This is a genomic window from Microbulbifer sp. SE14 (assembly GCF_059834885.1).
This window is the reverse complement of the sequence record NZ_JCBAJA010000002.1, coordinates 286,070-343,740: the sequence shown is the minus strand read 5'-3', so window position 1 is coordinate 343,740 and position 57,671 is coordinate 286,070. Positions and strand designations below refer to the sequence as shown.

The 57,671-nt window shown below is 61.7% G+C and carries 50 protein-coding genes and 1 CRISPR repeat array (2 of these 51 running past the window's edge); of the genes, 20 read left to right on the top strand and 30 right to left on the bottom strand.

The features are described 5' to 3' along the window. Positions 1-859, top strand: the 3' portion of a protein-coding gene (locus tag AC6R19_RS03020; protein ID WP_500578003.1) for a phosphoribulokinase. Its footprint begins 74 nt before the window's first position; 859 of the gene's 933 nt are visible here — the last part of the coding sequence; its start codon lies off the left edge, out of view; its stop codon occupies positions 857-859. A gap of 82 nt (positions 860-941) precedes the next feature. Here the strand turns inward: AC6R19_RS03020 and AC6R19_RS03015 are convergent, their stop codons facing one another. Further along, positions 942-1,805, bottom strand: a complete 864-nt coding sequence (locus AC6R19_RS03015) for a hypothetical protein (RefSeq protein WP_500578002.1) — start codon at positions 1,803-1,805, stop codon at positions 942-944. A gap of 161 nt (positions 1,806-1,966) precedes the next feature. On the opposite strand from AC6R19_RS03015, the gene AC6R19_RS03010 reads away from it, so the two are divergent. Further along, on the top strand, positions 1,967-2,794 hold the full coding sequence (locus AC6R19_RS03010) for a hypothetical protein (RefSeq protein ID WP_500578001.1): 828 nt from the start codon (positions 1,967-1,969) through the stop codon (positions 2,792-2,794). Positions 2,795-2,858: 64 nt separating this feature from the next. Here the strand turns inward: AC6R19_RS03010 and AC6R19_RS03005 are convergent, their stop codons facing one another. Further along, the gene (locus tag AC6R19_RS03005; protein ID WP_500578000.1) at positions 2,859-3,260 is read right to left on the bottom strand and encodes a hypothetical protein; all 402 of its coding nucleotides are present in this window, start codon (positions 3,258-3,260) and stop codon (positions 2,859-2,861) included. A 163-nt stretch (positions 3,261-3,423) separates the two neighbouring features. Between AC6R19_RS03005 and AC6R19_RS03000 the strand changes: the two genes are divergently transcribed. Further along, complete coding sequence (locus AC6R19_RS03000) at positions 3,424-3,876, top strand: methylglyoxal synthase (protein WP_500577999.1); 453 nt, start codon at positions 3,424-3,426, stop codon at positions 3,874-3,876. A gap of 185 nt (positions 3,877-4,061) precedes the next feature. Beyond that, positions 4,062-4,484 carry an ExbD/TolR family protein gene (locus AC6R19_RS02995; protein ID WP_500577998.1) on the top strand — a complete coding sequence of 141 codons (423 nt, stop codon included), beginning with the start codon at positions 4,062-4,064 and terminating at the stop codon, positions 4,482-4,484. Between the two features lie 186 nt (positions 4,485-4,670). Here the strand turns inward: AC6R19_RS02995 and AC6R19_RS02990 are convergent, their stop codons facing one another. Next, positions 4,671-5,453 (bottom strand): tryptophan 2,3-dioxygenase, encoded by a 783-nt coding sequence (locus AC6R19_RS02990; RefSeq protein ID WP_500577997.1) that lies wholly within the window; start codon positions 5,451-5,453, stop codon positions 4,671-4,673. Between the two features lie 129 nt (positions 5,454-5,582). Here AC6R19_RS02990 and AC6R19_RS02985 point away from each other — a divergent pair, with 129 nt between their 5' ends. The 3 genes from AC6R19_RS02985 (at position 5,583) to AC6R19_RS02975 (ending at position 8,882) form a co-directional block, all read left to right on the top strand. Further along, on the top strand, positions 5,583-6,830 hold the full coding sequence (locus tag AC6R19_RS02985) for a Zn-dependent hydrolase (protein WP_500577996.1): 1,248 nt from the start codon (positions 5,583-5,585) through the stop codon (positions 6,828-6,830). A gap of 226 nt (positions 6,831-7,056) precedes the next feature. Next, positions 7,057-7,971, top strand: coding sequence for a dimethylarginine dimethylaminohydrolase family protein (locus AC6R19_RS02980; protein WP_500577995.1), 915 nt, complete (start codon positions 7,057-7,059; stop codon positions 7,969-7,971). 131 nt (positions 7,972-8,102) lie between these two features. Beyond that, the gene (locus tag AC6R19_RS02975; protein ID WP_500577994.1) at positions 8,103-8,882 is read left to right on the top strand and encodes an enoyl-CoA hydratase; all 780 of its coding nucleotides are present in this window, start codon (positions 8,103-8,105) and stop codon (positions 8,880-8,882) included. Positions 8,883-8,961: 79 nt separating this feature from the next. Here AC6R19_RS02975 and AC6R19_RS02970 read toward each other — a convergent pair whose 3' ends face one another. The 17 genes from AC6R19_RS02970 to AC6R19_RS02890 form a co-directional block, all read right to left on the bottom strand. Then, a complete protein-coding gene (locus AC6R19_RS02970; RefSeq protein ID WP_500577993.1) occupies positions 8,962-9,207 on the bottom strand; it encodes a TFIIB-type zinc ribbon-containing protein in 246 nt (81 codons plus the stop codon). A 202-nt stretch (positions 9,208-9,409) separates the two neighbouring features. Beyond that, positions 9,410-10,513 (bottom strand): glycerophosphodiester phosphodiesterase, encoded by a 1,104-nt coding sequence (gene glpQ, locus AC6R19_RS02965; RefSeq protein WP_500577992.1) that lies wholly within the window; start codon positions 10,511-10,513, stop codon positions 9,410-9,412. Between the two features lie 227 nt (positions 10,514-10,740). Further along, positions 10,741-12,096, bottom strand: a complete 1,356-nt coding sequence (locus tag AC6R19_RS02960; RefSeq protein ID WP_500577991.1) for a GntP family permease — start codon at positions 12,094-12,096, stop codon at positions 10,741-10,743. A 43-nt stretch (positions 12,097-12,139) separates the two neighbouring features. Next, positions 12,140-13,801, bottom strand: a complete 1,662-nt coding sequence (locus AC6R19_RS02955) for a long-chain-fatty-acid--CoA ligase (protein ID WP_500577990.1) — start codon at positions 13,799-13,801, stop codon at positions 12,140-12,142. A 131-nt stretch (positions 13,802-13,932) separates the two neighbouring features. Continuing rightward, positions 13,933-15,519, bottom strand: coding sequence for a M48 family metalloprotease (locus tag AC6R19_RS02950; RefSeq protein WP_500577989.1), 1,587 nt, complete (start codon positions 15,517-15,519; stop codon positions 13,933-13,935). A 106-nt stretch (positions 15,520-15,625) separates the two neighbouring features. Continuing rightward, the gene (locus tag AC6R19_RS02945) at positions 15,626-16,288 is read right to left on the bottom strand and encodes a hypothetical protein (protein ID WP_500577988.1); all 663 of its coding nucleotides are present in this window, start codon (positions 16,286-16,288) and stop codon (positions 15,626-15,628) included. A gap of 12 nt (positions 16,289-16,300) precedes the next feature. After that, entirely contained in the window at positions 16,301-16,942 is a 642-nt protein-coding gene (locus AC6R19_RS02940) for a hypothetical protein (RefSeq protein ID WP_500577987.1), read from the bottom strand. An 80-nt stretch (positions 16,943-17,022) separates the two neighbouring features. After that, positions 17,023-18,027: a VWA domain-containing protein gene (locus tag AC6R19_RS02935; RefSeq protein ID WP_500577986.1), complete on the bottom strand. Its 1,005-nt coding sequence runs from the start codon at positions 18,025-18,027 to the stop codon at positions 17,023-17,025. Continuing rightward, entirely contained in the window at positions 18,024-19,106 is a 1,083-nt protein-coding gene (locus AC6R19_RS02930) for a vWA domain-containing protein (RefSeq protein ID WP_500577985.1), read from the bottom strand. The genes AC6R19_RS02935 and AC6R19_RS02930 overlap by 4 nt, the downstream gene beginning before the upstream one ends. After that, positions 19,096-20,400 (bottom strand): hypothetical protein, encoded by a 1,305-nt coding sequence (locus AC6R19_RS02925; RefSeq protein ID WP_500577984.1) that lies wholly within the window; start codon positions 20,398-20,400, stop codon positions 19,096-19,098. Before AC6R19_RS02925 ends, AC6R19_RS02930 begins: the two co-directional genes overlap by 11 nt. 105 nt (positions 20,401-20,505) lie before the next feature. Further along, positions 20,506-21,300, bottom strand: a complete 795-nt coding sequence (locus AC6R19_RS02920; protein ID WP_500577983.1) for a MotA/TolQ/ExbB proton channel family protein — start codon at positions 21,298-21,300, stop codon at positions 20,506-20,508. Between the two features lie 52 nt (positions 21,301-21,352). Continuing rightward, the gene (locus tag AC6R19_RS02915; protein ID WP_500577982.1) at positions 21,353-21,562 is read right to left on the bottom strand and encodes a hypothetical protein; all 210 of its coding nucleotides are present in this window, start codon (positions 21,560-21,562) and stop codon (positions 21,353-21,355) included. Between the two features lie 10 nt (positions 21,563-21,572). Continuing rightward, positions 21,573-23,663 carry a PEGA domain-containing protein gene (locus AC6R19_RS02910; RefSeq protein WP_500577981.1) on the bottom strand — a complete coding sequence of 697 codons (2,091 nt, stop codon included), beginning with the start codon at positions 23,661-23,663 and terminating at the stop codon, positions 21,573-21,575. Between the two features lie 357 nt (positions 23,664-24,020). Further along, entirely contained in the window at positions 24,021-25,589 is a 1,569-nt protein-coding gene (locus AC6R19_RS02905) for a tetratricopeptide repeat protein (protein WP_500577980.1), read from the bottom strand. 144 nt (positions 25,590-25,733) lie between these two features. Continuing rightward, the gene (locus AC6R19_RS02900; protein WP_500577979.1) at positions 25,734-26,945 is read right to left on the bottom strand and encodes a hypothetical protein; all 1,212 of its coding nucleotides are present in this window, start codon (positions 26,943-26,945) and stop codon (positions 25,734-25,736) included. A 17-nt stretch (positions 26,946-26,962) separates the two neighbouring features. Further along, on the bottom strand, positions 26,963-28,180 hold the full coding sequence (locus AC6R19_RS02895; protein WP_500577978.1) for a hypothetical protein: 1,218 nt from the start codon (positions 28,178-28,180) through the stop codon (positions 26,963-26,965). 202 nt (positions 28,181-28,382) lie between these two features. Further along, on the bottom strand, positions 28,383-29,681 hold the full coding sequence (locus AC6R19_RS02890; protein ID WP_500577977.1) for an energy transducer TonB: 1,299 nt from the start codon (positions 29,679-29,681) through the stop codon (positions 28,383-28,385). A gap of 702 nt (positions 29,682-30,383) precedes the next feature. Here AC6R19_RS02890 and AC6R19_RS02885 point away from each other — a divergent pair. Beyond that, on the top strand, positions 30,384-31,454 hold the full coding sequence (locus AC6R19_RS02885; protein ID WP_500577976.1) for a branched-chain amino acid aminotransferase: 1,071 nt from the start codon (positions 30,384-30,386) through the stop codon (positions 31,452-31,454). A gap of 374 nt (positions 31,455-31,828) precedes the next feature. Then, positions 31,829-32,425, top strand: a complete 597-nt coding sequence (locus AC6R19_RS02880; protein ID WP_500577975.1) for a Yip1 family protein — start codon at positions 31,829-31,831, stop codon at positions 32,423-32,425. Positions 32,426-32,637: 212 nt separating this feature from the next. On the opposite strand, the gene AC6R19_RS02875 is transcribed toward AC6R19_RS02880, so the two are convergent. Beyond that, a complete protein-coding gene (locus AC6R19_RS02875) occupies positions 32,638-33,123 on the bottom strand; it encodes a hypothetical protein (protein WP_500577974.1) in 486 nt (161 codons plus the stop codon). 237 nt (positions 33,124-33,360) lie between these two features. Between AC6R19_RS02875 and AC6R19_RS02870 the strand changes: the two genes are divergently transcribed. Together AC6R19_RS02870 and AC6R19_RS02865 are read left to right on the top strand one after the other, a co-directional pair. After that, a complete protein-coding gene (locus AC6R19_RS02870) occupies positions 33,361-34,686 on the top strand; it encodes a parallel beta-helix domain-containing protein (protein WP_500577973.1) in 1,326 nt (441 codons plus the stop codon). Beyond that, positions 34,679-35,866, top strand: a complete 1,188-nt coding sequence (locus AC6R19_RS02865) for an SO2930 family diheme c-type cytochrome (RefSeq protein ID WP_500577972.1) — start codon at positions 34,679-34,681, stop codon at positions 35,864-35,866. The genes AC6R19_RS02870 and AC6R19_RS02865 overlap by 8 nt, the downstream gene beginning before the upstream one ends. Positions 35,867-35,944: 78 nt before the next feature. On the opposite strand, the gene AC6R19_RS02860 is transcribed toward AC6R19_RS02865, so the two are convergent. The 7 genes from AC6R19_RS02860 to rsxA form a co-directional block, all read right to left on the bottom strand. Then, positions 35,945-36,652 carry a TetR/AcrR family transcriptional regulator gene (locus AC6R19_RS02860; RefSeq protein ID WP_500577971.1) on the bottom strand — a complete coding sequence of 236 codons (708 nt, stop codon included), beginning with the start codon at positions 36,650-36,652 and terminating at the stop codon, positions 35,945-35,947. A gap of 396 nt (positions 36,653-37,048) precedes the next feature. Next, a complete protein-coding gene (locus AC6R19_RS02855; RefSeq protein WP_500577970.1) occupies positions 37,049-37,759 on the bottom strand; it encodes an electron transport complex subunit E in 711 nt (236 codons plus the stop codon). Then, the gene (gene rsxG / locus AC6R19_RS02850) at positions 37,759-38,448 is read right to left on the bottom strand and encodes an electron transport complex subunit RsxG (protein WP_500577969.1); all 690 of its coding nucleotides are present in this window, start codon (positions 38,446-38,448) and stop codon (positions 37,759-37,761) included. Before rsxG ends, AC6R19_RS02855 begins: the two co-directional genes overlap by 1 nt. After that, positions 38,448-39,506 (bottom strand): electron transport complex subunit RsxD, encoded by a 1,059-nt coding sequence (rsxD, locus tag AC6R19_RS02845; protein ID WP_500577968.1) that lies wholly within the window; start codon positions 39,504-39,506, stop codon positions 38,448-38,450. The genes rsxG and rsxD overlap by 1 nt, the downstream gene beginning before the upstream one ends. Beyond that, the gene (rsxC, locus tag AC6R19_RS02840) at positions 39,506-41,593 is read right to left on the bottom strand and encodes an electron transport complex subunit RsxC (RefSeq protein WP_500578028.1); all 2,088 of its coding nucleotides are present in this window, start codon (positions 41,591-41,593) and stop codon (positions 39,506-39,508) included. The genes rsxD and rsxC overlap by 1 nt, the downstream gene beginning before the upstream one ends. A gap of 95 nt (positions 41,594-41,688) precedes the next feature. Next, complete coding sequence (rsxB, locus tag AC6R19_RS02835) at positions 41,689-42,303, bottom strand: electron transport complex subunit RsxB (protein WP_500577967.1); 615 nt, start codon at positions 42,301-42,303, stop codon at positions 41,689-41,691. A gap of 5 nt (positions 42,304-42,308) precedes the next feature. Next, entirely contained in the window at positions 42,309-42,884 is a 576-nt protein-coding gene (rsxA, locus tag AC6R19_RS02830) for an electron transport complex subunit RsxA (protein ID WP_500577966.1), read from the bottom strand. A 365-nt stretch (positions 42,885-43,249) separates the two neighbouring features. Here rsxA and AC6R19_RS02825 point away from each other — a divergent pair, with 365 nt between their 5' ends. The 8 genes from AC6R19_RS02825 (at position 43,250) to cas2 (ending at position 51,748) form a co-directional block, all read left to right on the top strand. Further along, positions 43,250-44,086 carry a helix-turn-helix transcriptional regulator gene (locus tag AC6R19_RS02825; RefSeq protein ID WP_500577965.1) on the top strand — a complete coding sequence of 279 codons (837 nt, stop codon included), beginning with the start codon at positions 43,250-43,252 and terminating at the stop codon, positions 44,084-44,086. Positions 44,087-44,210: 124 nt separating this feature from the next. Continuing rightward, the gene (gene cas3 / locus AC6R19_RS02820; RefSeq protein ID WP_500577964.1) at positions 44,211-46,448 is read left to right on the top strand and encodes a CRISPR-associated helicase Cas3'; all 2,238 of its coding nucleotides are present in this window, start codon (positions 44,211-44,213) and stop codon (positions 46,446-46,448) included. A gap of 46 nt (positions 46,449-46,494) precedes the next feature. Further along, positions 46,495-47,169: a type I-C CRISPR-associated protein Cas5c gene (gene cas5c, locus AC6R19_RS02815; RefSeq protein WP_500577963.1), complete on the top strand. Its 675-nt coding sequence runs from the start codon at positions 46,495-46,497 to the stop codon at positions 47,167-47,169. Then, positions 47,166-48,953: a type I-C CRISPR-associated protein Cas8c/Csd1 gene (gene cas8c, locus AC6R19_RS02810; protein WP_500577962.1), complete on the top strand. Its 1,788-nt coding sequence runs from the start codon at positions 47,166-47,168 to the stop codon at positions 48,951-48,953. The genes cas5c and cas8c overlap by 4 nt, the downstream gene beginning before the upstream one ends. Next, positions 48,953-49,822 (top strand): type I-C CRISPR-associated protein Cas7/Csd2, encoded by an 870-nt coding sequence (gene cas7c / locus AC6R19_RS02805; protein WP_500577961.1) that lies wholly within the window; start codon positions 48,953-48,955, stop codon positions 49,820-49,822. The genes cas8c and cas7c overlap by 1 nt, the downstream gene beginning before the upstream one ends. Positions 49,823-49,831: 9 nt before the next feature. Next, positions 49,832-50,440: a CRISPR-associated protein Cas4 gene (cas4, locus tag AC6R19_RS02800; protein ID WP_500577960.1), complete on the top strand. Its 609-nt coding sequence runs from the start codon at positions 49,832-49,834 to the stop codon at positions 50,438-50,440. Further along, entirely contained in the window at positions 50,437-51,453 is a 1,017-nt protein-coding gene (gene cas1c, locus AC6R19_RS02795) for a type I-C CRISPR-associated endonuclease Cas1c (protein WP_500577959.1), read from the top strand. Before cas4 ends, cas1c begins: the two co-directional genes overlap by 4 nt. Before the next feature lies 1 nt (position 51,454). Beyond that, the gene (gene cas2 / locus AC6R19_RS02790) at positions 51,455-51,748 is read left to right on the top strand and encodes a CRISPR-associated endonuclease Cas2 (RefSeq protein WP_500577958.1); all 294 of its coding nucleotides are present in this window, start codon (positions 51,455-51,457) and stop codon (positions 51,746-51,748) included. A 176-nt stretch (positions 51,749-51,924) separates the two neighbouring features. Then, positions 51,925-55,411: a CRISPR direct-repeat array (repeat unit 32 nt; unit sequence GTCGCACCCCTCGCGGGTGCGTGGATAGAAAC). Between the two features lie 356 nt (positions 55,412-55,767). Here the strand turns inward: cas2 and AC6R19_RS02785 are convergent. Then, positions 55,768-56,055 carry a helix-turn-helix domain-containing protein gene (locus tag AC6R19_RS02785; RefSeq protein WP_500577957.1) on the bottom strand — a complete coding sequence of 96 codons (288 nt, stop codon included), beginning with the start codon at positions 56,053-56,055 and terminating at the stop codon, positions 55,768-55,770. Between the two features lie 210 nt (positions 56,056-56,265). Here AC6R19_RS02785 and AC6R19_RS02780 point away from each other — a divergent pair, with 210 nt between their 5' ends. Then, positions 56,266-56,556, top strand: coding sequence for a hypothetical protein (locus tag AC6R19_RS02780; RefSeq protein ID WP_500577956.1), 291 nt, complete (start codon positions 56,266-56,268; stop codon positions 56,554-56,556). Between the two features lie 184 nt (positions 56,557-56,740). Here AC6R19_RS02780 and AC6R19_RS02775 read toward each other — a convergent pair whose 3' ends face one another. Next, positions 56,741-57,671, bottom strand: the 3' portion of a protein-coding gene (locus tag AC6R19_RS02775; protein ID WP_500577955.1) for a methyl-accepting chemotaxis protein. It continues 731 nt past the right edge of the window; the window shows 931 of its 1,662 coding nt (coding positions 732-1,662); its start codon lies off the right edge, out of view; its stop codon occupies positions 56,741-56,743.

Genomic DNA, 57,671 nt, shown 5'->3' with positions numbered 1-57,671 from the left:
TCAATTTATCCGCGACCACCAACTGCCGGAGTCATTCAACAACCTTATCGACGATTATTATCTACCTCTGGCCCTATGGCTGAAAGAGAAAGCGCTGGCGCAGAAGCGGGAGCAGGGCGATACCCTGGTGGTGGGTATCTGCGGCGGCCAGGGATCGGGGAAATCCACCCTGACGGACTTCCTGCGACTGGCCTGGCAACAGATGGGGCTGCGCAGCGCCAGCTTTTCTCTCGACGATATCTACCTGACCAGGGCCGAACGGCGGCAACTGGCGCGGGATGTGCACCCGTTGCTGGAAACCCGCGGTGTGCCCGGCACCCACGACGTGCAACTGGGGTTGGATACCATAGACGCGCTCTGTGCCGCGGACTCCCGTAGTGAAATACCTGTTCCGCAATTCGACAAGTCCACCGACGATCGCGCCCCCCGCACCGACTGGCCGCGCCAGCGCGGACCGGTGGACATACTGCTGTTCGAGGGCTGGTGCATCGGCGCCAGGCCCTGGCAGAACGCAGAGGCTCCTATCAATGCACTGGAGCGGCAGGAAGACCCGGATGGCGTCTGGCGCAATTACGTCAACGAACAGCTGGCCGGGCCCTACCGAGGGCTGTTTGCGCGGCTTGACCTGCTGCTGATGCTGAAGGTGCCGGATATGGCGTGCGTGCTGGAGTGGCGGCGCCTGCAGGAGCGGAAACTGCGCGAGCGCAGTGGTGGTGGCATGAGTGACAGGGAGCTGGAGCGCTTCGTGCAGCACTATGAGCGGGTTACGCGCTACCTGCTGGAGGAGATGCCGGCGCGCGCCGACTGTGTCTTCGAGCTGGATCGCGATCACCAGGTCTGCGGGGTGCACCTCCGGTGAGTGGCTGGTGATTAGTGGTCGGTGGCGAGAAGCCTCTATCGACCACCGACCACAAAAAACCCGGCCGGAGCCGGGTTCTCTGTTACTTGGCCTTGCGCGGGCGACCGGGGCCACGCTTGGGAGTAGTGGCCTTCTTCGGGCGGCCGGGCTTTTTCTTGGGCTCGGCCTTGGTTGCGACCTTCTTCGGGCGACCGGGCCTTTTCTTGGGCTCGGACGTGGTGGCAGCTTTTTTCGGGCGACCCGGCCCTTTCTTCGGGGGACGGCCGGGCTTTTTCTTCGCTGCGGCCTTGGCCTTGGCGGCGGCCTTCTTGGCTGCGGCGGCAGCCTTCTTCTTTGCTGCGGCAGCCTTCTTCTTCTCGGCAGCTTTCTTCTTCTTCGCAGCGGCAGCGGCTTTCTTCTTATCTGCAGCAGCTTTCTTCTTGGCTGCAGCAGCGGCTTTCTTCTTCTCGGCGGCGGCCTTCTTCTTCTCGGCGGCGGCCAGTTTCTTGGCCACGGCCGCTTCCTCTTTGGCTACAGCCTTGGCGACTTTGGCGATGAGCGCATTCTCGGCCTTGATGGTGGCCAGTTGGGTTTTGGCCTCCTGGGCGGCGGCCTTGGCGTTGTCCGCCGCTTTCTTGGCGGCCGCAGCTGCGGTCCGGGCCGCTTTCAGCTGTTTCTGCTGGGCGGCGGTTTTCTTCTTGTCGCGTACGGCTTTTACCTTGTCGGCGGCGGCCTTGGCCTTGGCGGCAGCCTTGGAGGCATCCTTGGCCAGTTTGTCGGCGGTGGACGCCGCGTCTTTTTCCTGCTTGGCGCGGGCCTGTTCCAGCTTGGACTTCAGCGAGCTCAGTTCCGCTTCCAGCTTGGCGACAGCGCTTACTGTCTTCTTTGCCGGAGCTTTAGTTTTACGTGCAGCCATAAAATATCCCTGTTTGAAGTATTGTTGTAGATGAAGGGGCTCCGCTATCAATTGCTTTCCACCGCAGGCACTCAGGGCCCTGATCGGAGCCGCCCCGAGCGGCGATTTTTGCCGGAAAGCAATTGATAGAGGAGCCCCCCGATTTCATCGCGCTAATTGCAGCTTATTTATATACTTGAATGCAAGTGTTTTAAGAGCATTTTTCCTCTGTAATGAATAAATTTAAGGTTTTTTTTACCGCTCTCGCGTTTGTCTGGCTCTGGAGCTGTGGTTTTTGGGCAATTTTTCGCTGGCTCGCCACCGGTGAAGTCGCCTGGCTGGGGCTGTTGGTAAATGCCTGGGCGCTGCCGCTGTGGATGCTGTTGCGTTACTTTCAGCCGGGCAAATACCGTGGCGAGCAGCGGGAGCCGCCCGCATTTGCGGCAGTACTGGCAGGGCTGGCAGTTGCGCTGCTTACCGACAGTGAAAAGGGGCAGCCTGTTTACCTGGCAATCTATAACCTGTTTGTCTTCCTGGTTTACCTGTTTCATCTCAGTGCACTGCACCACCCGGATGCACCGGAAACCGATTCCCCTTTTCCGGCGCTGGAGACTGCCGACGGAAAAAACTGGTGTGCTGCGGAATATTCGCGGCGGAACAACTTTCGGGGCCTGCTGCTGGTTTTCCTGCGCGGCAGCTTGTGCGCGGACAGCCTCTGCCTGTTGGTGCAACTGCCCGAATTGATGCCGGAATTACGCAGGCGCGGCCTGGGGTTGGTACTTTGCAGTGTGGAGGCGCCGTCGCAGTGGCCGCCCGATCTGCGGGATTCGCTGCCGGTGGAGATACTGCAGCTCGCCGCCGGGAAGGGTGCCAACCGGCCTTTCGTGGCCACCGGCGGAGCGCCCCTCTTGATGCGACCGCGACAGTCGGGCGCCGCCCGCCCCAGCCAGTGGCTGCTGGACAGCGAGGGATTTGTGCTCTGGCGGCACCTGCCCGCCAACTATCGCACTCCCGGAAATGTGGATATGTTGCGTGGCCAGCTGTTTCGCCTGGAGGAGTGAGTGGTTGGTGGTCGTGGTGTCGGTTGTTTGGCCAATGGGCTATCGTCACTCACCACCTAACCACTTAAAGAGGCCCGTAGGGCAGGTAGCGGTTGTCGGAATTCTGCCTGATCCACAGCAGCTGGTCCCGGCTCAGTGGCGCCTTGCGCTGGCGCAGTGCTTTCGCCAGCGGGATCACCGGCGACTCGGCGCCCGCGTCCCAGCCGGGCAGCTGCATTTCCGCCAGGGTGAAAAACCGGATCAGCTTCCATAGCTGCTCGCTGTCCCAGTTCTCGCTCTCCTCCAGCCAGCGCTGCGTCGGCAAACGCATCAGCTGCGAGGCCTGTTGGTCCTGTTGCTGAAGCGACTCCTGCAGGGGGGAGGGTGACTGTGCCGCGGCGATAAAGCGCAGCAGCAGATCGCGGTTGATTTCTTCACTGGCGCTGCCCTGTGGCTGCTTCTCCGGCTCCCAGGCTCCGACACTCATTGCATGACATCCTTTAACTGTGCGAACAGCTGCGCATTATAGCGATCTGCGTTGCGTGCCGGCTATCGGGGGAGGGGATTCCCGAGGGGGGGACCCCATCGGCTGCTGTAAGGGGTAGAATGCACGGACCAAGTAGAAGTAAAGAGACAGCACTGAGGACAGGATGGATTTTATCTCGCAGCCGCTGCCGGCGACCAAACGCGTGGCGCTGGTGGCCCACGACAATCGCAAGGGTGCCCTGATCGAGTGGTGCAGCCGCCACCGGGAACTGTTGTTGCGGCACCAGCTGATCGGCACCGGCACCACCGGCAGCAAGATAGAAGCGGCCACCGGCCTGAAGGTGGAGAAGCTGTTCAGCGGCCCCATGGGTGGCGACCAGCAACTGGGGGCCAAGATCTGCCAGGGCGAGATAGACCTTCTGGTCTTCTTCTGGGACCCCTTCGAGCCCATGCCCCACGACCCCGACGTCAAGGCCCTGCTGCGCATCGCCGCGGTGTGGAATATCCCCGTGGCCTGTAACGGGGCCAGCGCGGATATGATGGTACGGTCGGCGCTGATGGATGCCGCATTCGAGCGCGAAGTACCGGACTACCAGGGCTATCTGGCCGGCAGATAGTCGGCTTTATTGCTCAAATTATGATCTGAACGGATTGGGCTCGCTTCTAACTTATTGATTTTTAAGGGGTTTTTGTTGGGGGTGTAGCTTCCCCTTGCAATGCTGACAATTTCGCGGCAATCTTGCCCACCTGATGAGACCGGTCAATCCGGCGCCATTCGCATTAGATAACTGTACGGTGTTTTATGAGTAGACGACGCGGTAAGGCCGTAGAAGAGGAAAAAGCCGATATCGACCTGACGCCCATGCTGGACGTCGTGTTCATCATGCTGATCTTCTTCATCGTAACGGCGTCCTTTGTTAAAGAGAAAGCGCTGGACGTGAACGTGCCCGATCCGGAACAGACGCAGCAGACGCCGCCGGATCCGGACAAGCAGAACATCCTGCTGACGGTCAATGCCAACGACGAGATCTGGATGGGTACCAACCGCATCGATACCCGCGCCGTCCGCGCCCGTATCGCCCAGCTGTTCGCGGAAAACCCGCAGGCCATCGTGATCGTGCGCGCGCACAACAAGTCCAGCGCCGACACCTATGTCCAGATCGCCGACGCGGCCAAGGAAGTGAATCCGGGTATGCAGGTCTCCCTCGTACCTTTCGAGGATTGAGTGCCCTTCGGGGGCTAAGCGGTCCCTGAACCCCAAAAAAGCCGGCAATGCCGGCTTTTTTTCTGCCCGCGTTCCGGGCATTCCCTTCTTTGTAGGAGCGGCCGTTGGCCGCGATCGATGAGTGGGAGTTCCTCATGGTCCGATCGCGGCCATGGGCCACCTGCAGTGCGAAACTGCCAGTCCCTCTCAGAACTCCGACCGGATCGCCCACAGATCCGGAAACACCGGCTTGAACAGCGTGCCCTGCAGGTAGCCCACGCCGCTGGAGCCGCCGGTGCCCATCTTGCTGCCGATAGTCCTCTCCACCATCTTCACATGGCGGTAGCGCCACTGCTGCAGCGAGGTGTCGATATCCACCAGCGCCTCGCAGATCTCGCTGACCAGCGGATCGTTGCGATAGACGTCGATCAGTATCTTCTGCACCGCCGGGGACGGCGGAGCCACCTGACTGAAATCCCTGTTCAGTTCACTCTCCGGCACATCGTGCCCTTCCTTGACCAGGAAGTTCAGGAAGGCATCCCACAGGGTCGGCGCCTGCAGGCGTTTTTGCAGGCGCAGGTAGTGATTCGAGCCCGGCTCGTAGTTTTCCAGCTTCTTCGGATCCTTGGCGCCATAGAGGAACTCCAGTTCGCGGAACTGGAACGACTGGAAGCCGCTGGCGGTGGACAGGCGATCGCGGAAGGACATGAACTCCAGCGGTGTCAGCGTCTCCAGGATATCCACCTGCTGGATCAGGGTGCGATATATCGCGTCCACCCGCTTCAGTGTGTGCAGGGCGCGGTTGCGCTCGCCGCCGTTAAACAAGCGCACCAGGAAATCCAGCTCATGCAGCAACTGCTTGAACCACAGTTCGTAGCTCTGGTGGATCACGATAAACAGCAGCTCGTCGTGCTCCGGCCCCTCGGACAGCGGCCTCTGGCACTGCAGCAGCTCGTCTACTTTCAGATAGGAACTATAAGTAACGGTCATAGGGTATCGATACCTGGTTGCATTTTGATCAGTCGCGAAATAATGCTCTCTTTAAGCGGCGCTGATCAAAACTAAAATTGCGGAAAAGACATTAATATTGGCGCCATTATAAGGTTTGGAGCCCGGCAAATGGAAAAATCTATACAAGATCTGCGCATCGACGGCGCACGCCTCTGGGACAGCCTGATGGAAATGGCCCGGATAGGCGCCACCCCCGCCGGCGGCTGCAACCGCCAGGCCCTGACCGACGAGGACAGGGAGGGTCGCGATCTCTTCCTGAAATGGTGTCGCGACATCGGTTGTGACATCCGCGTGGACCGCATGGGCAATATCTTCGTCCGCCGCGCCGGCGCCGACAGCGACATGCCGCCGGTGATCACCGGTTCGCATCTGGACACCCAGCCCACCGGTGGCAAGTTCGATGGAGTCTACGGCGTGCTCGCCGGGCTGGAGGTATTGCGCACCCTGGAGGACCGGGGCGTGCAGACCAGGGCACCGCTGGAAGTGGTGGTCTGGACCAACGAGGAGGGCGCGCGTTTCTCGCCGGCGATGATCGGCTCCGGCGTCTGGGCCGGTGAATTCTCCCTCGACTACGGTCACAGCCGCGAGGACAAGGCAGGCAAGACCATCGGCGCGGAGCTGGAGCGCATCGGCTACTTGGGCCAGGCGCCGGCGGAGCCGAAGCCCGTTACCGCCGCCTTCGAGGCCCATATCGAGCAGGGCCCGATACTGGAGAAACAGGAGCAGCTGATCGGCGTGGTCACCGGTGTGCAGGGCATCCGCTGGTACGACGTCACCTTCCACGGCACTCCCTGCCACGCCGGCCCCACGCCCATGGCGGACAGGCGCGACCCGGTGCAGGCCCTGGCCTGGCTGTGCGAGCGCCTCTACAGCGAAGTGAAGGCTTACTCGGACGACGCCCGCATGACCTGCGGTGACCTGCGCGCCGAGCCTGGCAGCCGCAACACCGTGCCGGAGAAGGTGGTATTGGCCCTGGACCTGCGCCACCCGAAGCCGGAGGGCCTGGAGCACCTGCACCGCACCCTCTACCGGCTGGCGGGGCAAGTGGAGGAAGCCACCGGGGCGACCATAGACGTGCGCGAAGAGTGGCACTCACCGCCGGTGCAGTTCGATGAGCAGTGCATAGCCGCGGTCAACAGCGCGGTGGAAAAGCTCGGCTACAGCCACCGCAAGATGGTCTCCGGCGCCGGCCACGACTCCGTCTATGTCTCCCGCGTGGCGCCGGTGTCGATGATCTTCGTCCCCTGCGCCGGGGGCCTGTCCCACAACGAGGCCGAATCCGCCGAGCCGGACCACCTGGAGGCCGGCTGCAACGTGCTGCTGCACGCGATGCTGGAAAGGGCTGGTGTGGCCTGAAAAATTCGACGTAACGATCCACCCCAGGACCCGGAAAGAATAGCGGAGCCAGATGCGAAGGCGCTGGTGCCGGGGGGCATTTGGGAAAAGCGCCTGCGGCCGGTGAACAGACCGATGAGGTTTTTTCCCAAATGGCCACCGGCAGCAGGGCCGTCCAGGTCTTCCATGCTGGCGACAAGGGGTGCGTAGTTACAACCCAACAATATTGAGTCTGGAACCAAGATAGATGACTGAATTCACCCTGAAACACCGCAAAGACGAAGGCGGCACACAGCCCCTGGAAAACTGGGGTATGGACTCCGAGTACGGCCTGCTGCGCGACGTATTGATAGGTCCTGTGGACAACTTCAGCTGGCGCACCGGCAACGCCAGCGCGCGCCGGGCCGAGCGCCTGGGGATGAAGTTCGACCACGATGTGGCCGCCGCCCAGCACGCGGAAATGCTCGACGCCTACCGCCATGCCGGAGTGAACGTTCACTTGATCCCCGCGGACAGCAGCCTGCCCTACCAGATCTACGGCCGCGACTCCTCGGTAATGACGCCCTGGGGGCCCATTGTCACCCAGATGTACAGCCCCTGGCGCCGCGGCGAGTGGGTGTCCATCGTCAAGAAATACGCCGAGCTGGATATCCCCATCTACGACTGCATTACCGCCGGCTCCCTCGAGGGCGGCGACTTTATGGTGCTGGAGCCCGGCGTCATCCTCTGCGGCTACTCCGGCGAGCGCACCAGCAAACAGGGCTTCGAGCAGATGAAGGGCTGGATCGAGAAGGAGGGCTGGGAGGTCAAGGGTTACCCCTTCGATCCCTTCTTCCTGCATATCGACGTGATGGTGGCCATGCTGGCGGAAAAGCTCGCTGCCATCTGCGTGGATGCGGTGGAGCCGGAGCTGGTGCAGTGGTTCAAAAACCGCAATATCGAGATCATCGATATCCCCTTCCCGCAGATACTCGAGCTGGGCGTCAACGTGGTCGCCCTCGGCAACGACCGCGTGATGCTGCCCAAGGCCAACAAGGGCCTCGCGGAAAAATGCCGCGCCCACGGACTGGAGGTCATAGACCCGGATATTTCCATGATCACTCCCGGTGGCGGCGGCGTGCACTGCATGTGCCAGCCGCTGCGCAGGGATTCGGTGGCCTAGGCCGGGCGGCTGCTGGCGTCAACGAAAGTGGTCGATTAGGAACTCGCCCGCGGCGCTACAGCGGTTACCATGGGGCTATTTGGTACAGTCCCTCCCTTGCGGGAGAGAGTGCAAAACAACCGGAGAAGCCCATGCAAAGCCCCTGTGCAGAAATCCAGGCCCAGGTCACAGACCGCGTACTGGAGATCACGATCAACCGCCCGGAGCGCAAGAACGCTCTCACCATGGCCATGTACAGCGCCATGGCCGAACTGCTGAACGGCGCCGCGGACGATGCCGAAGTCCGCGCTGTGATCATCTCCGGTACAGAAGGCGTGTTCACCAGCGGCAACGACCTGATGGACTTCCTCGGCGGCTCCGCCTCCGGCGCGGATTCGCCGGTCTTCCAGTTCATGATGGCCCTCTACAACTTCCCGAAGCCGGTGGTGGCGGCGGTCAATGGCCCCGCGGTTGGCATAGGCACGACCCTGCTGCTGCACTGCGATATGGCCTTCGCCGGCAGTGACGCCATGTTCCAGATGCCCTTTGTCAATCTCGGCCTCTGCCCGGAGTACGCCTCCAGCTATTTCCTGCCGCGTCTGGCGGGCCACGCCAAGGCCTCTGAACTGCTGCTGCTGGGCAAGAAGTTCGGCGCGGGCGAAGCGGTGGAAATCGGCATCTGCAACGCCGCAGTGTCCGCCGACGAGACCCTGAACCGGGCGCGCGCCGCCGCCGCCGAATTGGCCAAACAGGCTCCGGAAGCGGTGAGGGTGACCAAGCAGCTGCTGCGCAAGGGTACACACCAAGTCGGCATGGAGGTGATCCGGGACGAGGCCGGACACTTCCAGCACCGCCTGGCGTCGGAGGAGTTCAAGGAGGCGGCCACCGCCTTTATGGAAAAGCGTCCGGCGGATTTCTCCCGCTTCGAGTAAAGCAGCAAAAAGCCCCTCGATGGGGCTTTCTGCTTATGGGCGTAAGATCTCTCGGTGGTTGCGCCGGAGGGGGCGACGGTCAGAAGTCGAACAGTTCGGTAATCAGGTTTCGCTTTTGCTTGTGTGGCGGACGGGTCTGCTTTTCGCCGGCTGCCTCTCCTGAACCCGCTTCTGCTGCCTTCTCCGCGGTAGAGTGCGCGATGATTTTTTCCAGTTCGCCGCGATCCAGCCAGATACCGCGACAGCCGGGGCAGTAGTCGATTTCTATTTCATTGCGGAGCCTGGTCTCCAGACTGGCATCTTTGCATACGGGGCATTTCTTCATGGCGATCTCCGGATAGGTGGCGCGAAAGTCCGTTGTCGCGCCGGAACCTCAGGGAAGAACAGGTGCTAACAGATAGCCTATACCAATTCCGCCCGCCCGGCCGGTCGCCCTATGAAAATCGACAGCCGCGTCCCCGGCGGTTATCGCGCCCGGGGGCACATGGCTTGCCGCAACTCTCGGGTTGGCAGCAATTGCGCTTCCGCTAAGGGCGGGGGGCTTTCCCCTCTGATCTATTGTTCCCGGGTTTGGCCGTTCGCGACAGATAGGCGACAACCTTGTCCGGGTGATCGGTAAACAGACCGTCCACTCCCAACTGGTCGACGAACAGTTGTAGCAGGTTTTCGAAGCTGTCGATCCCCTCCGGTATCTGTTCCGGGTCGGCGCGGAAGGTGTAGGGGTGCACCAGCAGCTTCTGCTTGTGGGCTCTCTGCAGCAATCCACTGGACACGGGTCGCCCGTTCTCCAGGTGGGCGAGCATCATCGCCCAGGGGCCTATGCCGTCGGCATAGGTGGCAATTTTCTCCAGGCCACCGGGTTCAAGCATCCAGTCGTAGCTGTAGTTGACCAGTTCTCCCCCGGATTCGACCATCTTCTCTCCCCACCCGGTGTCCGCGATCAACTGCACCAGGGGCAGATCGACGCCGAGGCGCGGCATCAGTTCCCCCTTGATGCGCTGCAATTCTTCGGCGTCGAAGCTCTGCAGGAAAATCTTCTGTCTGTGGTCTACGTAGCCATACTCTTTCAGCTTGGCCAGCGCCAGTGCGGCTATGTCCTTGCCTTCACGGTGGTGAAACCAGGGTTTCTTGATTTCCGGGTAGATGCCGATGTCGTAGCCCAGGGTGCGGTTCAGGCCCTGGATCAGCTCGATCTCTTCGGCCAGGGTGGAGAGCTGGAAGCTGGATTTCCACAGCGGGAAGCGATTCGGATATTTGGCGCGCCTGTCGCCGTCAGTTTTTACAAAGGTTTCGGTAACCCGCAGCTGCTTCAGTTCCTCGAGGGTGAAGTCGATGGTGTAGTAGTGGCCGTCGTCGCGGGCGCGATCCGGAAAGACCCGAGCCACGTCGGTGGTTTGGTCCAGGAAAATATCGTGCATCACGATCAACTGGTCGTCCTTGCTCAGCACCAGATCCTGCTCGATATAGTCGGGGCGCATGGCGTAGGCCAGGGCTTTGGCTTCCAGTGTGTGCTCGGGCAGGTAGCCGGAGGCGCCGCGGTGGGCGATGACCAGGGTGGCCTGGGCGGTACCGGCGACCAGGGCCAGGAGTAGTGACAGGCAGAGGGAGAGCTTCGGGATGCGTCGGGTCATTGTTCTTGTGGCGTTGAAATTCGGGAGCCCCTGTATACAGGACAATTGTTACAACTTAGATTGTAACTGCACACCCCCTTGCCAATAAGAGAGGTCTGGGCGGCCCTGCTACCGGTGGCCATTTGGGAAAAAGCCTCATCGGCAAACATTTCCCAAATGGCCACCGGTATCAGCGCCTTCGCATCAGACTCTGGCATCCGAGTCCCGGATTCGGTAAGTAGTTACCTTTAAATCAGGAACAGCCCCAGCAGTGCCACCACGGCCATGGCGCTTATTCCCTGCAGCAGGGTGGCGGCGGTCAGGGTGCGGTAGCCCAGGGCCACGTCCATCTTGCTGAACTGGGTAACTACCCAGAAGTAGCTGTCGTTGACGTGAGAGACGGTCATGGCGCCGGCGCCGATGGCGAGAACCACAAGCACTCTCCCCATCTCACTGTCCAGCCCCATTTCATACAGAAGCGGGGCAACAACGGTCGAGGCGGCAACCATGGCGACGGTGGAGGAGCCTTGGGCGCTTTTCAGTGCGGCGGAGACCAGAAACGGCATGAACAGCCCGACGTTGGGGTGTGACAGGGCCTGGCTGAGCAGGGTGCCGACACCGGAGACTTTCAGCACTTCGCCGAGGGCGCCCCCGGCGCCGGTAATCATCAGCACCGGCGCAGCGGTCTTGATGCCGGCGGCTACGTGTTTGGAAAGTTGTGCGATCTTTTTGGGTCCGCGCAGCAGCAGGCAGGCCAGCCCGAGACCTACCAGCAGGGCGTTCATCGGTTCCCCCAGAAAACTGCACAGCTGGCGCAGCGGAGGGATGTTGCCGAGGGGACTGTCGGGGAGGTTGACGATGGAGCCCAGGCCCATCAACGCAATGGGTACCAGGATGGGCGCGAAGGCCCGGGCGGGCCCCGGCAGCGAGCCGTAGAGTTTCACCAGTTCCCGACCGTGCTCGACTGTCCCGTCTTCGGCGTCGATTTCAAGTTGTACTTGGGTAAACTTTCGCGACCAGTACCAGCCCACCAGTGCGGCCACCGCGGCTACCGGCAGCCCCAGCATAATCACGGTGCCGAGGTGGTGCTCCAGCTTCAAGGTAGTGGCGGCGGCAACAGGACCGGGTGTGGGGGGCACCAGGGTATGGGTTGCAAAGAGCCCGGTGGCCAGGGCTACGCTCATGGCGCAGTTGGAGACCTTGAGCTTGTCCGCGAGGGAGTTTTTCAGCGAGTTCAGGATGACGTAGCCGGAATCGCAGAAAACCGGAATGGCAACCAGGTAGCCGATAATCGAGATGGCCAGGGTGGGCATTCGCTCCCCCAGCAGGCGGATGGTGGTCTCCGCCATGGTGATGGCGGCGCCGGACCTTTCCAGGATAATGCCGATAACGGTACCCAGCAGGATCACCAGGCCGATATAGCCGAGCACGTTGCCGAAACCGCTGCCGATAACGTTGGCGATATCGACCGCAGGTATGCGGCGGTAGGCGACGGCAGTGAGAAAGCTGGCCAACAGCAGGGCGAGAAAGAGGTGCAGCTTGAATCTCGTGGTTACCAGTATGATAAAACCGATAACGGCGAGCAGAATCAAAACCTGGGGCACGCTCTTCCTCCCTGTCCTGGGGGTTGGATGACCTCTGTTCCCGTCAGGCAGTCTCGGCCTGGGGCCAGCGGTAATCGACGAACTGCTGGCGCAGGTCCTTCTTGCTGATCTTGCCGGTGGCCGTGTGGGGCAGTTCCCCGGCTACTACGCAGTCGTCCGGTATCCACCATTTGGCCACATTGCCTTCAAAGGCCCGGAGAATTGCCTTCGGCTCCATCTCGACGCCGGGAACCGGCACCACCACGAGCAGCGGGCGCTCCGCCCACTTCTCGTGGGCCACACCGATCACCGCCGCTTCGGCCACACCGTCCAGTGTCATGGCGAAGTTTTCCAGCTCGATGGAGGATATCCACTCGCCGCCGGATTTGATCACGTCCTTGGTGCGGTCGGTGATGCCGAGATAGCCGCGCGGATCTATGGTGGCCACGTCGCCGGTATCGAACCAGCCGTCGGACGTCAGGGCGGATTCCCCGGCCCTGAAATAGCGCTCGCAGACCCAGGGGCCGCGCACCTGCAGGGCGCCGAAGGCCACTCCGTCTTGGGGCAGTGGCAGGCCCCGTTCGTCGACGATGCGCATTTCCACCCCGTAGGCGGCGCGGCCCTGCTTCAGGCGCAGGGCCCGGGCTTCGTCCGCCGGGAGTGAATCCGGAACCCGTGGGTTGTAGGTACCCAGTGGGCTCATCTCGGTCATTCCCCAGGCGTGGTGAGTATAGACGTTATGTTTGCGTTCGAATTCCTCCATGATGCTCCAGGGGCAGGCTGAGCCGCCCACCACTACGCGGTTGAGACTCGGAATCGTCTGTCCACTCTCGCGCAGATATTTGAGCAGGGCCAGCCAGACGGTGGGCACACCGGCGGCGATGGTGACGCCCTCCTGTTGCATCAGCTTGCTGAGCGTTTCGCCGCAGCCCATTTTCGGGCCGGGGAACACCAGCTTTGCACCCACCGCCGGCACCGCATAGGGGATGGACCAGGCGTTGACGTGGAACATGGGCACTACCGGCAGGACCGCCTCGTTGCCCTGCAACGCGAAGACATCCGGCAGCAGGACGCCATAGGTGTGGAGTACCATGGCGCGATGGGAGTAGAGCACTCCCTTCGGATTGCCGGTGGTGCCGGAGGTGTAGCAGAGGGCGGCGGCGGTGCTCTCGTCCAGCTGGGGCCAGTCGAACTCCACCGGCTCCAGAGTCAGCAGCTCCTCATAGCAGTGCACATTGGGCAGGCTGGTTTCGGGCATATGTGCGCTGTCGGTGAGCAGGACATAGCCCTTCACTGCGCTGAGCTTGTCCGCCAGGGCTTCCAGCAGCGGCACGAACATGGGGTCGATAAACAGCCAGCGGTCTTCTGCGTGCTCGACAATATAGGCGATCTGCTCCGGGAACAGGCGAGGATTGATAGTGTGGCACACCAGGCCGCTGCAGGAGGTGGCGTAGTAGAGTTCGAAGTGGCGGTAGTCGTTCCAGGCCAGGGTTCCGATGCGATCGCCGGGCTGGGCACCCAGCTTCTGCAGGGCGTTGGCCAGCTGCGCGGTGCGCTCGAAGGCCTCGCGATATGTGTAGCGGTGCTGCGGATTGTCCGCGGTGACGGAGACGATTTCGCTGTCGGGGAAATTGCGCTGCGCGTGGCGCATGACGCCGGTGAGGGTGAGCTGGGATTGCATCATCATGCCGAACACGGGGAACTCCTTATTATTATCGGTTTTCATTTGTTGCTTTCCGGTGGATCTATCTGCGCTGTGCTTCTCTCGGTAGGGGCGAGCCTTGTGTTCGCCCAGAGGGCCTTGCCGAATTCCACAAGGGCGAACACAAGTTTCGCCCCTACATGATTTTGTGGTAATTACTGCACTATCTTGATCCACTCGCCGGGCTTGGGCTCGCCGCGCGGGTAGTAGCCGTTCAGCAGTCGCAGTTGTTCCTCTGCGTATTCGCCGATCTCCATATGCCTCGCCAGGGAGGCGAAGGTGGTTTTCTCGTTGGCCTGGACGTAGCGGACGCGCTTGATATCCGGTTGGATAATGTCAGTTTTGCGCAGCGGGCGGAAGCTGCGGATGCTGGTCAGGAAGAGGTTGTCATATTCGTTGAGGATTTCCGCATCGCCGATGGATGCGTCGTTGATCCTGCCCTCGAGAATATACTGGCGGCTGCCGTAGTAAATGACTGCCACTCTGTCCGGATCGGCATCGTCCGCGGCGGGCAGCTTGCCGGTGTGGCCCACCAGGCGGTATTGGTTCAGCTCTTCGTCCTGCTCGAGATCGCGCACGTCGTAGACCTCACGCAGGGCCATGTCGGCGGGCTGGTTGTTCTTGCGCTGGTCCACCTTGATGGTGATGGTCGCCACACCGTCCGGTGCGGTGCCGACGATGGCGGAGCGCTGGTTCTCCACCTTCCAACCCTCGGGGAACAGCAGGGAGAAGCCCAGGCGTTTGTGGTTGTAGCGGTTCTTTTCCGACTGCTGCGCATTGTGCCCATAGACCAGGCCGTCGGTCTTTTCCCGGTAGTATTCGATCTTGGTGATCTTGCGGTCTTCCGGCAGCTTGCCGGCGGCCTCCACCACTTCCTGCAGGCGGATGTCATTGCGCGGGTGGGAGGAGAAGACGCCGTGGTAGGTCTGCTGCTTCTTGCCCTCTACCCTCGCGCGGCGGCGGGCGAAGGTCTCCTGGTCCTTGAGCAGGGCGATCACATTGATCATCGCCTGGGGATCGTAGCCGGCGTTGTACATATACTGGGCGCCGAAGCGGTCCGCCTCCAGCTCCATATCGCGGCCGTAGCCCTTGACCGCCGCCGTGCTCCACAGGTTCGCCACATCTCCGACCACGCCGCTGCCGGTCACCAGCACCGACAGCACCGAGGCGACACCGGCGCCGGTGGCGGCGGTCTTCTGCCGTACCGCGTGGCGCGCGGTGATATGACCGATCTCGTGGGCCAGTACCGCGGCCATCTCCGCCTCCGAATGCAGGTAGGTGAGCAGTCCACGGTTGATATAGACATAGCCGCCGGGCAGGGCGAAGGCATTGATGTCCTGGCTGTCGATAATCGTGAAGTGGTATTTGATGTCCGGCCTGTCGCTGGCCGCGGCGACTTTCTGGCCGACGTGTTCCACATAGGCGGTCAACACGGGATCACTGTAGATGGGGGTGCTTTCCACCAGCTTCTGGTGCATCTCCCGACCGATTTTGATTTCCTTCTCCTCCGACATCAGCACCAGGTCCGGGCGGTTGGTGGCCGGATTGAAGGCGCAGCCGGCGGTGGCCGCTATCAGGGTGCCGATGACCATGTATTTGAAATAATGTGTAACTGCTCGCCTGCTACTAGTAAGGAAGGTCTTGGCAGCCCTGCTACCGGTGGCCATTTGGGAAAAAGCCTCATCGGCAAACATTTCCCAAATGGCCCCCGGCATCAGGGCCTTCGCATCGGTTTCTGGCATTCTTTTTCGAGTCCCGAGTCCCGAGTCCCGGGTCCCGGAGGATGAGCAGTTGCAATATTTATTTGAATAGTTCATGGCTCCTTCCCTCCCTAGCTAAATGACCAATTCAGGATTTGCTGTCGGCGGTGGGCAGCAGGAACTGCTGCAGTTGTGCCGCCATGCCTTTGCAGGCGTTGTTCTGTACCCGCGCAATCAGCGGGATGGGCACTACGATGGCGGGCATATAGGAGGTGCCCTTGGCGTCCGCGCTCAGCTTGCCGGACAGCTCCTGGTCGCGGAAGTCCCACACCGACGCCTCGTAGTCGGATTCCTTGTCCCAGGTGCCGAAGCCGAAACAGCCGGCGCCGCCGGTGCCGATGGAGCAGCCGATGGAGCCGGCGCTGGCGGTGGTTTCGGTGGAACCGTCTATCCACACGATATATTTGACGCCGTAGGCCTCCATGCGCTCCCGCACGTTCGGGATCTCCATCAGCCGGTCGAGGGAGCGCAGGTGCATGGGTGCGGTGCGCGGCTCGAACCAGGGATACATGGCATCCACGAAATGCTTCTCCGGAATCACTTTTACGCCCCGGTCCGGATCGTGCAGCTGCCGGCCCACGCAGTCGATCAGGTCCGGCTCCGTTTCGTATTCGCTGGAGTGGCGGCGTCCGAGAATAACTATCGAGTCGCCGGCGGCCAGTTCGCCGTCACTGCGGCGGTACTCGTCGATGACGACAGTGGTGCAGCCGCTGAGCAGCGCCAGGCTAAAGACAAATAATGACTTGAACACGACAACCTCCTGTTAATCTGCGCCGGGCTCGTTCGCGGAATCGGTTTCCTTCAGGGAAAGGGCGCGCTGTTTGCTGGCGAGCAGGGCCTGCAACTCCGGCACCCGTTCAAACCCTGTGTAAAGTGTGGCACCGGCATCCCGCAGGGCCACGTTGATCGCCTGGGCCAGGGCATCCTCCTGGGATTTCAGGAAGGCGGTGGGTGTTTTGCCGTAGGCAGTGATCACCCAGCTGGCAAGTGATTCGCCCTGCTGGTTATAGGCGTGCATATCGTATTTGATCCACACCTCAAAGATATTCACACGGGTCTCCCGCGGCATCGTGAACTGCAGCTCGCGTACTTCGGGTACTATCACCAGCTCGACATTCTCCGGCAGGTTCTGCGGGTAGGAGGACAGGGATATGGTTTCGGTGAACATGGAACCCAGAACCGTCTCGAACAGGTTCTTCTGTGCTCGCCCGGTGTTGATATTCCACTCATCCCTGTCCTCACTGTCCTCGTGGTAGGTGAAGTTGCGGAAATCCTCGCTCAGGTAGACACCCACGGTCAGCGGGTGTTGCTGGCCCACCGGCTGTGGGTATTTACCTTCCACACGCACGGTGTGCGAGCAGGCCGCCGCCAGCAGTGCCACCAGTAGCAGGATGATTTTCGCCATCCCCAAAAATCTGTACCTTGAAAACTCCATTTCTCTGTCCTCGGTTGCTCCCCACCCGATTGCCAACTGACTGCTGCCGGCTATCGAAAATCGTTTAACCCCACGAAAGTGCCGCCGTTGCGATAGGTGAGTTCACGCATCAGCGCGGCGAACCGCAGGCCGGTGGTCTGCAGGTGCGGCGGGCGGGAAAACTGGATCGGGAAGCCGATCGCATGAATGCGCACATTGCGCTTGCCCTCGCCGTGCTGGGCGTTGACCCGGTCCACCGCGACCATCACGCGGCGGATGGAATTGCCGGTAAATTCGTCCCCCAGAACATAGATACTGATCTTCTTGTCCGGGTCGTAGAAACTGCGCACTGCCTTCTGTATGCCCTCGACGGGGCTGGAATTGCTGAAGGGGTTCCAGGAGCGCAGGCGCTGCAGTATGGCCTGGCGGCGGCCCGGCGTGTCGGGAATCCATTTGTCGCGGTAGTTGGAGAACATATAGTCCCCCATATCGTTCATCACCTGGATGCCCTTGACGTTGGGATACAGGTCGAGGGTGTTGACCATCTCGTTCATCATCCGGTCCCAGCCGTAATTGAACATACTGCCGGAGGTATCGATGATGAACAGGATATATTCGCTGTCCACCGGGATGCCGCCGATGACATTGTTCTTGCGCTGGTAGTTTTCCCCCAGCAGGCGGCGCATTTCCTCGGTCATGGTCTGCAGGGCCACGGTCAGCTCGCCCTTGAGCTTGCCCTCCTCGCTCTCCCCTTCGGTCTTGCGCGCGTAGAGTGCCTGTAGCGTGTCCAGTTCGCCGCGCAGCTTGGCGATACGCTCGCGTTCTATGTCCAGCTGCTCGCGTTTGGCATTGAGGTCGCGGTTGAGGATGGTGGTCTCGCCGCGGATCTCCGCCAGTTGGTGCTGCAGCTCTTTCACCTGGCCTTCGAGGTCGACCTCGGCCTGTTCCAGTACTACGGGCTCCATCGTCTTGGCGATCATCAGCAGCAGTACTATGGCGCCGAAGCCGCAGCAGATCACGTCGAGGAACGAAATGCTGAATTCCTCCTGGTTCCTTTTGTTGCGATTGCGCCTCATGGCCAGTCCCTCGACGGCGCCAGGAAGGATCCCTGGGTTTCCATGGCGAGCTTCCAGAATTCGCTGGCGGCAAAGGGGTCGCCCTCCATCGGAGCGAGAATCACATTGACCGGCACGTTTTTCGGCAGGACCTTGACCGCGCGCTTGAACAGCTCGCGCCTGTCCTTGCCGGAGATGGTGTTGCCGCGGGGCCTCTTCATGCCCTGGGTGGGCAGGCCGTCGGTAATGAGGATGATATTGTCCGGTAGCGGGTTCATGGCGTTGACGGCGTTGAAGACGCGCTCCAGGCTGGTGCCCTCGTCCGGCACTATCTTGTCCAGCTCCTTGATGGCCTTGTCCAGTTGGTCGCGGTCGTCCACGTTCAGCCAGCGGTCCTCGGTGCCGGCAATCGCGGCGCGAAAGCCGGTGTTGAAAGTGTAGATCTGGTACTGGCTGTCCTGGGGAAACTGCGCGGTGAGCCAAGAGACGGTATTGATGGCGCGGCGCCATTTTTCGGTCTCGCGCTTGACCCGCGACGACATATTGCGGGTGCGGATCACCTTGATCAGTTCGTCGCCCAGCATACTGGCGGAGGAGTCCAGCAGGATCAATATGCGGTCGCCGCCGAGGCGCAGGCCGGTGAGATACTGTCTGTCGCCATCGCCGACGAACTTGCGCACATTGTTGCCGAGTTTCTTGTTTTCCTCCTCGAGGCTTTTCTTGGCTTCCTCGAGCTTTTTCAGTTTTTCCTGCAGGCGCTTGATATCCTGCTCCTCGTCGGCACTGTCGATCTCGGCGATATTGCCCTTGACCGCCTCTATCTGCTCGATGATGCGCCGCGCCAGTCCCTGGGCCTCCGCCAGTTCATCGCTGGTGATGTCCAGGGTATTGCGGGCCAGCACCAGGTGCTCGCGGCCGAAATCCACTTCCTCCTGCAGCAGGTTGACCTCCGCCGCCAGGTCCATGTTTTCCGCCTCTATGTCGTGATCGGAGCCGTGCTTGATGATCAGGAAGATCAGCGCCACGGCACCGAAGCCGCAGGACATGATGTCGAGAAACGACAGGCTGAAAGTGGAAAACCTCCTACTTTTACGCGCCATAATGCTCCACGCTGATTGCGGTGATCACTTCGTCGTAGTCCGCCACGCCGATCCTGTCGCCGGCGCTCAGGTTGACTGGCGCCGCTATCTCCGCGCCGTTCAGCATCAGCTGTGTGCCGGCATCCACCCGCAGTGCCAGCTTGCCGGCGTGATTGGTCACGGTTGCTGCGGGGTGCTCCGGAGGCGTCGGGGTTACGTTGAGCCTGCCCTCCTGCCAGTAGACAAACAGCGGCTGCCGCGCCGCCAGGGCGCGGTGGCCGAACAGCAGGTGGGTCGCCGCGGCCTCGGCGGCGCTGTTGACCTGTACCGCCACCTCGTTGGCCGGCGCCGCGCTCAGCGCATTCACCAGTCGCAGCGCGGCGGTCTCGCTGTGTATTTCCTGCCAGCGCTTGGCCACCGACTGGGCGATGCAGTTGTGGGCCAGCAGGTGAATGCGCTCGGCCAGTTGGGCGCCGCCGGGAATCTCCGCCCAGCGGTGGGAGACGAACACCACGCCGTTGCCTTCGGCGAGGTTCTCGATCATGGCGCGCACCCGCGACAGTATCGGCGTGCTGGCGTCCTGCAGCTGGTGCAGGCTGACTTTGGCGGTGCGGTCGTCCAGCTCCGCCATCACTTCGCCCTGGCGCATGGCGCGGTTGACCCACTGCGGCATCATGTCATAGAGCTGCTGCTCTGCCTCCGCCGAGTGCAATGGGTCGAAGCGGCACTGCATGATGAAGGCGTCGGTAAACACCCGCGCCCAGGCGTCCTGGAAATTCTGCAGACCCGCATCGGTGACCGTCTCGGCGATATCCAGTACCGCCTGTTCGTGCACGGCGACGCGGCTGACCAGGGTCTGCTGGCGCTGCAGTTCGATATGCAGGTGTACGCCCCGGGGCGCCACGCCGCCGACACAGGCGGTGGCTGCGTCCACCAGGCCGACGGCGTTGACCGGGCTCTCGTTGACGATGCCGAGCAGCAGCGCCAGCTGTTCGCGGGTAAAGTTGCCGGGCACCGCCAGCATCACTTCTTCCGGCAGGTCGCAGTGCTCGGCGATTTCCTGCAGGTGGCAGTAGGCCAGGTCCGCGTGGTGGCGGCAGCGGGCGTTTTCGGATTTCAGGGACTCCAGGCTCAGGCGGCGCCAGAACTGGTTGTTGACCTGGGTGGGATGGCTGCGCGCGCGCATCAGCGCGGCGGTGCCTACATGGATGAGCTGGTTTTCGATGACCGCGACACCGGGGCTTTCCAGTACCTCGTCGGTGCCGGTGAAGACGCGCAGGCCGCAGTCGTTGATTTCGAGTACGCCTTGGGTCATGGAGTGATTTCCTTTTCAACTTCCGGGGCGGGCCGTAGCTGGCCCTCTCCCCCGGCCCCTCTCCCGCCAGCGGGAGAGGGGAGCTATTCTTTCGGGTTTCGGTTTTCAGCTGACTTTCAAGAACCTGAGCAGGTTGCTGTCGCAGTAATTCTGCGTATCCAGTACCAGCCGCTCCTGCATCAGCTGCAGCTGGTGGGTGAAGAACATGATTACGATGCTGATCACCAGGGCGACGAAGGTGGAGTTGAAGGCCACGCCGAGGCTGACGGTCACGCCGGCAATGTCGCCCTCCACCGCGCGGTGCGCCTGGGACAGGGCCTCGCCGATACCGCGCACCGTGCCGATAAAGCCGATGGAGGGAATGGCCCAGGTGATATAGCGCACCATCGCCAGCTCACTGTCCAGGCGGTCGCCCTCGGTGTCGCACACCTCCTTGACGGAGTTGGACACGGCGGCGACGTTTCTGGTGGAACCGAATCTCTGCAGCGCCGTGAGCAGGGCCCGCGGCAGCAGGAAGTTCCGCTCCTCCTCCGGCAGTGCCTGTATCGGCCGTGACAGATCCCGTGCGTCCTCCGGCAGTATCGGCGTGCCCTCCCTGACGTTCAGTAGCGCCTTGTCCAGCAGTTGGCGCTCGCGCATGCTGCGCCGCGCCTTGAGCCCCATGATCGCCAGGGCCCAGAGCATCAGCACGAAGCAGGCTTCCTGCTCGTAATCGCGCATCACGATATAAAGGGAGCGCTGCTGCACATAGGTCTCGCCTGCGGCTTCCCGGGCCAGCTGTTCCTCGATCAGGACATCTGCATTGGGGCGGATAATGGCCACGTAGATGGCGTGCACCAGGATGATCGCACCGAGCAGAGCGAACAGCTGGAAAATGAAGTCGGAGGATTTGAATTTCATGGCATTGCTCTTTTGCTGCTTTTGAGAGAGTCGCTCTCTGGATGTCGATGGGCTAAATATCGATTGGATAGGAGACCGACAGATCCTCGGAGATCTCCTCGGAGGCCTTGTAGTCGTCGGCATCGCTCTCTTCGTTCTTCTTGTCGGTCTTTGCCTGCGCGACTTTTACCGGTTTCTCTCCTTCGCTCTCTTCGGTTTTCTCCTGGGCCACAAGTGGAGCCGACAGGTACAGTAGGCTGAGAATAATGGCTGGCCATTTCATTGCATGTCTCCTAGTTCACCCAGCGTGCCACGCGGAAGCCCACATCATCCCTGGGTTCGGCGCCGTAGTCGCGGTAGGAAAGGCGCAGTTCCGTGAGGCCGGCGTGGCGCCAGCTGGAGCCGCGAATCACGTGGTAGTCACCATCCTGCGGACCCACCGGATTCTCCTCGCGACGCATGGAGAGGCCGGTGCCTATGGTGTAGAGGTCGTGTATCCATTCGGACACGTTGCCGCCCAGATCGTGGATGCCGAGCCCGTTGGCGGAATAGCTGGCCACCGGGGCGGTGGCGGCGTAGCGGTCGCTGTAGGTGCGCAGTACCGCGGGCACCAGCTGGGCGGCGTGGTTGTCGGCGTAGTTGCCGGAGTTTTCCCTGACCGGGAGATCGTCGCCCCAGGGGAATTTGCGCATGGCACCGCGCTCGTAGCGCGCCGCCCAGGCCCACTCCGCCTCGGTCGGCAGGCGGTAGCCGTTGGCGCTGCCGTCGAAACCGCTCACGCGGCCGCGCTCGGTGTAGTAGACCGGCTTCAGTCCGTCGCGCTCGGAGAGCCAGTTGCAGAACATGGCCGCATCGGCCCAACTGACATTCACCACCGGCAGGCTGTCGTTGTCCAGGCTGACGCCGTTGACGTGACTGGAGCTGTGCATGCGCTGGTAGCGGCGGTATTCGCGATTGGTCACCTCGGTGGTGCCGAGATAGAAAGGGCGGGTGAGGGAAATCTGCCGCAGTACCTCGTTGGCGCGGCGGCCCTGTTCGCGGCGGGAGGAGCCCATGGTGAACTGAGCGTTGGGGCGCATCAGTACCATGGTGCCGCCGGCCGGATGGGTGATCTCCGCCGGGATCTGGCTCCAGCGGGCCTGTTCCGCGGTGAGCAGCACGGCGCGGATACTCTGCTCCAGCTTCGAGCTGGGCACCACGGTGGTTTCGTAATCCTCGTAGCCGCTCTTGCGCACCAGGATGCTGTGGCTGCGCGCCGGCAGGTTGAAGGTCTCGCCGCTTGTTCCGGCGAGTTTGCCGTCGATATAGACCTGGGCATTTTCCGGACTGCTGGTGATGCGTACGCGGCCGTAGACGGCGTCCAGTGCGATAACCAAGTCGCGCTCGATACCGGCGCCCACGTCGACGGTGCGCTCTACCGAGGCGTAGCCGTCCTTGAAAAAGCGCAGCTTGTGCTCGCCGCCGGAGGACAGCTCCAGGTCCAGGGGGGTGTGGCCGCGAAACTCGCCGTCCACGGTCACGCTGGCGCCCTCCGGGGTGCTGACCACGCGCAGTATGCCGTCGGCCGCGTGCAGGTCCACCGGTGCCAGCGTCTGGTCTACGCCGGCGGTCACAGCCACCGGGATCTCGGCGGTCTTGTGTTCCGGCAGTGACAGGCTGACGATCCTGTCACCCTGGATCAGTTCTGCATTCAGCGGCGTGGTGCCGAGCACCTCGCCTTCGACGGTCACGGTGGCACCGGGCGGGTTGCTGCTGATGCGTATATTGGCCCAGGCCGGGCGCAGCTTGGCCTGCAGCCGCTGGGTGTTGTCCAGCCCTTCGATGTCGATTTCCCGGGTAAAGGGCAGGTAGCGGTCGGTTACTATGGTGATGCGCTTCTGTCCTGCGGGAATATTTTTTGCCAGGCCGTTTTCGCTCGCCACTTCGGTGCCGTTTACCAGGACACGCACCGGTACCGGTGGGTCGCTTATCACCTGCAGGTGTCCGGGCAGCTTCTCCAGGGTGACCGTGTGGCGGCTGTGCCCGTCGCCGGTCACCTCTACCTCGCCGCTTTTCGGCAGGTAGCCGGTGGCGCTGATGGTGTAGCTGTAGTGGCCGGGCAGGACCAGGTGGCCGTCGCCTAGGGGCAGGGCGAAACCACTGACGCTGACATCGGCATCGGCGGGTTGGGTTTCGAAGATCAGGGAGCGCGCGACCAGCAGGTAGACCAAGGCCAGGAACCCCAGCAACAGACAGCCGGCAATGGCCAGGGCGCGCGGTGACAGCAAGAGCTTCTTGCTGCCGGATTCCACCTGTACCGGTGTGAAGCCGACGGGCTGGATTACCGAAAAGTCATCGTCTGCGCGATCGCCGCCGCGCAGGGGTACCGCTTCCTTAGCTGTCATTTATGCTTTCCTGTTACGGGCACCGCTATAAATCTACTGCGCGTGCGCCTGGCGGCGGCGGCCACCACCAGCCGCCCGCTCGCTACGATTTCTAGAGGTGCCCTTACTGCGCACTTATCGATTTATCGCAATTGCAGTGAGCGCCGCGGCCGCCGGAGTCTGGGCGGCTCCGCGAGCCTTCCACTGTGCACTACAGCTTAGCTCGCCGGCGTGATCTTCATGGACTTTCGCTCGCCGTTTGGCGCGCCGATCCTCTTTTCGCGCCAACCGGAGTGGCGTTTTTGTCCAACTTTAATTTGCCTTTGCGAAGAACCGTACAGTGTTTGATCAGGAGGCGCGGTTTCGGGTTCTGGGGGGTCAGCTATTATTGGCACTGTTTATTTTTTCGGCGCACTGTATGACCACGGTCGGGATTTCCTCGCCCGGCGCTACGGTAAATTCGCGTCGCACGTCGCGATAGCCCTCGCGCGTCCCCACGGCGGTGTAGCGGCCCGGCTTGAGGGTGATTTCCCGCTCATCGAAGTTTCCCAGCCTTCCAACGTGGTAAATGGCAACATTGGTATTGCTGTCCGACTGCAGGCGCACCGGTAGGGGAATCAACGCTTTGGTGAGTGCGTTTTCCAGGTCTTCGATCTGCTGTTGCAGGCGCGAGGTGGCGGAGGAGGTTCCGTTGTTGAGCTGGCGGGCATCGGCGAGCACCTGGCGCGCGTACTGGTTGCGCTTGCTGTTACCCAGGGTCAGCGGGTCCTTCAATAGTTCCTGCAGTTTGTCATCCAGCTGCGCCCGGGCCTGGGCGCGCGCCTTGCCGGTGATGGCGTCCACCAGGCTGCCGTCCTTCTCGACAAGTGCAGTGTAGCTTTTCACTGCGCCGTGCCAGTCCTCTGTATCTTCCTGCTGGCGGGCGCGGCTGAACAACTGGTCGATACGGTTCTGTTCGGCACCGTTGCTGGCCTGCTGCAGGCCTATGGCCGGCTCCTCGGCATTGGGTTTCAGTTTCCGGGCGCGCAGGAAGGCCGCTTTGGCTGCGTTGAAATCCATTTCCGCAATGGCCGCATAGCCCGCGGACATGGCCTCGCTGTAATCCCGCTCGGTGATTGCCGCCTGCACTTTGGGCAACAGTTCTCTGGCGGGGCGGGTTTCCGGATCCGCGGCCAGGGACTGCTGCAACGCATCCCGGGCGGTATCCAGGTCTTTTGCGGCAAAGGCCTGTTTGCCGCTGGTGAAGAGCTGCCAGGCCTGTGGCAGCTTTTCCGCGCGGGCTTTGCCCTGGACGCCGCGCGGGTGTTCGTCGGAAATCGTCAGCACCAGGTCGAAGGCCTTGTGTGCCGCTTCGGCATCGCCTGTATCCAGTGCTTCATTGCCTTGGGCGAGGTGTTGTTCGATGCGCTCGGGGATGCCATCGCGCAGTTGCTGGAATGCGGCGAGGGACTCGCGGTATTTTTCCAGCGCCTGCATGAAATTGCGCTTGCGGTAGATACCGTCGGCCTCCTTCGCCAGTGCCTGGGCTGAGGAAAACTCGTCATTGGCCCAGAGTTCCACCTGGCGCTCCTCCAGTTCTTCCTGCAGCATCAGGATTTCCTGCAGCACCTTCTGCACATTGCGTCGCTGCTGGGCTATCTCCGCATCGCTGTAGGGAGAGGCCTGGATTTTGGGGACTGCCGGGCCCGATGGGCTTGTGTCGGCGACTGAGGGCAGGCGGGGCTGCGGTTTTTCCACCATCTGTGGCAGCAACCAGAAGACACCGACGAGGCCGAACAGCAACAGGAGTCCGATGGCAGCGGCCCGCAGCTGTGGGCTTTTCGATTTGCCGGTGCGCGCCGTCGGTGTGGTTCGCGGTGTCTGCGGACCCTGTTCGTCACGGCCGAAACGGAATTCGGCGGGCTGGATGGCTGTGCTGTCTTCTGAAGATGGATCGCGGTGTTGCATGGTGATTCCGCTTTGCTGTTTTATTGGCGGTGGTAACTGCTCGCTTCCCTGTTGCCAGCAAGAGAGGCTCGGGCGGCCCTGCTGCCGGGGGCCTTCGCATTTGGCTTAAGTATTCTTTTCGAGTCCCGAGTCCCCAGTCCCTATTCAAATACTGGTCTCCAGCGCGCCGGTTTCCGCCTCGTAGATTTCCTTCAGTATCTCGCGCCACTGGCGGTACTGGTTTTCCACGGTGCCGGTCAGGGTCACGGTGCGGTCTTCCAGCTCGACGATCTGTGGCTCCACCTCGGCTTCCATGGAGTCGCCGAGTTCCTGCAGCGCCTCGATGTGCATCTTGGCCTCGCTGCGGCGGTCGAAGCCGCTCTTGACCAGGTAGCCGCCGCCGGCGATACCCACCTGGCCGGCGGCGCGGGCGGCGCCCGTGCCTCCACCGGCGGCGGCTATGCCGCCGATAATCGCGGCGGCACCCATGATGGTGTGGTTGCGGGCCTTGCGCTTCAGTTCGCGCATCTGTTTCGTTTCTTCATAACTCATGGCGCGCCACTCCTGGTAGGGCGTTTCCATGGATTTTACGAAGGTGCCGTAGTAGCCCTGCAGAGTGTCCACAAAGAGGTAGTCGCGCTCGCGGATGCGCCGCACCCGCTGCAGCATGGGATCGTCTTCTGCCGGCAGTGCGGTCAGTTGGTAGATGCCGTCTTCATTTTGGGCCAGGTAGTGCTCAAAGGCGGCGGGGGAAAAGCTGCGCGCGAAGCGCATCTCGGAGATGGTGCGGAGTTCGGCGATCTGCCGGTCCGAGAGTTTCTGCCGGTAGGCCAGCATGTCGTTGGCGATGCGGTTGTAAATGCCCTGGAAGGCATCTCCCTCGGTGGGGTGCTTGCGGTCGTAGGCATAGTGGGAGGCCTGTTCGCTGTATTGCTTGGTAAACCAGCGCTGCCCGCGGGAATCGGTAACAGTGACATCCACGGTCAGGGTCTCGCCGTCGGACTGCACGATGGTGCCGGCGACTGTGACATCGATATTGGTGCGCTCGCTGGGAATCACGCGCACCGCACCCCAGCCCTGGCTGGACTGGAGGGACTCGGCCAGGGTGACGGCGATATAGCGGGATTCCGCCTGGCGCAGTTCCGGGAATACCAGTTGGTCCTCATCAGCCTCTGCTGTGTCCAGGCCGGGATTGAACTGGACTATGCCCACATCCAACAGTCGTTGTTCGGGAATGGTGGCGTCCTCGACGGTGAGTGGGGTAAACGCCGTGGTGCGCACCTCGGTGGTGGTGCAGGCGCCGATGGCCAAAGCGGCAGCCAGCAGCAGGCCGTTGCCGAACAATTTAGGGCACAAAAACGGTTTGGACAAAAACATGCTGACTTCCTCCGCTGTCACTTCTGCGCGTTCTTATATTTCCGGTATTCCTCCCACAGTTTTTCCCGCAGTTCCGGGTCCGACTCGCGCGTGGCGGCCTCGCGGATCTGCCGCGCCACCACATCGTCGTCGTTGCCGTCGGGAATGTCCGCGGGAATTACGGTGGGGGAATTGCTGTGGTCGTACTCGCCCTTGCGCCCGGCAGTGGGCAGGCCCGGGCCGGTGGCCTGGCCGCTGGAGTTGTTCTGCTCCGGGCCGCTGCCGCCCTCCGCACCGCCGCCGGGGGGAGCGGGAATTTCGGCCTCTGCGGATTCGATCAGGTCCTCCAGGGACTCGCCGGGAGGCGGCTCGTCCATGCCCTCTTCACTCTCTTCCTCGGCGGAGGCGGGGCGGTTGCGCACATAGTCGCGCTCGCGCAGGATCATGCCGTCGTAACTGGCCATGGTGGAGTCAAACTGGCCCTCCAGTTCAGCCACCCGCTCGGCGGTGCTGGCGGGTGCCTCGTTGGGGGCGCTGCCGCCGCGGCTGCCGGCGCCGCCAGCGGATTGACTCGAGCCACCGGCGGGCTGGCCGGACGCGGAGCTGCTGGCCGCACTGCTGGAAGCGGAAGCACTGCTCGCCGATGAATTGCTCGAGGAAGCGCTGCTGCTGGAAGATGAACTGGAAGAGGCGGTCTGCTCCTCTTCGGAAAAGTCGACCTCATCCGGCGGCTCGCCCTGGCTGTCGGTGACGGGGTCTGGTGGCATCTCCGAGTACTCTTCGGAATCGCTGCTCGACGGCGAGGATCTGCGCTTGCGCGAGCTGCTAGGCGCGCTGTCGCCGGGACTGCCGCGCCGGCTGGATGACGACTCCTGCTCGCCATCGCGCGAGGCGCTGCTACTGGGGCTGGATTCCTGGCCGGATTCAATGGTCGGCATATCCATCGGCGGCCGGTTGCTGCTGGTGGAAACACTCGGCATGCCCTGGCTCGGCTGGCTGGAGGAGCTGCTCGACGGCATGCCGCTGCTGGCGGTCTGCGACTGGCTACTGCTTGAAGAGCTGCTGCTGGAAGATGAACTCGACTGGGACTGGGACGACGAGCTGGAAGAGGACTGGGACGGCTGCGCCGGTGGTTGCTGCTGGGTCTGCTGGCTCTTGCAGCCGGCGACCACCGCGCTCACCACTACCATCGAGGCCAGCGTGCGCCAGCCGATGCTCCGGCGAACATCTTTGAATACCGCTTTCCGTAGTGTCATTTTGTCTCTCCTGGGTCGCCCTGTGGGCGCTGTCGGATGTGTGATTTTTGCGGCGAAAGCCGGGGCGGCGGTCCGCCGGCCCGGCTTTGAATTTGTGCCTTCGGGAATCGGCGATCCCGCAGACAGCTTAACGGTTCGACAGCGGCCGTTATCCGGGGTTTGTCCCCCCCGTTCACGGAGGCGCCAGATTTGCGCATTTCGCTCAATCGAAAACGAACCGCTGCACTATGCTCCTGGTTTCCACCGGCTCGCCGTTTTCAAAGCGGGGACGGAACTTGGCGCGTTTGAGAACGTTGCGCACCCTCGAGCGGATACTTACCCGGTCGTCCGGATAGGCGTTCAGTATCTCAATGTTGCGCGCCTTACCGAAGGCGGTGACGTCGTAGGACACGGTCACATAGGAATGTGCCAGCGCCTCGCGGTCCTCCTCCAGCATCGGCAGTGCCGGCAGCGCCGCCGGGCGGCCGAAAATATCCTCGATTTCCTGGTTGGTGGCGCCGTTGTCCCACAGTGCCCGATAGGCCTCGCCGTAGGTTTCCCGCGCCGAGTGCCACTTGTTGAACATCATGTACCAGTCCCCCAGTTCCACCTTGGCCTTGGCGGAGGCCGCCGGCGGTGACTGCGGGTTTTTCTGGTAGACGTCGACGATGCGGGCTATGGCGTTTTTGCCGGTGCTGAAGCTGTTCATGCGGTAGTGGTCGAGCTTGGAGCGCCGCTGCGCATCCAGGTCGCCGCCGCCGAAGCTGGTGTTGATCACCACCGGGGGCTGGGGTTCGCCGTCGTAGGTGGCGAGGTAGTAGTTGGTGGCCTTGAGGCCGCGCAGGGCCTCCACCAGCCGCAGGTCATTGGCGCCGAAGTTCTGCGTGATGATGTCCACTGCCAGCTGGTAGAGATTGGTGGCGCTGATCAGATGTTCGAACAGGGTGCCGCCTTTTTCCTCTACGTAGGCCTGCAGGTGCCAACGGCTCAGATCGTTGATGACCGGCAGCATGCGCGGATCCTTTTCGCCGTAATTGCGCGCGTGCAACCAGTAGAGGTACTGCTGGTTGTCGTCGGCGTCCTCCCATTGGTTGAGGGCTATCTGGCTTTCGATCATGCGCTCGATCATGGGGATCTGGTTCAGCGAATAGAGTCCCTCGTTGACCCGGTTGATCAACATGGCGCGGCGGAACTCGCTGATGGCCTCTTCGTGGGCGCCGGCCTTCTGCAGAGCCGTGGCGAGGCCCAGCAACTGTTCATCCATGCCGGCGCCGTAGGCGCCGTACCGGGCTTCCATTTCCTCAATGCGCTCCCTATAGCTTTCCACGGCCTCTGACGGTCGCAGCTGGCGTCTTGTAGTCTCCAGTGGTTTGGATGCCGCCTCGATAAAGGCGGGGGGTGGGGCATTGGTGTCTGCGACGACGGAGACGCCAGATTCCGCGTAGGCGTTGCCACACAGCAGAGCTGTGGCTGTAAACATCAAGCCGATAGCAAGGGTATTGCTGATATCTGTCTGTGTCACGATTGAACCACTTCCGTTCCATGTTTTGCTTCACCCGTTTCCCGCGCCTGTCGGCGGGGAAAGGCGGGCACGAACTCCGCCCGGGACTTGGCCGTGCGGATTTTCTCTCCCTGAAGTGTGGTTCTCTCACAAATCCCTGACAGTGCCCGGAGCCTGTCTTGTTGTTTCCGGTGACAGGCCTGTGGCAGGTTGCTGGCCCGCGGTCGATTGCCGCGTCGCGGCCCCTGTGAATACGCGCCTCGAGCCTGTTGTCCGGCTCCCTGGGTGCGTACCAAAGAGTATAGCCACGACGATTCGCCTCCTGGCGATCTCCATTGCGATGGTGGCGTGAAAGTCAACTGTTGGGCTGCGGATTTGTGAACAGGTGCATTGCCACCTATTCGGTTTAGCAGCCCCCGGGCGCGCAGAGACAGTTGCCGTATCCATGCCGGGAAAGCAGGTGCCAATAATTCGGGCGCGTGAGAAAAAGGACGACGACCGAACAGGGAATGGTCAGCCGGCGGGCAGGGCAGCGCTGTCTGTGTATGTCGGCCCGTTTGCCCGAGTCAGGCGTCACTTTCGCAAGGGTCGAGATATTCATCCTAATGATGGCGTTGATCTCGGCTTATACATTGCGCTCAAGCACAGTATGGCGGGCGGCTGATTTGGATTGCCGCGCGGCAAGCGCCATAATCAGCCCATTGAAATGAGAGGAGAGTGCCGGTGAGCATTTATATAGACCCAGCCGTGGCGACCAGTCTGCGCGGATTCGAGATGCCCGAGAAGCTGGGCTTTGGCACCGTGATGGCGCCGGTCATGTTCCGCGCCGTCTGCCAGGACGGCTGCTGGAGCCGGGGGGAACTGGTGCCCTATGCGCCCCTGTCCCTGGATCCGGCCGCCAAGGTGCTGCACTACGCCCAGTCCTGTTTCGAGGGCATGAAGGCCTACCGCACCCGGGGCGGCGGCGTCAGCCTGTTCCGCCCGGAACGCAACGCAGCGCGTATGGCCCACTCCGCCGAGCGGCTGTGCATGCCGCCGGTGCCGGAGGCGCTGTTCATGGACGGCGTGCGTATCGTAACCGCCTACTGCGCCAACCTGGTGCCGGCCACCAGCGGCGAGTCCCTCTACCTGCGCCCCTTCCTGATCGGTACCCAGGCGGACCTGGCCGTCTCCGCCAGCACCTCCTACGAGTTCTATGTGATCGCCAGCCCGTCCGAGGCCTATCACGCCGGCAACATGCGCCTGTGGGTGGAGCGCGAGGATTCCCGCGCGGCGGTGGGCGGCACCGGCGACGCCAAGGTGGGCGGCAACTACGCCGCGTCGCTGCTCAGCATCGCGCGGCTCAAGCAGCGCGGCTACGACCAGTCCCTGTGGCTGAACCCGGGCAACCGCAAGACGGTGGACGAGCTCTCCGGCATGAACTTCTTCGCGGTGATCGATGGCGAATTGCACACGCCGGCGCTGACCGGCTCGATTCTCGAAGGGGTTACCCGCGACTCCCTGATCGACCTGGCCCGGGACCTGGGCTACACGGTGCACGAGCGCGCCATCGACATCGACGAGCTGCTGCGGCAGGTGGCGGAAGGCAGCTGTGAGGAGGCCTTCGCCTGTGGCACCGCGGCCATCATCAGCCCGATCAGCCTGTTCGGCGATGGCGGCGAAAACTACCAATTGGCCAAGGCGCCAGGCCCGGTGGCTTCGCTCCTGCGCGACGCGCTGCTGGATATCCAGGAGGGGCGGGCCGAGGACAAATTCGGCTGGATGCACCCGGTGGAGGTGGTCAGCGCCGACTGACGACCCCGGTTTGTTTGTGTAGGAGCGGCGGGGCGGCCATCCGCCCATGGCCGCGATCGATGTCGGAGACTGCCGAAAGTCCGATCGCGGCCATGGGCCGCTCCTACAGCCAACCGTCGAGTGAATCGGTATCACTTTCTTCCGCGCATTTGTTTCCTGCAGAAACGCAAATGTAATCTCCCACGCCAATCTCTCGGCGACCGTTGACTTGCACGACTGAACTCCCTACAACTGAATCGACAAAATAAGAAATGAACTGGAACTTTAGGGAATGGCCTTTTAGCGGTATTCCTCATTTTGACAAGTAGTTCCCAGATCAATTTGAGCAACTAGGTCTCGCCCTGGAGTTCCTCGCAGTGAGTGAGGAAATCGGGATGTTGATCCATATGTTCGGGCTGCTGGTACAGCCGCGCAGGCAGTGGCAGCTCATCGGAAACCTGTCGGAGAAAAACCTTCGCCGGCAGATCCCCTACGTCATAGTGCTGGCGCTGTTGCCGGCGCTGGCCTGGTATTTCGGCACCACCAAGGTGGGCTGGAGTATCGGCGGCGGCGACCCGGTGCGTATAACCAGCGACAGCGCACTGTCCCTGGTGGCTGTCTTTTACTGCACCATGGTGCTGGCGGTGGTGGCCATCGGTTATTTTATTCACTGGATGTCCAAGACCTACGGTGCCAAGTCCTACCCGATGAAGGGCATGGTCATCGCCGGCTTTACCGCCACGCCCATTTTCATCGCCGGTGCAGCCGGTTTCTATCCACTGCTGTGGCTGGATATCCTCCTCGCCACCCTGGCTGTTGCCTACGCGGTTTACCTGCTGTACCTGGGCATTCCGATCGTGATGGGGGTGTCCGAGGAGCGCGGTTTCCTGTTTGCCAGCGCGATTGTGACCGTGTCGCTGGTGGTGGCGGTGATGGTGATGGTGGGGACGGTGCTCTTCTGGAGCTTTGTCGCCGCGCCGGTGTTTCACTGATTCTCGGGACTCGGGACCCCGGGACCTCGGGAAAACTGCGATTTTCCCGGTCCCCAGCTTGTAGGGCGGATAAGCGTCAAGCGAGTCCACGCCGGGCGCATCCGCCACTGGGGTTGGTGGATGCGCCTGCGGCTTATCCACCCTACAATTTTTCCAGTTCCCAGTTCCCAGTTCCCAGTTCCCAGTTCCCAGTTCCCAGTTCCCAGTTCCCACTAAGGCGTATAGCGAAACTCCAACCGGTAGCCATTCGCCAGCTGCAACTGCTGTGCCGCGGCGCTACCCCTTTCCAGCTCTATCTCAATCACCGACTTCACCACCTGCCGCGGCTCCGTGTCTATGCAGTGCACACTCATGGCCGCAATGGTCTGGTCCTCGCTGATCACCGCGTGCTCCACTATCTGCAGCAATAATCGGCCGCCCTCGGCACGCAGCTGGTAGCCGGGCCCGCTGGCGAGGGCTAGTCGGTACTTGGTTGCACCCCAGGGGCCTTCGCAGCGGATCGCCTGGTATTCCCGCGGCGGCACCTCACCCGGAATGGCGCCCGACTCGAAGGACTCAAAGGCCTCGCCCAGTTCCTGTTGCGCTTGATAGCTGTGGCCGGTGGGCGTGACTATTTCCAGTTGAAGAGTTTCCATCGCCTGGGCACTGATGCCGAGGCAGGCGGCGAGGGTGAAGGCGGAGAGGGAGCGATGGTTCATTTTGCTTACTGCAGCTTTCCCGGCTACTTCGCACCGACACTACAGGGTGCCGCCGCCGACGGCAAGGGCATGGAAAACCGCCTTGATGGCCTCTGACCGATTGGATACTATCGGTCTCGCTGGCAACCAGTCATTTTTTGCGCGATCTAATTGGTACATTCGTACTTATTAATAGGGAGAAGCCTGAGATTGCTCCGATTGCCAGCGGTCATAACTCGAATAAAAGGAAAAAACACCATGAAGACTGCAGCCCACAAGATGGGGATAGCGGGCGTGGCGCTGGCTGCTGTACTGGCCGCGGCCTGTTCCCAGGACAAGAAAGAGAGCCGGGCCGACGAGGCCCAGGCCACCGCCTCCGACGACTTCCAGAAGCGGCTGCTCAAGCAGCTGATCTCCGCCCAGCCCGGCGATGTCATCGAACTCCCCGCCGGCGTGTTCCACCTCAACCGCAGTCTTTCCCTGAACGTGGACGGCGTGACCATCCGCGGAGCCGGGATGGATGAGACCATCCTCTCCTTCAAGGAGCAGATCCAGGGGGCCGAGGGCCTGCTGGTGAACGCGAGCAACTTCACCATCGAGGACCTGGCCATTGAGGACACCATCGGCGACGCCCTGAAGGTGAATGAGGGCGAGAACATCGTCATCCGCAATATCCGCGTCGAGTGGACCAACGGCCCCGCCACCGAAAACGGTGCCTACGGCATCTACCCGGTGCAGACAAAAAACACCCTGGTGGAAGGCACTGTCGCCATAGGCGCGTCCGATGCGGGTATCTACGTGGGGCAGTCGCAGAATGTGATCGTTCGCAACAACCGCGCCGAGTACAACGTGGCCGGTATCGAGATCGAAAATACCATCGGTGCCGACGTCTACGACAATGTGGCCACCAACAACACCGGCGGCATACTGGTGTTCAACATGCCGAACCTGCCGCAGCCCGGCCACAGCACCCGCGTGTTCAACAACAGGGTGTTTGAAAACAACACCGAAAACTTCGGCCACGAGGGTACCCCGGTGGCCGCGGTTCCCGCCGGCTCCGGTGTAGTGATCAATTCCAACGACAATGTAGAGATCTTCAACAACGAGATCGCCGACAACGATACCGCCAACGTGATCGTCAGCAGCTATTACATGGCTGGCTACTACAGTGACAAATCGACCCAGGAGGACTTCGATCCCTACCCGGAGGGAATTTACATTTACGACAACAAGTTCACCGGCGGTGGTTCCTCACCCGACCACCTGGAGCTGAAGGCGCTGAAACTGGCCAAGTTCGGCCTCAGCGGCAGCCTGCCGGATATCCTCTGGGACGGCGTGGTCGACGCAGAGAAAATGGTCGACGGCCAGCTGCGCGACGAATTGAAGTTGTGCATCGACAACGGGGATGCGGGCATCATCAATGTGGATGCGGCCAACGACTTCAAAAATATTTCCACCGATATGGCGCCGCACAAGTGCAGCTTGAAAAAACTGCCGCAAATCGTGCTGGACTCAGACCAACAAGAGGACCAGCCGGCGGCTGAAGACAACGAAGTAGCACAAGTCGAGGCTGCTGATGCGTAGAGTCCTGTTGTCCAAATGGTTGGGGCGCGCGGTGCTGGCCCCAATCTTCGCCGCCGCACTTTTTGTTGCCGCGGCGCTGGGCGGCTGCGATGCACCGAGGCAGCAGGTCACACTCTACGAGCGCGATGCCGTGCCGGAGCGCCTGAGCGACTGGCATATCGTCGAGGCGATCGACGGCGAACTGTCCCTCAATGACGGAGTGACACCCTACGACCTGAACACGGCCCTGTTCACCGACTATGCCCACAAGCTGCGCACCGTGTGGATGCCGGCGGGCAGCTCCGCCAAATACGGAAACGAGCGCTTCGAGTATCCGGTGGGCACTGTGCTCAGCAAGACCTTTTACTATCCGAAGGGCCGGGATGGCGCGGTGCTGCGCACCGGCGACTACGGCGGCGACTATGTCGAGGGCAAGGCCGGCGAAGCACTGGACCTGGATAAGGTGCGCCTGATGGAGACCCGCCTGCTGGTCAAGCGCGCGGACGGCTGGCAGGCGCTGCCCTATGTGTGGAACGCCGAGCAGACGGAGGCGACGCTGGAGATCGCCGGCGACGCCAGTGGGCTGCAGCTGGTGTCGGCGGACGGTGAAGCGACGGCATTCACCACGGCCTTTACCTACGTGGTGCCCGATGCGAACCAGTGTTCCGGCTGTCACGCGGACAATCACACACAGAAGGCCATAGTGCCCCTGGGTCCCCGCGCGCGTCACCTGAACAAGGACTACGCCTATGCAGGCGGTGCGCAGAACCAGCTGCTGCACTGGCAGCAGATAGGCTACCTGAGCGGGCTGCCGGAATTCGCCGCGATACCGCGCAATGCGGATTACGCGGATAGCGGCCTGCCGCTGGAGGAGCGCGCCCGCGCCTACCTGGATATCAACTGCGGCCACTGCCACAACCCGTCCGGCGCGGCGGACACTTCGGGGTTGATGCTGGCGCACACGGAGCGGGACCGCCGTCGCCTCGGGCTGTGCAAGCCGCCGGTGGCCGCCGGCACCGGCAGCGGCAACCGCCTGTTTGCGATAGTGCCCGGTGCACCAGACAAGTCGATCCTGAATTTCCGCGTCGAGTCCACCGACCCCGGTGCGATGATGCCGGAACTGGGGCGCAGTCTGGTGCACGAGGAGGGCACCGAGCTGTTGCGCCAGTGGGTCGCGGCCATGCCGGGAAGCTGTAGCTGACGGTGGTCAGGGAGTGGGCTGTGCCGCGCTCACCGGGAGATGATGAGTGCTGCCCGGCACCGCCGGGCAGCCGGCTGGTCAGAGTTGCTTTTCGGTTTCCGCGACAGGAATGGTGGCCGGGATCAGGCCCCGGATCATCATGGTGACGCTGCGTTCCAGCAGCGGCGAGTCCAGCGCTATGGCGCCGCTCAGTATCTGGTATTCCAGGTTGAGGATGGTGCCGTGCACTATCTGCGATGCCGCCTGGGGATCGGCGAGGCCGAGCAGATGGAAGAACTCCTGGATCAGCGTCTCGGTGGCCTGGTTGGCCATGCGGATGGCGCGGGTCAGCTGTTCGTTGCGCAGGGCCTCATTGCGGAACGCCAGCTCGATCAGGCGGCGGTCGCGGTCGCCGGCCTGGGTGCGCACATGGGTGAGGATAAAGCGGGTGAGCTGCTGGATCAGCAGTTTGCGTCCGGCGCCGGAGGCGCGCTCTTCCGCCGACAGGTTGCGGGCGGCGGTGAAGCTGTCTTCCTGCAGTTGGCGGGTATGCTCCAACCCCTGCTCGACGAAGTAGGTGAAGGAGTCGCTGATCAGGTCGTTCAGGTCTTTGAAATAGTAGGTGGTGGCGGCCAGGGGCACGCTCGCCTCCCGGGCCACGGCGCGGTGGCGTATGCCGCGGATACCCTCTTTCACGATCAGCCGCAGGGTGGCCTCGAGTATGGCCTTGCGGCGCTGGCGGCTGTCGGCGCGCTGGGCGCGGCGACCGTGATAGACCAGTTCAGACTTTCCATTGTCCACAGTCATGGTGAGTTCCTTGTTTTTATTGTTCGGTGCCGATCGCGTAACTTGATCGGGCGTCCCATTCTAGCGGAACAGTTGCAAATGGCTACCGCGGTGGGGAGGAACGGGGTGCCAAAGCGATTACATTGCATTACACGCGATTATTTGGGGACTTGGAACTGTGTAGTAGGAGCGGCCCATGGCCGCGATCGACCTGTCGGGCATTCCGGAGGTATGCCGGCAAGGGGACGTAGAGGTGGCTCTGCCGCCGGTGGTTGTTTCCGGGACCTTTCGCGGCTGGCCGCTCCTACAGCAAGCATAGGTTGATGAGTCCCGTAGGGCGGATAAACGTCAAGCGCATCCGCCGGGGGTGGTGGATGTGCCTGCGGCTTATCCACCCTGCAACTTCCCCGGGCGAAATCAGGTGATCTTGCCGGTCACCCGCACCCGCTTGGCCCCGGGCACTATCTTCACCCGCTGGCTGCGGCGGCGCTCTATGCCGGCGTCTATGGCGTTCTTGGCCGCGATCAGCAGCCCGGCCACCAGGAAGGCGCCCGGTGGCAGCACCGCGGCCAGGAAGCCCGGGTAGCCGGCGCCCATCACCGGTATGGCCCAGTCCTTCGCCATGGGGCCGAGCAACAGGTCCATATCCGCGAATAACGTACCCTGGCCGATGATCTCGCGCACCGCGCCGATGGTGATCAGTACCGCGGTGAAACCCAGCCCCATCATGAAGCCGTCCACCAGGGACGGCAGCACCGGGTTCTTGCTGGCGAAGGCGTCGGCGCGGCCGAGGATGGTGCAGTTGGTGACGATCAGCGGGATAAAGATCCCCAGCACCAGGTACAGCTCGTAGGTGAAGGCTTTCATCAGCAGCTCGGCGCAGGTGACGAAGGTGGCGATGATCATCACCGAGGCCGGCAGGCGCACCGTGTCCGGCATCTGCCGGCGCACCAGGGACACCGCCAGGTTGGAGCAGGTGAGCACGCCGATGGTGGCCAGCCCCAGGCCTATGGCGTTGACCACCGTGCCGGTCACCGCCAGCAGCGGGCAGAGGCCCAGCAGCTGTATCAGCGCCGGATTGTTGTTCCAGAGGCCGTTGCGGGTGATTTCGCCGTAGGGTGCTGTCATCAATTCTTCTCCGCTTCCGGTTCAGTCGCTTCAGACTGCTCCACTTCCACCGCGCGCTCGGAAACCGGAGCACTGAAGATCTGCCCGCGGTGCCGGTCGACGAACTCCAGCACCTCGCGTACCTGATTCACCACCGCGCGGGGGGTGATGGTGGCGCCGGTGAACTGGTCGAAGGCGCCGCCGTCCTTCTGCACCTTCCACATCTCCGGCGGCGGGTCCTGCAGGGACAGGCCGTTGAACTGCTCAATCCAGTCGCTCTTCTTCAGGTCCACCTTGTCGCCGAGCCCCGGGGTCTCGCTGTGGGCGGTCACGCGCACGCCGGCCACTGTGCCGTCGCGGTTGACGCCCACCAGCAGGGAGATGGGGCCGGAGTAGCCGTCCGGCGCCACGGCGGGCACGATCACCGCCGAGATGCTGCCGTCCTCCTCCCGCGCCAGGTTGATGTCGCCGCCCTGGGTCAGGCCGAGCAGGCTCCAGTACTCCCTGGGGATCGGGTAGGTGTCCACCAGGATGTCGTTGCTGTGGCGATCCAGCGGGATTATTTCCAGCAGCGCCTTGGCGGAAGCCGCGCGTATCGCGCGCTCTATCGGCTCGCGGGTGGTGATCTGGGTGACTGCCAGGGTTCCGGCGGTGACCAGGGCGAACAGGGTCAGGATGCCCGCATTGGAGGTCATCGACTGCTTCAGCATCAGCGCTCCTCCGTATCCGTGGCGCGGCGCGGCGCCTTGTGGCCGTAGGTGCGCGGCAGCGTGTAGTTGTCGATAGTGGGGGCGGCGAAATTCATCAGCAGCACCGCGAAGGCCACCGCGTCCGGGTAGGTGCCCCAGGCGCGGATCACATAGGTCAGCAGACCGACGCCGGCGCCAAAGATCAGCCGCCCCCTGTTGCTGGTGGCGCCACTAATGGGATCGGTGACGATGAAGAAGGCCCCGAGCATGGTGGCGCCGGAGAAGAGGTGCAGCGCCGGCGAACCCTCGGACAGGGAGCTGCCGCTGTCATAGAACAGCAGCGACATCAGCGCCAGGGTCGCCAGCATGGCCACCGGCGCGTGCCAGGTGATGATGCGCCGGAACAGCAGGAAGAGGCCGCCCACCAGGAAGCCTAGGTTGGCGGTCTCCCAGCCGAGCCCGGCCACGGTGCCCTTGTTCAGCAGCGGCTCCATCTCGTACAACTGCGACAGCAGCACCGACTCGTTCAGGCGCACTATCTCCAGCGGCGTGGCACGGGTGTAGCCGTCCACGCTGTAGTTGCCGAAACCGAATACCAGGCCCAGGGCCTCGCCAATGCCGGGGGCGCCGTAGATCAGTTCCGCCGGCCCCACCCAGCGGGTCATCTGCACCGGGAAGCTGATCAGCAGCACCACATAGCCCACCATGGCCGGGTTGAACGGGTTGTAACCCATGCCGCCGTACAGGTGCTTGGCCAGCACTATGGCCGAGGCGGTGCCGATCACCGGCAGCCACCAGGCACAATAGGGGGGCAGGGAGATGCCCAGTAGCAGGGCGGTAACGAAGGCGCTGTAGTCCTTCAGGTAGAAGCCCACCGGGCGGTCGCGCAGCTTCATCACCCCCGCCTCGCAGGCGATGGCGGTGACGGTGCAGAGCGCGATATTGATCAGCACGCCGATGCCGAAATAGAGCACCAGTGCCAGCACGCCGGGAATGGTGGCGGCCGCCACTTGCAGCATCACCTTGGCGGTGCTGTCGCCGGAGCGGGCGTGGGGAGAGGTGGCGCGCATCAGTGCCATTACCGGTCCCCGCCTTTCAGTTTTTCCTGTTCGCGCATCTTGTCTTCCAGTTTCTGCTGCAGGTTTTTCAGCGCCGTCTCGAAAGCCTCGATATTGGCCTCGCCGGCGGAACAGGCTTTTTCCAGGCGCACCCGGGCCTTCTCGACCCGTGCCTTCAGGGCCTCGATTTCCGCGGCCAGCTTGTCGGCCGGGCTCATGGCGGCGCGGGCCGCGGCAGCGGCCTTGGCTCTTTCAATCGCGCCCTGCGCCCTGGCTTTGGTGTCCTCGGGTGCCGCTTTTTTCTGCTCGGCTTCCGCGGCGGCCTCGGCCTTGTGCTGGGCCTCCGCCAACTTCTGCCGGGCCTCCTGCAGTTTCAGTTCGGCTGCCTTCAGTTGCGCCGCCAACTGATCGCGCTGGCTCTCTTCCGCCGCCTGCAGTTTCTGCTGCAGCCGTTCCACCCGGCTCTCGGCGCTGGCCAGCGAGCGCTGTGCCCGGGCCAGTTGCTGTTCCGGGGACGCCTGCTTGGCCTTGACTCGCGCCAGTGCCGCGGCCACGACATCCGCCTCCTTCTGCGCGGCTGCGGCCTCGGGCGACTCTTCTCCGGGGAGGGGGGCCTGTTCGCGCTGTTGGCGCGCCAGCTCGGCGGCCTCGCGCCGGGCCTGGCGCTTGGCCTCCTTCTCTCGTTCGGCCTTTTCCAGGCGCAGCTTGCGGAATTCGAAGCGGTCGCGGGCGCGGTCGGCCTTTTCCTTTTCCAGGTCGGCGACCAGGATATCGCCCTTGGCGGCGCGGTAGTACTGCACCAGCGGGATGCTGCTGGGGCACACATAGGAACAGCAGCCGCACTCGATGCAGTCGAAGAGGTTGTAGGCCTGCAGTTTCTCGCGGTCGTCGGCGCGTGCATACCAGTAGAGTTGTTGTGGCAGCAGCGATGCCGGGCAGGCCTCGGCGCAGAAGCCGCAGCGGATGCAGGCCTGGGCCGGCGGCGGCGGGGGCAGCTCCTTCGCCGTGGGCACCAGCAGGCAGTTGGTGGTCTTGATCACCGGCGCGCGCTCGTCGTCGATGGTGTAGCCCATCATGGGGCCGCCGATGATCACCTTCTGCATCAGCCCGCGGTGGGCGCCGTGCTGCTTGAGGATATGCTGGATCGGGGTGCCGACGGGCACCTCGATATTGCGGCTCCGCTCCAGCGCCTCGCCCACCACGGTGGTCACGCGGCTGATCAGCGGCTCGCCGAAGCGCACCGCGCGGTAGACGGCGCGCGCGGTGCCGACGTTCTGGCACACGATGCCGACATTGGCCGGCAACCCCTTGTTGGGCACCTCGCGGCCGGTGAGTATCTGGATCAGCTGCTTCTCGCCGCCGGACGGGTACTTGGTGGGGAAAACCACCACATCGAAGCGGGTATCTTTCACCGCCTTGCGCATCGCCGCTATGGCTTCCGGCTTGTTGTCCTCTATGCCGATCAGCACCCGCTCCGGCTCGTCGAGGATATAGGCGAGTATCTCCACCCCGGAGATTATCTCTGCCGCGCGCTCGCGCATCAGCATATCGTCGGCGGTGATATAGGGCTCGCACTCGGTGCCGTTGATGATCAGGGTATCTATGCTGGCGCCGCCGTGGGGATCCAGCTTGACCGCGGTGGGGAAGCCCGCGCCACCCAGGCCGGCCACGCCGCAGTCGCGGATCTTCTCCAGCAGGTCCACCGGCGTGTGCGAGCGGAAGTCCTCGCAGGGTTCCAGTTCACACCAGCGCTCCTCGCCGTCGGTGCGGATGGTGATGCAGTCCGCCGGCATGCCGGACGGGTGCGGCACCGGGGCCGGCTCTATGGCCATCACCCTGCCGGAGCTGGGTGCGTGCACCGGGCAGCTGATAAAACCGTCCGCCTCGGCGATCTTCTGCCCCTTCAACACGTATTCGCCCAGATGGACCAGCGGGATGGCGGTGGCACCGGCGTGTTGCAGCAGCGGGACCACCAGGTCTTCCGCCAGCGGGATGCTGCCGATGGGCTCCCCGGTGGACTGGTGTTTGTTTTCCGGCGGATAGATGCCGCCGGGGAAATCGTTGGGGCGCAGCTCGCGCGCCTTTTCCCGCGCCCGGTCGCTGGCGATCAGCTGCGCCTCGCGCTCGGCGCGGCGCTCGCGGGCGGACTCCCCCCGTTCCACCTTTTCCTGCTGCGGGCTCAAGGCTGGCTCCTGCTGCGGGCTCAAGCTGCGTCCCTCTTGCTACTCTGTGTGCGGCGCCTGTCGCTGGCGATCAGCTCCACGCCCTCGGCGGGCTTCTCCGGGAACCACAGCTGCAGCGGGGCTTCCAGCGGCACCATATCGATACAGTCCACCGGGCAGGGCTCCACGCACAGGTCGCAGCCGGTGCACTCGTCCACGATCACCGTATGCATATACTTGGCCGCGCCGGCGATGGCGTCCACCGGGCAGGCCTGGATGCACTTGGTGCAGCCGATGCACTCCGCCTCGCGGATAAAGGCCACCATCTTTACTTCTTTCTCTTCCCCGTGCTCCGCATCCAGGGGCATGGGTTCCATATCCAGCAGATTGGCCAGCTCGTTGATGGTGGCCTGGCCGCCGGGCGGGCACTTGTTGATCGCATCGCCGTGCACTATCGCCTCCGCATAGGGGCGGCAGCCGGGGTAGCCGCACTGGCCGCACTGGGTCTGCGGCAGCAGCGCGTCCACCTGCTCGACCAGCGGATCCCCCTCGACCTTGAAGCGCACCGCGGCGAAGCCCAGCAACGCGCCGAAGGCCAGCGCCATGCCGCCGAGGATCATCAGGGGAGTGGAGATTTCGGAGAACCAGTCCAGCATCGTGTCTACACCAGACCACTAAAGCCCATAAACGCCAGCGACATCAGCCCGGCGGTGATCATGCCGATGGCCGCCCCCTTGAAGGGGACCGGCACGTCCGCCGCGAACAGCCGCTCGCGCATCGAGGAAAACAGGATCAGCACCAGGGAGAAGCCCACCGCGGCGCCGAAGCCGTAGAGGGTGGACTGCACGAAGGTGTGCGCCTTCATGGTGTTCTGCAGCGCGACGCCGAGCACCGCGCAGTTGGTGGTGATCAGCGGCAGGAAGACCCCCAGCACCTTGTACATCAGCGGGCTGGTCTTCTCGATAAACATGCGCGCGAACTGCACCACCACCGCGATCACCAGGATAAAGGAGATGGTGCGCAGGTATTCGATACCATAGGGCTCCAGCAGGTAGGTGTTCACCAGGTAGGAGCAGATGGACGCCAGCGTCAGCACAAAGGTGGTGGCCCCGGCCATGCCCACGGCGGTCTCCAGCTTGTTGGAGACCCCCATAAACGGACACAGGCCCAGAAACTGCACCAACACATAGTTGTTGACCAGAATGGTGCTGAGCAGGATGACGGCGAATTCGGTCATGGTTCTCCGCTGGTGTCGGTTGAGGGCAGGCTGCTACCCGCAAAGCCTAGCATTGGCACGAGTGCTCCCTCTCCCGCTTGCGGGGGAGGGGCTGGGGGAGGGGGCGTCGCGCAGGGGCGCTATTATGGGTGAGCCCTCATGTGCCTTCAACATGGCCGGCACGCCTTCCTTGTAAATCCAGACTCCCGTGCCGGGTTTGCAAGGAAGGCGGGGGGCGAATGGACCACTCAACATCGATCCCCGAAAGCCGGGGCCGAACTGGCGGTTGACCCGCAGGGACCACTGGCGTAAAAACATAACGGCGTCACAAACAATAACAATGGCAGTTCACACACTGGTCCGTGAGCTGCGCCAGGCCACAGCTCATGGAAGAGATCCAACAGCGCCGCTTCTGGCTGATCGAACTCATCGCCTACTGGGAAGGGCGCCTGACGACCACCCACCTGCGGGAATTCTTCAATATCAGCCGCCAGCAGGCGAGTGCGGACATCAGACGCTACCGGGAAACCCACCCCGGCAACCTCCCTGACTACCAGCATAGCGACAGGGCCTACCTGCCGAGCCAGGAATTCGAGCGCCACTACATCAGCGCCGACGTGGCCGAATACCTCAACTGGATGGCCGGCCTGAGCGCCCGCTCGCTCCCCGCCCACCCCTCCTGCCAATTGCCCAACCTGGTACTCAAACACCCCGCCCGCAACGTCACCCCGCAGTTGATGCGCCCACTGGTCAGGGCCATCCGCGAACAGCGCCGGGTGGAAGTGGACTACGGCTCCATTGCCAACCCCAACCGCGAGGGTCGCATCATAGTCCCTCACACCTTCGTCAACACCGGCCTGCGCTGGCACCTGCGCGCCTGGTGCGAGAAGAACCAGGGCTACCGCGACTTCGTCCTCAGCCGCTTCCACGGCCAGCCGGAAGTGCTGGACAAATCCAAGCGTAGCGCCGAGGGAGACATCGCCTGGAATACCCAAATCACCCTCATCCTGCAACCCGACCTACGCCTCTCCGCCGAGCAGAAGGCCGTGCTCGAACACGACTACAACATGGAGGGCGGCCAGCTCTGCCTCAAAACCCGCGCCGCCCTGGCCAGCTACCTGCTCAAGGAGATGCAGGTAAACACCAAGATGCTGGACGGGCGGCCGGAGGCGCAGCAGTTGGTGCTTGTCAACTATGACGACGTTAAGGAGTGGCTTTTCTAGATGACGGCCGGGTGGGCTGGGGTAGAAGTGTCAAGCAGGGTTACCTGGGGATTTGTGCAGTGTTGGCCGCTCGCGGAACCGCGGTTAGGGTTGCGGGAGTCAAACGCGAAGGGAAGGTAGTCGGATGTCGAAACCACAGTGGACAGATTTTTACGCGCACTCCACAGATAGGACCGATAAGGCGGATTGGCAGTCTCTGGCTGGCCACCTTTCGGCGGTAGGAGAGCTGGCTGCGCACAAGGCAGCTATTTTCGGTGGAGAAAATCTAGCCCAAGTAGAAGGGTTGTTGCACGATCTGGGCAAGTATACGGAGGCGTTCCAGCAGCGCCTGGAAGGCAGCCCAGCGCGGGTGGACCACGCGACCCACGGTGCGGTGATGGCAATAGAGCGCTATGGCCTCATCGGGCGATTGCTCGCTTACGCCATTGCCGGCCACCACGCCGGTCTCGCCAATGGTAGAGACAACGGCGAGCGCACCAGCCTAAAAGATCGCTTGAGAAAGGAGCTGCCGCAACTCCTGCCACACTGGCAAGACGAAATTGATTTACCTGAGCCTGAATCTCTGGCGTTGCCGGGGAGGCTGAAAGGGATTAAGGAGCGCAGCAGTTTTCAGCTTTCGTTTCTAGGCCGCATGCTCTTCTCTTGCCTGGTGGATGCGGACTATCTCGACACAGAAGCCTTCTATCTACACAAAGACAAGGGAGTGGATGGCCGCGACCAGGAATTTCCCAATCTTTCTGCGTTGCGCGAGCGCTTGGATCAGTATCTCGGTCGCTTCAAGGCGGACTCCGATGTCAACCGCATTCGGGCCGAAATCCTCGAACACGTGCGAAGTAACGCTGTGCAGGACCCGGGGCTTTTCTCTCTCAATGTACCCACCGGCGGCGGCAAAACGCTGGCGTCCCTGGCTTTTGCCCTTGATCACGCTATTGCTCACGGCCTGCGCCGCGTCATCTTCGTGATTCCCTTTACCAGCATCGTCGAGCAGAACGCTGCCGTATTCCGTGAGGCGTTGGGCGATCTGGGCGAAGTGGCAGTGCTGGAGCACCACAGCGCTTTCATCGACGACGGCAAGAATGGTAGAGACCCTCAGTCCAGGGACAAGCTGCGCTTGGCAATGGAAAACTGGGAGGCGCCGATAGTGGTGACAACCTCGGTGCAGTTCTTCGAGAGCCTGTACGCTAACCGCAGCTCGCGCTGTCGCAAACTGCACAATATTGCCGGCAGCGTAGTCATTCTGGATGAGGCGCAAACGTTGCCTCTCAAGATGCTGATGCCCTGTGTCGCCGCCATGGACGAACTGGCACTGAACTACCGCACCAGCCTGGTTCTTTGCACCGCCACCCAGCCGGCGCTTAAAAAGGAGGAGGGCTTTGCCAATGGATTGGATAATGTGCGCGAACTCGCTCCAGAGCCGGAAGACCTGCAGCGGCAACTGGAGCGGGTGCAGGTGCAATACAGGGGCCCACTTGCCGACGAAGAACTGGTAGACGAGCTGGCTGCCCACGAACAAGTGCTGTGCATCGTCAACAGCCGCCGTCACGCCCGCAGCCTCTACCAGTCCATCTCTCACCTCCCGGGCGCGCGCCATCTCACTACCCTGATGTGTGCCAAACACCGCAGCCAAGCCTTGAAGGAGATTCGCCAACAGTTAAAAGACGGCGAGCCCTGTCGGCTGATTGCGACTTCCTTGATAGAGGCGGGAGTAGATGTAGATTTTCCCGCCGTTTTTCGGGCCGAGGCTGGCCTGGATTCCATAGCCCAGGCCGCCGGCCGCTGCAACCGTGAGGGCAAGCGACCGCTGGAGCAGAGCAACGTTTATGTATTTGCCGTTGCCAGCGACTGGCCGACACCGCCGGATGTGGAACAGTTTGCCGGAGCGGCAAGGTCAGTTTTCCGCAGATACGAAAAGCCCTTGTCACTGGCCGCGATCCGTGACTATTTCCGAGAACTTTATTGGGTGAAGGGCAAGGAGCAGCTGGGCGCGGGCATGCTGGAAATGGTCGAGGACGGCCGGCTCGAAGGTCTCCCCTACGAGACCCTGGCCAAGGATTTTCGCATGATCGACAGCCATATGCTGCCCGTGATCGTGCCCTACGACGAAGATGCGAGAAAGGCACTGCGCGACCTGCAGTGGGCGGAGTCCTGTGGCGGCATAGCGCGGAGATTGCAGTCCTACCTGGTGCAGCTGCCCGAGCGGGCCTTGCGGGCGCTGAGAGAAACGGGAGCCGTTCAGCCGGTTGAAGCAGAGCGGTTCGGAGAGCAGTTCATGGAGCTGGTCAATGGGGATCTCTACCACGAGAAATATGGGTTGGACTGGGATGATCCTTCCTTCATCCGTGCGGAAAAATCGGTAATGTAGATAGGTCGCCGCTTGGCGGCGAGGATAGAGTCAGGGGAGAAAACGAATGGCATATGGAATAAGACTGATGGTCTGGGGAGAGCGCGCCTGCTTTACCAGGCCGGAAATGAAAGTAGAGAGGGTGAGTTATGACGTAATCACTCCCTCCGCGGCTCGCGGAATCCTGGAGGCCATTCACTGGAAACCGGCTATCCGCTGGGTAGTAGATCGGATACAGGTCCTCAAGCCTATCCGTTTCGAGTCCATCCGCCGCAACGAGGTGGGCAGCAAGATCAGTGCCCGCAACGTGAGTTCTGCCATGAATGCCGGCAGCACGGTCGGGCTGGTCAACTATGTGGACCAGGACCGGCAGCAGCGCGCAGCCACAGTGTTGCGCGATGTAGCCTATGTGATTGAAGCCCATTTCGAACTCACTGATAAAGCCGGCACAGATGATAGTGAGGGCAAGCACCTGGACATCTTCAACCGCCGCGCACGCAAAGGCCAATACTTCCACGCCCCTTGCCTGGGAGTGCGTGAGTTTCCGGCCGACTTCCGCCTCATGGAAGAAGGTGAGCCGGAACCGAATCCCGACGCATCTCTGGTCGGTGAACGCGATCTGGGCTGGATGTTGCACGATTTCGATTTTAAGAACGACTGCGAGCCGCGATTCTTTCGCGCCCTTATGCACGATGGTTTGATAGAGGTGCCGCAGTTTGCCAGTGAGGAGGTCAAGGCATGATCCTCTCTGCTCTGAACAACTACTACCAGCGCCTGGTAGAAAACCAGGAAGATGGCATAGCCCCCTTCGGGTACAGCCAGGGAAAAATCAGTTATGCGTTGATCTTGTCCGAGAATGGCAGCCTGGTGGATGTACAGGATATTCGCGATACCAGTGGCAAGAAACCGGCGCCGACAATGCTGACGGTGCCCCAGCCACCCAAGCGCTCTGCCAATATCGCCCCCTGCTTTTTGTGGGACAAGTCTTCGTATGTTTTGGGTGTTACCGCTGAGGAAGGAGAAAAAAAGCAGAAACGAGCAGTTGAGGCTCACAGAGCATTTAAGACTCTCCATCAGGAACTGTTGAAAGATTGCGAGAGCAAAACACTAAAGGCGCTACTGGCTTTCCTAGATTGGTGGAGGCCGGAAGAGTTCCGGGAGCTGTCCTTGTTTTCCGAGTCTATGTTAGATGCGAACTTCGTATTTCGATTGGATGGCAGGATGGAATACCTACATGAGTGCAGTGAAGCTCAGCTAATACGTCAGGAGATGCTACAACAGTCTGAGAGTGGTAGTGAGCTGTGCTTGATTACGGGAGAGAGGCTGCCCATCGCAAGAGTGCATGCGGATATAAAGGGTGTAAGGGGAGCTCAAGAGAAAGGGGCATCTATAGTCTCCTTTAATCTTCCAGCGTTTAAATCCTACGGCAAGTCTCAAGGAGAGAACGCGCCCGTATCTGAACCCGCTGCCTTTGCCTATACAACTGCACTTAACCATCTGCTCCGAAAAGGCAGCCGCCAACGGTTGCAACTGGGGGATACCACAGTGGTCTTCTGGGCCGAGGCGGGTTCCGCAGCGCAGGCCGAGACGGCCGAGGGGCTGTTTGCCGAACTGCTCAATCCGCCGGCAACGGATGCTTCCGAAACCGACAAACTGAGACCGGCGCTGGAGGCCGTTGCCAAGGGCAGGCCCCTGAGGGACCTCGATCCGGAGCTGGAAGACGATACAAAACTGCACGTGCTTGGTCTTGCTCCCAATGCCTCCCGCCTGTCGGTACGCTTCTGGGAGACCGGATCATTGCACAGCTTTGCCGAGCGTTTGGCGCAACACTACAGGGATTTGGAGTTGCAGCCGCTACCCTGGAGGACGGAGCCTTCCGTCTGGCGGTTGCTGTTGCAAACTGTGCCTCATCGGGAGGGCAGTCAGCCAAAATCCGATGATATTCCGCCGCAGCTCGCTGGCGAAATGACCAGAGCCATACTCACCGGCCGCCGCTATCCCGGCAGCCTGCTTTCCAACCTGATTATGCGTATGCGCGCCGACGGTGATATATCGCCGCTGCGCGTGGCCCTGTGCAAAGCCGTATTGGCCAGAGATGCGCGTATTGCCAATAAAGTCAAAGAAAAGGAGATCCCCATGAGTCTTGATACCGATAACGCCGAGCCCGGCTACTTGCTTGGGCGGCTGTTTGCTGCCTTGGAAAATATTCAACAGTCGGCGCTGGGCCGCGATATCAACGCCACTATCCGAGATCGTTATTACGGTGCCGCATCCGCTACGCCGGCCAGCATTTTCCCCGTGCTGGTGCGCAATGCTCAGCACCACCTCAGCCGCCTGCGTAAAGACAAGCTCGGAGCTGCGGTCAATCTGGAAAAGCAGATCAACGAGATAGTAGACAAGCTGCCCCCCAGCTTTCCCAAGAGCTTGCGTATTGAAGCCCAAGGTCGCTTCGCCATCGGCTACTACCACCAGAATAAGGCGCGCTTCGGCAGCCAGGAATCCAATACTGAGGAAGGAGAAAAGTAATGTCCGCCATCGCCAATCGCTACGAATTCGTGTATTTGTTCGACGTTACCAACGGCAACCCCAACGGTGACCCGGATGCTGGCAACCTGCCGCGCCTGGACCCCGAGACTAACCAAGGCCTTGTGACCGATGTCTGTCTCAAAAGAAAGATTCGCAACTACGTGAGTCTGGAAAAGGAGGGGGAGCCCGGTCACGGTATCTACATGCAGGAAAAATCCGTGCTGAACAACCAGCACAAGTTGGCCTATGAAGCGATCGATATAGAGCCGGTATCCAAGAAGCTACCGAAGGAAGAGGCCAAGGCCAGGGAACTGACTGCGTGGATGTGTAAAAACTTCTTCGATGTGCGCGCCTTCGGGGCTGTCATGACCACCGAAATCAATGCTGGCCAGGTGCGCGGACCAATTCAGATGGCCTTCGCCTCCTCCATCGATCCGGTGGTTCCCATGGAAGTTTCCATTACCCGTATGGCGGTGACCAACGAACGCGACCTGGAAAAAGAGCGAACTATGGGCCGCAAGCACATAGTCCCCTACGGCCTCTACCGCGCCCACGGCTATATTTCTGCCAAGCTGGCCGAACGCACCGGATTTTCCGAAGAAGACCTGGAGCTGCTCTGGCGCGCCCTGACCAATATGTTCGAGCACGACCGCTCCGCTGCGCGCGGCGAAATGGCGGCACGCAAACTGATCGTGTTCAAGCACGAGCATCCCATGGGCAATGCTCCGGCCCACAAGTTGTTTGAAACGGTCAAAGTCGAACGGATAGAGGGTTCGGACGACACTCCCGCCCGCGGATTCCAGGACTACCGCGTCACCGTAGATGCGGAATCTCTGCCTCAGGGAGTTTCCGTCGAGGAAAAGCTATAGGCGATCACAGTGGACGACTTACTGCCCATCTCCGCCTTGCAACACTACGCCTACTGCCCAAGGCAGTTCGCGCTGATCCATGTAGAGCGGGTATGGGCGGAAAACCGCTATACCGCAGAAGGGCGCATACTGCACGAGCGGGTGGATTCCGGGGCGGCCGAGCAGCGCAAGGATGTGCGCTTCGAGCGCAGCGTAATGCTGCGCTCGGAACAGCACCGCCTGAGCGGAAAGCTCGATCTGCTGGAGGTCCACGGCGGCGAGCGCTATATCCCAGTTGAGTACAAGCGTGGCAAGCCCAAGTTGCAGGACTGGGACCGCATTCAGGTATGTGCGCAGGCGCTGTGTCTCGAAGAAATGCGCTCCATCCGCGTGGAGGAGGGCGCTATCTGGTATTGGGAGGTGCGGCGGCGTGAAGCTGTTGCGCTAACCGAAGAGATCCGCGAGGCGACGCTTGCAGCCATCGAATCCTGCCTCGCCCTGATCGAACGGGGTGAAACCCCCAGGCCAGCAGTGGATGAAAGCCGCTGCAAAGCCTGTTCCCTGCGCGACCCGTGCCGGCCGGACCGGTTCCGCCGGGACAGTTCCGCCCGCTACACAAGGAAGCTGTTTGAACTGTGAAGAAGCTGCTCAATACCCTCTACATCACCCGCCAGGAAAGCTATCTGCACAAGGAGCGGGAAACCATCGTCATCAAGCAGGGCGATGAAAAGCTGGGCCAGTTTCCGGCTCTTTCTCTCGGCGGCATCCTGTGCTTCGGGCGGGTTTCCGTGTCGCCTTTCCTGATGGGGTACTGCGCGGAAAACGGCATCGGCATCGCCTTCTATACCGAATACGGTCGCTTCCTGGCTCGGGTACAGGGGCGCCAGACCGGCAATGTGCTGCTGCGCCGCACCCAGTATCGCTGGGCGGACAGTGGCGAACGCAGTACCGATGTCGCCCGGCTGATCGTTGCGGCTAAGATCGCCAACAGCCGCTCGGTGCTTCTGAGGGAACTCAGGAATCATGGTGACAACCCCGCTCTGAGCGATGCTGCCGACAGACTGGCGTCAAGCCTGCGGCGTGCCCGCACTGCCAAGTCTGTGGAAGAAGCGCGAGGCATTGAAGGCGACGCCGCCAGCAGTTATTTCTCCGTGTTCGATGAACTCCTGCGCGGCTCGGGATTTGCCTTCGGTGGCAGGATACGGCGGCCGCCCACGGACCCGGTTAACGCCCTGTTGTCCTTTGTTTATTCCCTGGTTACCCAGGAATGTGTATCGGCATTGCAGGGCGTAGGGTTAGATCCCTATGTAGGGTTCCTGCATAAAGACAGGCCGGGCCGGGCCAGTCTCGCCCTCGACCTCCTGGAAGAATTCCGGGCATCTTGGGCCGACCGCTTCGTACTCACCCTGGTCAACCGCCGTCAGGTACAGCCCGGAGATTTCGTAACGGAAGCCAGCGGCGCAGTGCGGCTGCAGGACGACGCCAGGAAAAAGTTACTGACGCTCTACCAGGAGCGCAAGCAGGTGGAACTGACGCATCCCTATTTACAGGAACAGCTGCCCATCGGTCTGCTGCCTCACAGCCAGGCGTTGCTGCTAGCCCGCCATCTGAGAGGGGATACCGAGTATTACACGCCCTATGTGGTGAAATAATATGCTGGTTCTCGTTACCTACGATGTCAGCGTAACTACGGCTGAGGGCCGTAGGCGCTTGAGGAACATCGCCAAGACCTGTCTGGACTACGGTGTCCGCGTTCAGAACTCCGTGTTTGAATGCGAGGTGGACCCGGCGCAGTTCGCTTTCCTCAAGGACCGGCTGCTGGAAACCTACGATCCCGATGAAGACAGCCTGAGGTTCTACTCTCTTGGCAAACGTGGGCGCCAGCGGGTTGAACACTTCGGAGCCAAGCCGGTTGAAGACCCCGTGCGTGATGCGCTCATTCTGTAGCCGCTAGCCTCTGGTTCTCACTGAATTCTGGGTAGGCTAGCGGCCCTCCAAGCTATTGAATTCCTTTGGGTTGTTTAATTTTTATGCGGATTCTATAGCTGAAGCTAGAGCTTTGGGTGAGAGTTAGCGGAAATCACAGATTTTTTCTTTGCTTTTTAACAACTTAGAATAGCGTGGTCGCACCCCTCGCGGGTGCGTGGATAGAAACCGCACCAGCCTTGAGCAGCGGCACCGGCGCCAAACGTCGCACCCCTCGCGGGTGCGTGGATAGAAACAACCTATGAGTGAGCAGCAACTGTTTACCGACCTGTCGCACCCCTCGCGGGTGCGTGGATAGAAACCATGGAATCATGGCTGGTGTGAATGCGCAGGGTGTGTCGCACCCCTCGCGGGTGCGTGGATAGAAACCTGGGCATCATTCTGAGCTGGGGCAAGGCCCGGGGGCGTCGCACCCCTCGCGGGTGCGTGGATAGAAACAACAAGGGCTCCGCCACCCTGCAGGTGTTCGACAGTCGCACCCCTCGCGGGTGCGTGGATAGAAACTCTTCACTCATGGGTGTCTCCTATTCAAACAGTGAGTCGCACCCCTCGCGGGTGCGTGGATAGAAACACTTGGCCCGGGACTGAAGAGAGTGAGCCCGCTTGTCGCACCCCTCGCGGGTGCGTGGATAGAAACAGCTCTTCGGGGACAAATGGTTGCACCAGGAGGGCGTCGCACCCCTCGCGGGTGCGTGGATAGAAACATGCGGCTATGACCACGAGGGCCAAAGCATTATCGTCGCACCCCTCGCGGGTGCGTGGATAGAAACCGCCTAGCGGTTGAGAGAATCAGTGGAGAGCCTCGTCGCACCCCTCGCGGGTGCGTGGATAGAAACTCGTATATCATTCCCCATTCTCCAGCCAATCATTGTCGCACCCCTCGCGGGTGCGTGGATAGAAACAGCATATCTACAGTCTGCTTCTGGGCCTGCAATAGTCGCACCCCTCGCGGGTGCGTGGATAGAAACAGGCATCGAGGATTGCATGGAGGCCATGCTCCAAGTCGCACCCCTCGCGGGTGCGTGGATAGAAACATGTCCCTCAGAGACTTTTCGTGGCCTGCGGCCTGGTCGCACCCCTCGCGGGTGCGTGGATAGAAACTCCAGCCTGTCTAGAGTGGCTGTTGCTCCATTATCGTCGCACCCCTCGCGGGTGCGTGGATAGAAACCGGTCTATCCAAACTTCGAGATCACAGACAATAAGTCGCACCCCTCGCGGGTGCGTGGATAGAAACACCAACAACAACCGCAACTACATCAACCTGAAGACGTCGCACCCCTCGCGGGTGCGTGGATAGAAACCTGCTATTTCAGCCTCAGATTCCGCAACTCTAGTGTCGCACCCCTCGCGGGTGCGTGGATAGAAACACGCCGCAGCCCCGCGCCCAGGCCATCACAGTCCCAGTCGCACCCCTCGCGGGTGCGTGGATAGAAACATATCTCGGTCAATGGGTAAGATCGGTGAATACAAGTCGCACCCCTCGCGGGTGCGTGGATAGAAACACTGAATAACGTTACCGTTGATTTTGGAGCCTTCGTCGCACCCCTCGCGGGTGCGTGGATAGAAACTATTGTAGGTGAGCTACAACGCCGTGGCGTCCTTGGTCGCACCCCTCGCGGGTGCGTGGATAGAAACAGGCAACAATACAAAACTTGTTGATGTGGTTGAAGTCGCACCCCTCGCGGGTGCGTGGATAGAAACCATAAAATTGCCATTGAGCCCCACCTTCGTCAGGGTCGCACCCCTCGCGGGTGCGTGGATAGAAACACGTCGAATACACTACACATTGGTACCCTTGTTTGTCGCACCCCTCGCGGGTGCGTGGATAGAAACCATGTGACTATGCGGCAGGTGGTGCAGAACCAGGTCGCACCCCTCGCGGGTGCGTGGATAGAAACATGGCATGCGGCCCCGCCGAAGCGGGGCTTATTGTGTCGCACCCCTCGCGGGTGCGTGGATAGAAACCGACAAACAGATTTGCCAGCCATTTGGTTTGGCGCGTCGCACCCCTCGCGGGTGCGTGGATAGAAACCCGGAACTGCGCCGGCGTGTAGTGCCGGACATGCGTCGCACCCCTCGCGGGTGCGTGGATAGAAACTGGCGGTCGTCAAGGCACCGGTCGAGGCGGCGAATGTCGCACCCCTCGCGGGTGCGTGGATAGAAACCACCAGGTCGTGCCAGACCGTGTCGAGGACGCCGGTCGCACCCCTCGCGGGTGCGTGGATAGAAACTCCACTATGGAGGGGTCTGCGGCCTCTATAAGCTGGTCGCACCCCTCGCGGGTGCGTGGATAGAAACCTTGATCGTCGGGCACTCGAAGAGAGAAACGCCCGTCGCACCCCTCGCGGGTGCGTGGATAGAAACTGGAGCGGGACTACTGGAAGAACTTTGAAGCCGCGTCGCACCCCTCGCGGGTGCGTGGATAGAAACACCACCCGCTCGCTGCCGCGCAAAATGAAATCGTGTCGCACCCCTCGCGGGTGCGTGGATAGAAACCGGCGCTCCTCAGCCATGCGGGCGGCCTCTGCTTGTCGCACCCCTCGCGGGTGCGTGGATAGAAACCCACCAGCCTCTGACGATCCCCGTCATATTTGACGTCGCACCCCTCGCGGGTGCGTGGATAGAAACTTCTACTTCAGCAAACAACCGCAGGAAATCTCGCGTCGCACCCCTCGCGGGTGCGTGGATAGAAACCCGTCAGCAGGTTCTCCGCCGCCTTGGCATAGAAGTCGCACCCCTCGCGGGTGCGTGGATAGAAACCGTTTGTTCCGTTATCGTTTATCCACCCATCATCGTCGCACCCCTCGCGGGTGCGTGGATAGAAACACGGCCGAGGCCGCCGCTTTGCTGGCGTCGGTGGCGTCGCACCCCTCGCGGGTGCGTGGATAGAAACAATAGTCAGTTGCTCGTCGCGGATCTGTAGCCACGTCGCACCCCTCGCGGGTGCGTGGATAGAAACATGCGACGGAAACCCAGCTGGCCGGCGGCGTTGACGTCGCACCCCTCGCGGGTGCGTGGATAGAAACCCGGTACCGGAGCTGCGCATGGCGGAGCGCCGCAGTCGCACCCCTCGCGGGTGCGTGGATAGAAACTCCGCAGGCCGGGCTCCATCCGCAACGCGTACATGTCGCACCCCTCGCGGGTGCGTGGATAGAAACTCGCGAAACACTACGGCGGTAACTACACCGGGCCGTCGCACCCCTCGCGGGTGCGTGGATAGAAACGACAGTATCACCCTGATATCGCCCTACGATCAGGTAGTCGCACCCCTCGCGGGTGCGTGGATAGAAACCGGTTTCTTTGACCGCGTGTTCGGCGCTATCGACGTCGCACCCCTCGCGGGTGCGTGGATAGAAACCTGGGTGATCGTCCTCACCGGTGTCCAGCTGCAGGTCGCACCCCTCGCGGGTGCGTGGATAGAAACATCTCTGGCATGAGGAACCCTCCTGGTTGGCGTTTCGCACCCCTCGCGGGTGCGTGGATAGAAACAGATCAGTGATTCAGGTAGAAGACATTGTGTAGGGCGTCGCACCCCTCGCGGGTGCGTGGATAGAAACCTGAGCCGCCTGTTCATCAAGGCCGCGCTCCTGACGTCGCACCCCTCGCGGGTGCGTGGATAGCAACACCGCGCGGAAGTCGTCGCTATCGGTCAGCAAGTTGGATAGAAACAGAACCAACATACAGGTGGGCGGCACCCGTCGGCGTGTCGCGCCCTTCGCTGGCGCGTGGATAGAAACCCCAAGACCGGCCGGAAGATCCAGGCGTTCAGCTCGTCGCGCCCTTCGCGGACGCATGGATAGAAACTTGGCCAAGCACTACGGCGGTAGCTACACCGGCCGCCGCGCCTTTCGTGGATGCGAGGGTAGAAACACACTGTAGAAATAGGTGTCGCGGTCATAGCATTCGTAGCGCCTTTCGTGAGCGCGTGGATAGAAAAACTGATGCAGTCAGGGAGAAAAACGTCGCATGTGAAGGCGATATCAGCTTGACAGCTGAAAATTTGGAGCGAATTCATTTTTGCACTTCCTGTGCGAGTTTAAAACGAATCTGAAAGCCTCTTCAGGATCTACGTTTATTGCCTCGCAATAAGTTATAAATTCGTACAGTTCAAATTTTCGGTCACCGGACTCCAATTTGCCGATTATGGAGTGATGAAGTCCAAGTATTTCTGACAGTGCTCTTTGCGATAGCCCAGACTTGCCCCTGGCGCGTTTCAACCATTCTCGGAGGCTGTCGTATTCGGGACTGTACAGGGATGAACCGAACATTTGCCTCGACAGTAGAGGCAGAATGTAATGTCTCAAAATTCGAGACGAGCGGGGCAAAGGTCGGGTCATCTGTGGGAGGTGTGAAGGCCGATTATTTATGGACCTGTTTGGGTAAGAAGGTGGGGACTTCCTTGCCTCGATATTGGAGGCAGTTGCAGGGTGATAGTAATTTCTGGGTAAATGTGAGTCGTATATTTTGCGAGGAGTTCAATGCCATCCATCTATCGACAAATCAATCAATTGCCCTACCCGCTGGACAGGATTCTCCAGGCTGCCCGCAGCCTGCTGGAAAAGGGCGCCGTCAGGGCTAGCACCACAGAACGGATCGCTGCCGCCTTTGTGCTGGAGCGCATGGAATACCTGCCGAGTGGGTGGGGTGCGATCGAGGCCTGGGAGCGGCTGGATATCGAATGGCAGTTTTACGTCAAGCACCTGCGGCAGGATTGCCGGCACCTGATCGAGGGGTTGAAAGCCAGCGCGGCAAGCCAGGAGAGGCGATAGCCTGCCGTTTTAAGGAACCCTCGATATATCTGGGTTCCGCTATATCGCCTGCCACTGCGGGGGGCGCGCCCTTCACGGGCGCGTGGATAGAAATCCCTTCACCGACGAAATCGAAACGGCTAAGGCGTGTCGCGTCCCGTCCAGCCCATTTCCTCGACGGCACGGGCGCGCCCCGGTACAGCGTTTAGACCAGACTGACCTCCGCCCCACCACTTTGTCTCGCACGGGAGAACACTGCCGCAGGCTGCTCTTCGTCTGTTCGCGCGATGGTTTGCTTGGCCTGGGCAAGGCCTTCTTCATCAATCTGGAAACGGGCTACGAGGCTCTGCAACTGCCGCGCCTGCTCCTCCAGCGACTGGGCCGCGGTGCTGGATTCCTGCACCAGTGAGGCATTCTGTTGGGTTACCGCATCGATCTGGGTGACCGCGGCCGTGACCTGGTTGATGCCGCTGATCTGCTCCCCGGTTGCCGTGGACACCTCGAGCATCAGCGTGGCCAGGTCGTTGATGGCCGATACCGCCTGGTCGATGGTCGCACCGCTGCGCTCGGCCTGCGCGGCGCAGCGGCTGATCATCTCCTGGGTTTCCTCCAGCATGGAGCGGATCTTGCCGGCGGATTCGGTGGCGCCGCTGGCCAGGCTGCGCACCTCTTCCGCCACCACGGCAAAACCCCGTCCCTGCTCCCCGGCCCTGGCTGCCTCCACGGAGGCGTTGAGGGCGAGGATGTTGGTCTGGAAGGCGATGCCGTCGATCACCTCGATGATGCCGTTCATTTCGCTGGAGCGCTGGGCGATTTCCTGCATCAGGCACACGCTGGTCTTCACTTCGTCTCCCCCGGCGCTGACGCTGGCGGAGGCGCTGCTGGCCAGGTCGCTGGCCTTCTGGGTAGTTTGGGTATTCTGCTGCGCGGTAGCGGAAAACTCCTCCATGCTCGCCGCCGTCTCCTGCAGTGCCGCGGCCTGCTGCTCGGTGCGCGTGGACAGCTCCTGCGCCCCCTCGGCCACCTCGTTGGCCCCGGTGTGTACCGAATCGCTGGCGCCGCGCAGGCTGAAAACCAGGCTGGTAAGGGAAACGCTCATCTCGCGCATCGCCGCCAGTAGCATGGCCGCCTCGTCG

Bases quoted from the DNA above. Each gene is read 5' to 3' on its own strand.
- AC6R19_RS03010 (WP_500578001.1), top strand. From the start codon at position 1,967: ATGAATAAATTTAAGGTTTTTTTTACCGCTCTCGCGTTTGTCTGGCTC.
- AC6R19_RS03005 (WP_500578000.1), bottom strand. From the start codon at position 3,260: ATGAGTGTCGGAGCCTGGGAGCCGGAGAAGCAGCCACAGGGCAGCGCC.
- AC6R19_RS03000 (WP_500577999.1), top strand. From the start codon at position 3,424: ATGGATTTTATCTCGCAGCCGCTGCCGGCGACCAAACGCGTGGCGCTG.
- AC6R19_RS02995 (WP_500577998.1), top strand. From the start codon at position 4,062: ATGAGTAGACGACGCGGTAAGGCCGTAGAAGAGGAAAAAGCCGATATC.
- AC6R19_RS02990 (WP_500577997.1), bottom strand. From the start codon at position 5,453: ATGACCGTTACTTATAGTTCCTATCTGAAAGTAGACGAGCTGCTGCAG.
- AC6R19_RS02985 (WP_500577996.1), top strand. From the start codon at position 5,583: ATGGAAAAATCTATACAAGATCTGCGCATCGACGGCGCACGCCTCTGG.
- AC6R19_RS02980 (WP_500577995.1), top strand. From the start codon at position 7,057: ATGACTGAATTCACCCTGAAACACCGCAAAGACGAAGGCGGCACACAG.
- AC6R19_RS02975 (WP_500577994.1), top strand. From the start codon at position 8,103: ATGCAAAGCCCCTGTGCAGAAATCCAGGCCCAGGTCACAGACCGCGTA.
- AC6R19_RS02970 (WP_500577993.1), bottom strand. From the start codon at position 9,207: ATGAAGAAATGCCCCGTATGCAAAGATGCCAGTCTGGAGACCAGGCTC.
- glpQ (WP_500577992.1), bottom strand. From the start codon at position 10,513: ATGACCCGACGCATCCCGAAGCTCTCCCTCTGCCTGTCACTACTCCTG.
- AC6R19_RS02955 (WP_500577990.1), bottom strand. From the start codon at position 13,801: ATGAAAACCGATAATAATAAGGAGTTCCCCGTGTTCGGCATGATGATG.
- AC6R19_RS02950 (WP_500577989.1), bottom strand. From the start codon at position 15,519: ATGCCAGAAACCGATGCGAAGGCCCTGATGCCGGGGGCCATTTGGGAA.
- AC6R19_RS02940 (WP_500577987.1), bottom strand. From the start codon at position 16,942: ATGGCGAAAATCATCCTGCTACTGGTGGCACTGCTGGCGGCGGCCTGC.
- AC6R19_RS02935 (WP_500577986.1), bottom strand. From the start codon at position 18,027: ATGAGGCGCAATCGCAACAAAAGGAACCAGGAGGAATTCAGCATTTCG.
- AC6R19_RS02930 (WP_500577985.1), bottom strand. From the start codon at position 19,106: ATGGCGCGTAAAAGTAGGAGGTTTTCCACTTTCAGCCTGTCGTTTCTC.
- AC6R19_RS02925 (WP_500577984.1), bottom strand. From the start codon at position 20,400: ATGACCCAAGGCGTACTCGAAATCAACGACTGCGGCCTGCGCGTCTTC.
- AC6R19_RS02920 (WP_500577983.1), bottom strand. From the start codon at position 21,300: ATGAAATTCAAATCCTCCGACTTCATTTTCCAGCTGTTCGCTCTGCTC.
- AC6R19_RS02915 (WP_500577982.1), bottom strand. From the start codon at position 21,562: ATGAAATGGCCAGCCATTATTCTCAGCCTACTGTACCTGTCGGCTCCA.
- AC6R19_RS02910 (WP_500577981.1), bottom strand. From the start codon at position 23,663: ATGACAGCTAAGGAAGCGGTACCCCTGCGCGGCGGCGATCGCGCAGAC.
- AC6R19_RS02905 (WP_500577980.1), bottom strand. From the start codon at position 25,589: ATGCAACACCGCGATCCATCTTCAGAAGACAGCACAGCCATCCAGCCC.
- AC6R19_RS02900 (WP_500577979.1), bottom strand. From the start codon at position 26,945: ATGTTTTTGTCCAAACCGTTTTTGTGCCCTAAATTGTTCGGCAACGGC.
- AC6R19_RS02895 (WP_500577978.1), bottom strand. From the start codon at position 28,180: ATGACACTACGGAAAGCGGTATTCAAAGATGTTCGCCGGAGCATCGGC.
- AC6R19_RS02880 (WP_500577975.1), top strand. From the start codon at position 31,829: ATGTTGATCCATATGTTCGGGCTGCTGGTACAGCCGCGCAGGCAGTGG.
- AC6R19_RS02875 (WP_500577974.1), bottom strand. From the start codon at position 33,123: ATGAACCATCGCTCCCTCTCCGCCTTCACCCTCGCCGCCTGCCTCGGC.
- AC6R19_RS02870 (WP_500577973.1), top strand. From the start codon at position 33,361: ATGAAGACTGCAGCCCACAAGATGGGGATAGCGGGCGTGGCGCTGGCT.
- AC6R19_RS02865 (WP_500577972.1), top strand. From the start codon at position 34,679: ATGCGTAGAGTCCTGTTGTCCAAATGGTTGGGGCGCGCGGTGCTGGCC.
- AC6R19_RS02860 (WP_500577971.1), bottom strand. From the start codon at position 36,652: ATGACTGTGGACAATGGAAAGTCTGAACTGGTCTATCACGGTCGCCGC.
- AC6R19_RS02855 (WP_500577970.1), bottom strand. From the start codon at position 37,759: ATGACAGCACCCTACGGCGAAATCACCCGCAACGGCCTCTGGAACAAC.
- rsxG (WP_500577969.1), bottom strand. From the start codon at position 38,448: ATGCTGAAGCAGTCGATGACCTCCAATGCGGGCATCCTGACCCTGTTC.
- rsxD (WP_500577968.1), bottom strand. From the start codon at position 39,506: ATGGCACTGATGCGCGCCACCTCTCCCCACGCCCGCTCCGGCGACAGC.
- rsxB (WP_500577967.1), bottom strand. From the start codon at position 42,303: ATGCTGGACTGGTTCTCCGAAATCTCCACTCCCCTGATGATCCTCGGC.
- rsxA (WP_500577966.1), bottom strand. From the start codon at position 42,884: ATGACCGAATTCGCCGTCATCCTGCTCAGCACCATTCTGGTCAACAAC.
- AC6R19_RS02825 (WP_500577965.1), top strand. From the start codon at position 43,250: ATGGAAGAGATCCAACAGCGCCGCTTCTGGCTGATCGAACTCATCGCC.
- cas3 (WP_500577964.1), top strand. From the start codon at position 44,211: ATGTCGAAACCACAGTGGACAGATTTTTACGCGCACTCCACAGATAGG.
- cas5c (WP_500577963.1), top strand. From the start codon at position 46,495: ATGGCATATGGAATAAGACTGATGGTCTGGGGAGAGCGCGCCTGCTTT.
- cas8c (WP_500577962.1), top strand. From the start codon at position 47,166: ATGATCCTCTCTGCTCTGAACAACTACTACCAGCGCCTGGTAGAAAAC.
- cas7c (WP_500577961.1), top strand. From the start codon at position 48,953: ATGTCCGCCATCGCCAATCGCTACGAATTCGTGTATTTGTTCGACGTT.
- cas2 (WP_500577958.1), top strand. From the start codon at position 51,455: ATGCTGGTTCTCGTTACCTACGATGTCAGCGTAACTACGGCTGAGGGC.
- AC6R19_RS02785 (WP_500577957.1), bottom strand. From the start codon at position 56,055: ATGTTCGGTTCATCCCTGTACAGTCCCGAATACGACAGCCTCCGAGAA.
- AC6R19_RS02780 (WP_500577956.1), top strand. From the start codon at position 56,266: ATGCCATCCATCTATCGACAAATCAATCAATTGCCCTACCCGCTGGAC.